39 protein-coding genes and 1 CRISPR repeat array (1 of these 40 only partly in view) are annotated in these 55301 nt (G+C 53.3%); of the genes, 34 read left to right on the forward strand and 5 right to left on the reverse strand.

Going from position 1 to position 55301, the window contains the following annotated elements:
- The 9 genes from FD38_RS09245 to guaB all read left to right on the forward strand — a co-directional run.
- Positions 1-356, forward strand: partial view of a DUF1129 domain-containing protein gene (locus FD38_RS09245; protein ID WP_057733527.1) — the 3' portion only. 382 nt of this gene lie to the left of the window's left edge; only the last 356 of its 738 coding nucleotides appear in the window; its start codon lies off the left edge, out of view; it ends in the stop codon at positions 354-356.
- A gap of 292 nt (positions 357-648) precedes the next feature.
- Positions 649-1149: a hypothetical protein gene (locus FD38_RS09250; protein ID WP_057733529.1), complete on the forward strand. Its 501-nt coding sequence runs from the start codon at positions 649-651 to the stop codon at positions 1147-1149.
- Between the two features lie 265 nt (positions 1150-1414).
- Positions 1415-1615: a hypothetical protein gene (locus FD38_RS09255; RefSeq protein ID WP_057733530.1), complete on the forward strand. Its 201-nt coding sequence runs from the start codon at positions 1415-1417 to the stop codon at positions 1613-1615.
- A 253-nt stretch (positions 1616-1868) separates the two neighbouring features.
- Complete coding sequence (locus tag FD38_RS09260; RefSeq protein WP_057733533.1) at positions 1869-2243, forward strand: hypothetical protein; 375 nt, start codon at positions 1869-1871, stop codon at positions 2241-2243.
- A gap of 352 nt (positions 2244-2595) precedes the next feature.
- Positions 2596-3168, forward strand: coding sequence for a hypothetical protein (locus tag FD38_RS09265; RefSeq protein ID WP_057733535.1), 573 nt, complete (start codon positions 2596-2598; stop codon positions 3166-3168).
- A gap of 189 nt (positions 3169-3357) precedes the next feature.
- On the forward strand, positions 3358-3744 hold the full coding sequence (locus tag FD38_RS09270) for a hypothetical protein (RefSeq protein WP_057733537.1): 387 nt from the start codon (positions 3358-3360) through the stop codon (positions 3742-3744).
- A 167-nt stretch (positions 3745-3911) separates the two neighbouring features.
- Positions 3912-5564, forward strand: a complete 1653-nt coding sequence (locus FD38_RS09275; RefSeq protein ID WP_057733538.1) for an ArnT family glycosyltransferase — start codon at positions 3912-3914, stop codon at positions 5562-5564.
- Between the two features lie 37 nt (positions 5565-5601).
- Positions 5602-7311: a glycosyltransferase family protein gene (locus tag FD38_RS09280; protein WP_057733540.1), complete on the forward strand. Its 1710-nt coding sequence runs from the start codon at positions 5602-5604 to the stop codon at positions 7309-7311.
- 261 nt (positions 7312-7572) lie between these two features.
- The gene (gene guaB, locus FD38_RS09285; protein WP_057733542.1) at positions 7573-8712 is read left to right on the forward strand and encodes an IMP dehydrogenase; all 1140 of its coding nucleotides are present in this window, start codon (positions 7573-7575) and stop codon (positions 8710-8712) included.
- 154 nt (positions 8713-8866) lie between these two features.
- On the opposite strand, the gene FD38_RS09290 is transcribed toward guaB, so the two are convergent.
- A complete protein-coding gene (locus FD38_RS09290) occupies positions 8867-9433 on the reverse strand; it encodes a matrixin family metalloprotease (RefSeq protein ID WP_057733544.1) in 567 nt (188 codons plus the stop codon).
- Between the two features lie 693 nt (positions 9434-10126).
- Between FD38_RS09290 and croR the strand changes: the two genes are divergently transcribed.
- The 6 genes from croR (at position 10127) to FD38_RS09320 (ending at position 18534) form a co-directional block, all read left to right on the forward strand.
- Positions 10127-10816, forward strand: coding sequence for a response regulator transcription factor CroR (gene croR, locus FD38_RS09295; protein ID WP_057733546.1), 690 nt, complete (start codon positions 10127-10129; stop codon positions 10814-10816).
- A gap of 10 nt (positions 10817-10826) precedes the next feature.
- On the forward strand, positions 10827-12002 hold the full coding sequence (locus tag FD38_RS09300; protein ID WP_057733599.1) for a sensor histidine kinase: 1176 nt from the start codon (positions 10827-10829) through the stop codon (positions 12000-12002).
- A 50-nt stretch (positions 12003-12052) separates the two neighbouring features.
- Positions 12053-13381, forward strand: coding sequence for a D-alanyl-D-alanine carboxypeptidase family protein (locus FD38_RS09305; RefSeq protein WP_057733548.1), 1329 nt, complete (start codon positions 12053-12055; stop codon positions 13379-13381).
- Positions 13382-13827: 446 nt separating this feature from the next.
- Positions 13828-17127 (forward strand): YhgE/Pip domain-containing protein, encoded by a 3300-nt coding sequence (locus tag FD38_RS09310; protein WP_225430781.1) that lies wholly within the window; start codon positions 13828-13830, stop codon positions 17125-17127.
- A gap of 240 nt (positions 17128-17367) precedes the next feature.
- Positions 17368-18171, forward strand: a complete 804-nt coding sequence (locus FD38_RS09315; protein ID WP_057733552.1) for an AzlC family ABC transporter permease — start codon at positions 17368-17370, stop codon at positions 18169-18171.
- Positions 18172-18189: 18 nt separating this feature from the next.
- Positions 18190-18534: an AzlD domain-containing protein gene (locus tag FD38_RS09320; protein ID WP_057733554.1), complete on the forward strand. Its 345-nt coding sequence runs from the start codon at positions 18190-18192 to the stop codon at positions 18532-18534.
- 206 nt (positions 18535-18740) lie between these two features.
- A CRISPR array of direct repeats spans positions 18741-19013; the repeat unit is 29 nt; unit sequence AGTATTCCCCACACGTGTGGGGGTGATTC.
- A gap of 225 nt (positions 19014-19238) precedes the next feature.
- On the opposite strand, the gene FD38_RS09325 is transcribed toward FD38_RS09320, so the two are convergent.
- Entirely contained in the window at positions 19239-20432 is a 1194-nt protein-coding gene (locus FD38_RS09325; protein ID WP_057733556.1) for a class I SAM-dependent methyltransferase, read from the reverse strand.
- 196 nt (positions 20433-20628) lie between these two features.
- On the opposite strand from FD38_RS09325, the gene FD38_RS09330 reads away from it, so the two are divergent.
- The 17 genes from FD38_RS09330 to FD38_RS09410 all read left to right on the forward strand — a co-directional run bounded on the left by FD38_RS09330 (position 20629) and on the right by FD38_RS09410 (position 47342).
- Positions 20629-21555 carry a hypothetical protein gene (locus FD38_RS09330; RefSeq protein WP_057733558.1) on the forward strand — a complete coding sequence of 309 codons (927 nt, stop codon included), beginning with the start codon at positions 20629-20631 and terminating at the stop codon, positions 21553-21555.
- Positions 21556-22055: 500 nt separating this feature from the next.
- Complete coding sequence (locus FD38_RS09335) at positions 22056-23240, forward strand: ROK family protein (RefSeq protein WP_057733560.1); 1185 nt, start codon at positions 22056-22058, stop codon at positions 23238-23240.
- A gap of 242 nt (positions 23241-23482) precedes the next feature.
- Positions 23483-24589 (forward strand): AI-2E family transporter, encoded by a 1107-nt coding sequence (locus FD38_RS09340; RefSeq protein WP_057733561.1) that lies wholly within the window; start codon positions 23483-23485, stop codon positions 24587-24589.
- Between the two features lie 192 nt (positions 24590-24781).
- Entirely contained in the window at positions 24782-26362 is a 1581-nt protein-coding gene (locus FD38_RS09345) for a collagen binding domain-containing protein (RefSeq protein WP_057733563.1), read from the forward strand.
- A 165-nt stretch (positions 26363-26527) separates the two neighbouring features.
- Positions 26528-27220 carry a 2,3-diphosphoglycerate-dependent phosphoglycerate mutase gene (locus FD38_RS09350; protein ID WP_057733565.1) on the forward strand — a complete coding sequence of 231 codons (693 nt, stop codon included), beginning with the start codon at positions 26528-26530 and terminating at the stop codon, positions 27218-27220.
- Between the two features lie 261 nt (positions 27221-27481).
- Positions 27482-27700, forward strand: coding sequence for a hypothetical protein (locus FD38_RS09355; protein WP_057733567.1), 219 nt, complete (start codon positions 27482-27484; stop codon positions 27698-27700).
- Between the two features lie 47 nt (positions 27701-27747).
- Entirely contained in the window at positions 27748-27999 is a 252-nt protein-coding gene (locus FD38_RS09360) for a hypothetical protein (RefSeq protein WP_045808046.1), read from the forward strand.
- Between the two features lie 180 nt (positions 28000-28179).
- Positions 28180-28491, forward strand: coding sequence for a PadR family transcriptional regulator (locus FD38_RS09365; RefSeq protein WP_057733569.1), 312 nt, complete (start codon positions 28180-28182; stop codon positions 28489-28491).
- 13 nt (positions 28492-28504) lie between these two features.
- On the forward strand, positions 28505-29128 hold the full coding sequence (locus tag FD38_RS09370) for a DUF2812 domain-containing protein (RefSeq protein ID WP_057733571.1): 624 nt from the start codon (positions 28505-28507) through the stop codon (positions 29126-29128).
- A gap of 332 nt (positions 29129-29460) precedes the next feature.
- Positions 29461-30132 carry a hypothetical protein gene (locus FD38_RS09375; RefSeq protein ID WP_057733573.1) on the forward strand — a complete coding sequence of 224 codons (672 nt, stop codon included), beginning with the start codon at positions 29461-29463 and terminating at the stop codon, positions 30130-30132.
- Positions 30133-30566: 434 nt separating this feature from the next.
- Complete coding sequence (locus FD38_RS12795) at positions 30567-34916, forward strand: MucBP domain-containing protein (protein WP_162254318.1); 4350 nt, start codon at positions 30567-30569, stop codon at positions 34914-34916.
- A 523-nt stretch (positions 34917-35439) separates the two neighbouring features.
- Positions 35440-35955, forward strand: coding sequence for a hypothetical protein (locus FD38_RS09385; protein WP_057733577.1), 516 nt, complete (start codon positions 35440-35442; stop codon positions 35953-35955).
- Positions 35952-42878 (forward strand): MBG domain-containing protein, encoded by a 6927-nt coding sequence (locus FD38_RS09390; protein WP_057733579.1) that lies wholly within the window; start codon positions 35952-35954, stop codon positions 42876-42878. The genes FD38_RS09385 and FD38_RS09390 overlap by 4 nt, the downstream gene beginning before the upstream one ends.
- Positions 42879-43042: 164 nt before the next feature.
- Positions 43043-43891 carry a hypothetical protein gene (locus FD38_RS09395; RefSeq protein ID WP_057733581.1) on the forward strand — a complete coding sequence of 283 codons (849 nt, stop codon included), beginning with the start codon at positions 43043-43045 and terminating at the stop codon, positions 43889-43891.
- A 476-nt stretch (positions 43892-44367) separates the two neighbouring features.
- A complete protein-coding gene (locus FD38_RS09400) occupies positions 44368-44574 on the forward strand; it encodes a hypothetical protein (RefSeq protein ID WP_147007832.1) in 207 nt (68 codons plus the stop codon).
- Positions 44571-45845 (forward strand): glycosyltransferase family 2 protein, encoded by a 1275-nt coding sequence (locus FD38_RS09405; protein WP_057733585.1) that lies wholly within the window; start codon positions 44571-44573, stop codon positions 45843-45845. Before FD38_RS09400 ends, FD38_RS09405 begins: the two co-directional genes overlap by 4 nt.
- 33 nt (positions 45846-45878) lie before the next feature.
- The gene (locus FD38_RS09410; protein ID WP_162254319.1) at positions 45879-47342 is read left to right on the forward strand and encodes a SpaA isopeptide-forming pilin-related protein; all 1464 of its coding nucleotides are present in this window, start codon (positions 45879-45881) and stop codon (positions 47340-47342) included.
- Between the two features lie 130 nt (positions 47343-47472).
- On the opposite strand, the gene FD38_RS09415 is transcribed toward FD38_RS09410, so the two are convergent.
- Entirely contained in the window at positions 47473-49242 is a 1770-nt protein-coding gene (locus FD38_RS09415; protein ID WP_057733588.1) for an adenine deaminase C-terminal domain-containing protein, read from the reverse strand.
- A 9-nt stretch (positions 49243-49251) separates the two neighbouring features.
- On the reverse strand, positions 49252-50601 hold the full coding sequence (locus FD38_RS09420; RefSeq protein WP_057733590.1) for an NCS2 family permease: 1350 nt from the start codon (positions 50599-50601) through the stop codon (positions 49252-49254).
- Between the two features lie 169 nt (positions 50602-50770).
- Between FD38_RS09420 and add the strand changes: the two genes are divergently transcribed.
- On the forward strand, positions 50771-51787 hold the full coding sequence (add, locus tag FD38_RS09425) for an adenosine deaminase (protein WP_057733592.1): 1017 nt from the start codon (positions 50771-50773) through the stop codon (positions 51785-51787).
- A gap of 165 nt (positions 51788-51952) precedes the next feature.
- Here add and FD38_RS09430 read toward each other — a convergent pair whose 3' ends face one another.
- Positions 51953-53332, reverse strand: a complete 1380-nt coding sequence (locus FD38_RS09430) for a DHA2 family efflux MFS transporter permease subunit (protein WP_057733593.1) — start codon at positions 53330-53332, stop codon at positions 51953-51955.
- A gap of 227 nt (positions 53333-53559) precedes the next feature.
- Here FD38_RS09430 and FD38_RS09435 point away from each other — a divergent pair, with 227 nt between their 5' ends.
- On the forward strand, positions 53560-54906 hold the full coding sequence (locus FD38_RS09435) for an APC family permease (RefSeq protein ID WP_057733595.1): 1347 nt from the start codon (positions 53560-53562) through the stop codon (positions 54904-54906).
- Positions 54907-55301: the final 395 nt, after the last annotated feature.

The following is a 55301-nucleotide window of genomic DNA, read 5'->3' on the forward strand; positions in this document are numbered from 1 at the left end:
TCACGCTGTTGTTCGGGGTGATGTACCTCTTCTCGCCAAAACTGATGCAAACCAGTAGCCCCGTGGGGATCACGGCCATCTTGGTCAGTGCCCTGATTGCCGGGTTCCTGTTGCCGGTCATGCCCAAGTTGTTTGACCCTAAGATTAAGCACCGCTTCAACGGCTGGATTCGGTTTCTCTTTACCCTGTTAGGGTTCGCGGTGTGGATGGTTCTCTTCTACTTCGCTCAATTATTGCCTAAGGCCATCAACCCCGTGTTGATGCCGTGGCCAAGTATCATCGTCGGCTTATTATCGATTGCCGGGATGGTCTGGTTACGTCGCCGCTACAACATTCGCGGTGGGTTCTTCGGGTAAACCTAAATTAACGGCAAGTGTCATCTCCTGATTGGGGATGGCACTTTTTGTTTGTCGTTGGCGTTTTTGCCGGATACGGCGGCTGGTATGTTTAGCCAGCCTACCAAGCCACTGGCCCGCAATCGGCCGGGCTACCGGCGTTTCGCCAGGATGGGGGAGGCGCTAACCGTTGGGTGACGTTTCGCAAGCGGAATGATTGACCTGGCCCTAAAGCCTTTCTACTATGGGGGTCGGATAGCCGACTGGGGATCGGTTAGCCACGATAGTCACAGTCATGATTGGGGGAGTTCTCATGAATAAGATTTTAACTGGTGCAACGGGTTTGGTTGCGGCGTTGGCGTTGATTGGTGTGGCCGCGACCGCGAATGCCGACGGAACGACGGGAAATCCGGGCATCGACAACGCCCAGTTGACCGCCACGGCGACCGCTAACGGGCAACTCGCCGACGATGATTCGGTTTACTTTCCACAGATTGCCAGTTCACACACGGTAACCGCCCATGCGGCGGCCCAGACCCGGGTCCCCGCCACGCGACAACTACGCTTGAGTTCCCGGTATCACCGTAACGGCCGGACGTTGACCTTCTTGAAGGCTCAACGGGGCGCGGTCTTGACCTTACGTAATGGGCACCAACGTTGTGTCAAGCGCTTGACCATCACTAAGGACGGTCGCTTAACGGTCAAGCTGACTCGAGCGCAGGCGCGGCAACTAGGGGCGACCCGGACGTTTGAGTATACCGTGACCCAAAGTGGCATGCGGCCGTATACCGTGAAGTGCGTGATTTTGAAATAATTGACGGGAGCTATCGCTGGTGATAGCTCTTTTTTGCTGACCTTTTTCAGTTAGTTTTCAATTCGATTGACTAGTTATGGGAACGGATGAGAGCTTGTGAAGTGGGGCTATAAATCCATTTATAGCAAGAAAATGGCTTTCACAAAAATAAAAGGGGTTTCGTGAAAATTGGAAGCGTATCCGCTCTTGACAGACGTTTCAGGACTTTATAGAATGAAACTTGCATAGAGGATATAGAGAAATCATTTGATTAGGAGATACTTTCATGGAAAAAATTTTTGGTGCCGTTACCGGCGTTGTTGTCATTTTAGGCTTAGCTGGAGTCGCTGCGACCGCTAGTGCTGATACCACGATCAAGCCGGTCTACCGGAGTGAAAACGTCAAGAACTTAACGCACGTGAACGCTGGCTTATCCGCTAACGATTCCGTTTACTTCCCCCACGTCTCAACGGCGACGACGAAGTAACGTTAACCTTTCTGAGACTGCCCGCGGGTGGCCTTTTTTTGTGCCGTCGAGCGGGGAGTATGGCTAATCAGCGGCCTTAACCAAATTGGCGGCTAAAGCCCGTGGCTAAGGCGTTTAACGGTGACGGGGGCCCGTCAGTGACCGCCTCAAAAACTAAGTCGAACGGCTGTCTTGACTCTGAATCACCGGCCCTCTAGACTGGGTTGCAGATAGCCAGAGGTGACTACCGATCTATTTCTAGGGGGAGTTCTTTATGAAAAAGATTTTAGGTTATGTTGCTGGTGTCGCTGCTGTGTTAGCTTTAGGTGGGTGTGCGTCAACGAGTGCCCAGGGTAGCAAGTCATCCGTGAAGACCTTATCCACGGCTAAGCAAATGAAATTGCGGACGAACTACACCAAGAACGCTCGGCAACTGGAATTCCAGAATGGTCGCAAGAACGCCAAGTTAACCGTCTTAAATGGCAAGAAGCAGTGCGTCAAGAAGTTTGACGTGAAAACCACGGGGAACTTTAACTTGAAGCTGACTAAGGCCCAAGCTAAGAAGCTTAGCCAATGTTCCACCTTTAAGTATTCTGTGGCCCAAAAGGGGTACAAGACCTACACGGTTTCCAACCCAGTCTGCAAGTAACCTAAGGGTAAAATCGGTTATCTAGAGTCGGCTAACTGCCGGCTCTTTTTTTTGGCATAATGGCGAAGGGGAAAACTCATCAGGCCCGCTGACAGCTAAACGGTTAAGCGGGGGAGGCCATGGAAAACTAATCGTTATAATTAGCTAACTTTCAATTGTCGCTGACAACCGAATTGTCGTTGAAATGCTGATGTGACAGGAATTGTGGCCGGCTTTTGTCGGCACGATAAACCGGTGACTAGCGACTAAATCGCGAATGCTTGACTCTAACGGGTCCCCCTCTAGAATGGATTGTAGATAGCCAATGCCTGTGACGACTGACTATAATCCAAAACTCTGAGGGGGAGTTTTCATGAAAAAAGTTTTAGGATATGCTGCAGCTTTAGTTGCCGCGTTGTCACTGGCGGGTGTTGCGGCAACTTCCGCCCATGCGGACGGGGCTTCAGCTGATGCCGCAAGTGGCATCAGTAGTTCTTCATCATCGGATACCTACGACGCCTCATTTAGTTTCGATGGGGGCGGGGATGCCGCAGTGCCAACGGCGGATTCCAGTTCGGCAGTTAGTGCCAGCTCTAGTTCGGCGGCTAGCTCCAGTTCTTCAGCAGAATCTAGCAAGCCCGAAAAGCCAGCTAAGAAGCCGGCTAAGGTCGTAAAGAGTTCCAAGAAGATGCGGGGTCGTTTGCGTTATCGTAAGGATAGCCGCACCGTGCTCTTCCAAAAGGGCCGCAAAGGGGCTAAGGTCACGTTGCGGAACCGCAAGGGCCAATACGTCACGAAGTTTACCGTTAAGCGCGATGGCAAGTTCAGCATTAAGTTGAGCAAGAAGGAAGCCGAAAAGCTCGCCAAGTACGGCAAGTACTTCACGTTCACGGTTGCCGAAAAGGGCTACAAGACCTATACCGTTAAGTACGTGATCTTCAAGTAACTCAAAGTGGATTTTCAAAAAAACGCGGGGGATGCCAATCCTCGGCGTTTTTTTCGGCCTAACGCAGGCGAAACCCTTTCCACAAGCGAATTCATAGCGAATTGCGCGCAGCGAAGGGTTGCGACTTGGTGAGGGGGACCACGACTCGTATAATACAGCGTAAATCAACTTAAAAGGGAGTTGGCAAAATTGGGGGAATTGATTCAGATGACGACGGCGAGTGGCGAACCGGTAGATCAAGAAACGATTGTGATTGTGCCCCGGAAGAAGCATCTGCCGGTGGCCAAGGGGCCGTTAACGACCCCGTCGCAGCCGGTCGGACCGACCTTGCGGCTCAAGGCAATTCGACCGAAGAAACGGCAGCTGCGCTTTCATCACGGCCAGCGGGGGATGACGGTGGTTCTTCGCGACCAAGCTCACCAGGTCGTGCGGGTGGTGCGGGTCACTCGGCGGGGAAAACTGACGGTGACCCTTTCCAAGCAACAGTTACGGACCCTGACGGCCGGACCGTTTTACGTGACGTTGCTGGTCGCCCAACACCCGGCAACCACTGTGAAGTACGTGGTAGCCGGTTAATCAATAACTAAATTAATTGTAAGGTGATCTAGTGATCGGCTTTTTTTCACGGTGAAATGGTTGAAGCCACCCGTTAGCTGCCCCATAATGCGAACCGAATAGCGGCGAGACTAACTCTCGTTGCCACGGTGAGGATTTGACCTCAGGGGGAGAATGGGTGACCGTGCGTGTTGGCTAAACTAAAAGCAAAATTGAATAATCGGGAATACCAGTACCTGGCGTTGTTTACGCTGCTGGGCTTCTTTATCATGTTGATCTGTTCGTACACGTCCCCGGCGTTTTACTTCGATTATTCGCCGGACAACAACGCCTTTTTCACGGTGGGTAAGGCCATGGCGCACGGTCAGGTCTTGTACAAGGACATCTTCGAACAGAAGGGGCCGTACATCTACCTGCTCCACATCATCGCGTACTTAGTGGCGCAACGGAGCTTTGTGTTCATTTACTTCTACGAGTCGCTGACCCTAATTGCGTCAATGTATCTGACGTACCGCATCGCTAAGCTGGTACTGACCACGCCGCAAGCCTTGCTAGTCGGTATTCTATCGCCCGCGTTGTTCCTGTACCACCCGTATTACGATTACGGGGACACGGCGGAATTTTTCGCCTTGCCGCTGATTTTGTCACTGATTTATCTGATCATGCTCCTAGTGGTGCACCACTTACGGGTCAGCCCCTGGTGGTTCTTCGCGCAGGGCCTGTTCGTCGGGATCGAATTCTTCTCGAAGTACACGTTACTGGGGGGCTGGATTGCCTTTTACCTGTTCATGGGCGTCTATTTGTTGCGGCGGAAAAAGTGGCAGATGTTGCAACGCCTGATTCTTTGGAGTGGCGCCGGCTTTCTGCTGGCAACGGTGCCGTGGATCGTTTACTTTGCGGTGGTCCACGGGTTGAAGAGCTTTATCGCCGTGTATTTCCTGTTTAACACGCAGGTCTACATGACGTCGTCCGTGTCGTTCTTCGCTAACCTGGTGCAATCGGCCAGCCTCTTGTCCCAATTCTTCTTGTCTAGCGTGGTCTTCTTCATGCTGGGTCTGGTGGGGACGCTGGCCATCACCTTCCGGACGGATATCTTACCGGGAGCCTTCGCCAAGAGCCTGTATCTGTTGGTCTTCTTGGGCAACGACATCTTTGCGCTATACGGGTATAGCAGCGGGAACGTTTTTCAATACTATCAATTGGTCTACTTCCCGTTCTTTGTCTTGCCATTAATCTACTTCTGCAAGTTCTTCTTCGACCGACAAACGATTCGCAGTGACGACGATGCGTTGACCATCCTGGCGACAATTCTGGTCAGTCTCTTCTTGGTACTGGGGGTCAACAACAACTTCACCAGTTCGCGGCTGTTTCCTAATAACGCGTCCGTAACGGATCGGCACACCAAGGTGCCCCAGGCGCCCGCCCAAACCGAATTTGGTGACTTAATGCGGGCCCAAACCACCGGGAAGATGACCTTGCTGAACTATGGCTCAATCGACATGGGGTTTTACACCGCCTCGGGGGCCGTGCCGACCCAGTATTACTTCCAGAATTACAATATTCCGGCCAAGAGCGATCCGACAATCCTGAATTCACAGGTCAACGCGATTCGCCACAAGCAAGTGGAATGGGTGGTCTTTAACACGCCCGCGGGGAAGTCGCCCCAAGCTTGGAAGGGACTATCGTATAAGCCGGGGCAGATCACGGACGGGAACTTGAATCCGGGAACCGCCCAGATGAGTAAAATTCTTTACCGCAATTATCGGTACGTCGCGCAACACACGCAGAGTTTTGAAAACATGAACGTGACGTATTGGTTATTCCAGCGGAAGGGAAATTGATACAGGTAACGAGGCGTCAGTGGGGGAGTCTGGTAGAATGACGCAATTGATGCGACGAGTGGTCACCAAGTATTGGTGGCAGTTAGAGCTACTGAGTTTTGTCGTGCTCAGTCTGATTTGGATCTTACCCTGGGGCTTTTCTGGCAAAATCTATCTGGGCGATGACCTGGGGTTTCATCTGAACCGAATCCAGGGCTTAGCTAAGGACATTCAGCTGAGCGGCAATTGGTGGCAGATTCCGGCGGTCTCGACCGCGGCCTTTAGCGGGTGGGGTTATCCCATCAACCTGTTCTACCCGGCGGCCGCCTTACTGCCGGCGGCTTGGTTGCAAACCATTGCCAGTGGCGTTGGCGGGTACTACGTCTTCTTGGTTTTATTGAACGTCTTGACTCTGTGGGTGGCGGCGACAGTTGCGGCGCGCTTGCTGCCGAGCCGGTCGCAGGCCTTCTTAGCCGCCGTGATTTACGGCTTTGCGCAATACCGTTTTCTGGACTTCTTCGTGCGGGGGTCACTAGCGGAAGGCATCGTCTTTGCCTTTCTGCCACTGATTTTCTACGGCGTCTATAGTATCGCGGCCGGTGATTATCACAAGTGGCCGTGGTTGGCCGTGGGGATGGCGTTGATCGCATTGACCCACGTGATTTCGCTGGTTCTCAGCAGTGTCGGGGTCGTCATCATGTTAAGCCTTTGGGGCTTGCGGCGTAAGGAACTCCGGGCACGGGGACTACGCTTCGGGGCCGCCGCGGGACTGGCCGTTTTGCTGTCGCTGAGCTTTCTAGGACCACTGGTCGAGCAACTCCGTCACGTGGGGAAGCTGGGCATCGCACAGTACACGCTGGCGGATAGTGCCACCCACTTAGGCGATCTGCTCTGGAATTCGTTAAACGATGCGGTCGCCTCCAACGCAATCAATTTCGGGGTATTGTTGTTGATCACCAGCGTGCTGGCCATCATCGTTTGGCGGCAGTTGCGACCGTTTGACCACTATTGCTTGGTTCTGGGGGGGATTTTCGTGTTCCTCGCCACGAACCTCTTCCCGTGGCCCCTCTTTCAGGGCTTACTGGGAACCATTCAATTTCCATGGCGGTTCTTGGCTCTGGCCGACTTTCCGTTAGCGTTGGTCGGTGCTTGCGCCGTGATGGTGATTGCCCGGGCCAAGACCTTCCAACGGGCACTGATCGTGGTGCCGGTGGTGACGGCCATTGCCGTGGGCCTGTCCTTTAGCGCCAGTACCGCCCTTTACCGGTCGGTCGGACCAAACAACGCCAAGGTGGTCACCAACGCGACCTACCTGGCTAACGCCACGCAAGACACCACGACCGATTACGTGGCGCAACGGGGGCTGGTCTCCATGGCGGCGGTCCGGACGCACTCGATTCCGGTCATGAACACCCAACCCAACGGGCAACAACCGGCGTCATTACAACAGCTGGCCGTGCGTCCCGTAACTAACGGACTGGTCTACACGTTGAAGAGTACGACGGCACAAGAGATTAAATTACCGCAACTGGACTATTACGGCTACCACGTTTTCGTTAACGGTCGTGAGCAGACGCCCCGGCTCGACAGTAACGGCGTGGTCCACATCCACGTGAACGCGGGGACCAGTCAAATTCGCTACGTTTATCAGCGGACCACCGTGCAGCACCTGACCAGTGGGCTGACCTGGTTGGCCTGGCTGAGTTTGATTGGAATTGGCTGTTGGCGGTGGCTCCAGCGACAGCGCCGGTTAACCGCCGAAACTTGAGGCTTAGAACATAAAGCTTAAGGCACGGACCGTTCGGTAGGGGACGGCCCTTTGCGGTTGAAACAAGTTTAATGATTTTGTCACTAGTTTTTTCATAATAGCCGTGAAAATCTCGTGACTGCCGTGGTTTTTGCTGAAAAACCATGAAAGTTCGATGAGAATCCTTGACCGTCCGGGCGTGGGCTGGTACATTAGAAAACAATATCTCCCAGGATTCCTAACCGAGCCTGAGACTAAACCACAGAGGAGCGATCAACTATTATGTCTAATTGGGACACGAAGTTTGCTAAAGAAGGAATCACGTTTGATGATGTACTGTTAATTCCCGCGGAAAGTCACGTTTTGCCGGATGAAGTCGATTTGAGTGTCCAATTAGCGCCAAACTTAAAGTTGAATATTCCGTTCCTGAGTGCCTCGATGGATACGGTCACCGAGACCAAGATGGCTACGGCCATGGCCTATAATGGTGGGCTGGGGGTCATTCACAAGAACATGACCACCGACCGGCAGGCCCAAATGGTCGCCGACGTGAAGGCCATCGAAAACGATGCCGCTAAGCATCCCAACGCCGCCGTGGACGCTAACAACCACTTGCTGGTGGCCGCTGCCGTTGGGGTGACGTCCGATACGTCCGAACGGGCCCACGCCTTGCTGGCTGCCGGCGCCGATGCTATTATCATCGACACGGCCCACGGTCACTCCGCTGGGGTGCTGCGCAAGGTTGCCCAGATTCGCGAAGAATTACCAGATGCCACGCTGATTGCGGGGAACGTGGCCACGGGTGAAGGGACCCGGGCATTGTTCGAAGCCGGTGTCGACGTGGTAAAAGTCGGTATCGGTCCTGGTTCAATCTGCACCACGCGGGTTGTTGCCGGTGTCGGTGTGCCACAAATCACGGCCGTTTACGATGCCGCTAGCGTGGCGCGTGAATTTGGGAAGCCAATCATCGCCGACGGGGGGATGAAGTACTCCGGGGACATCGTCAAGGCCATGGCCGCCGGTGGTAACGCCGTGATGTTCGGCTCCATGTTTGCCGGGACCGACGAAGCACCTGGTGACGTGATCGAAGACGGTGGGAAGAAGTATAAGACCTACCGGGGCATGGGTAGTCTCGCCGCCATGGAAAAGGGGTCCAAGGACCGTTACTTCCAAGGTAGCGTCAACGAAGCCAACAAGTTGGTGCCCGAAGGTATCGAAGCCCGCGTGGCCTACAAGGGCAGCGTCAACGACATCATCTTCCAGATGATTGGGGGCTTACGTTCCGGAATGGGTTACACGGGCAGTGCCAACATTCAGGCACTGATCGATAACGCCCAGTTCGTTAAGATTTCCAACGCCGGCTTACGGGAATCCCACCCGCACGACGTTCAAATCACCAAGGCCGCCCCAAACTACAAATAAAGTTAATTACAAGCACCAGCTCACGGGGTTAGCCCGGGGCTGGTGCTTTTTTTGCGGTCTGGCTGATTGGGAAAAATAGGTAAATTAAACCCCCCGGCAGGCATTCGGTCCTGACGGGGGTTACTATTCGGGATTTTAGAAAGTGGGAAGAAGTTTAGTTGTTGTAGGCTTGTTCCAAAGCGACCTTGTCTTGTTGGTCGATCGAAGCGTACCGTTCGCTGGCGTACATGACACTCGCTTCGGACTTGGAGTGGCTTAAGCCTAAGGCGTGGCCAATTTCGTGGGTTGCAACGTTCGTCCGTTGGGTCTTAGTGTAGTTGTACTTGTTGAGTAACTTCTTGTTTAAAGTCGAAGTGGCAGAAACGATTTCGTTGTTGTCACTCTTTTGGTAGTAAGAGTAGTTGGTGTAACCGGCTAAGTCATCACCCTTAGTCTTTAAGGAACTGGAAGAAGTCAACGTGATGTCGGCTTTTTCACCGCTCTTGGCGGGAACTAATTCAACGACCCCAACCTTGTTCCAGGACTTAACGGCGTTCTTCCAAACGCCCTTGTAGTATTTAGAAGAAACATTGGTCTTGTAGGTGATCGTCGTGGTCTTCCAAGCACCCCAGGTTGGCGTCTTGGCGTTTTCGGCGGCGTTAACCGACCCACCTAACGTGGTGAAGGCTAAAGCACAGGTAGCGGAGACGATGGCGATTTGTTTGATGATTTGCTTAAACATGATTTTTAACCCACTTTCTAAAATTCCGAATGTTTTGATTTTCTAAATTTCCTATCCCTTTGAACAATGCTAGTATGCCTTGAATCCGAATTGATTTGTTCACACAACTAGTTGAGTGTGGATAGTTTCCAGGGGACATTTTTTAAGAAGTGGGTATAAACCATTAAAATTGACCCTTTAGGGGTACATAAATGGTTACAGATAAGGGATTGTGGCCAAAGCCTAAAATCGATTGTTTACGTTACAAATTTAGATTGTTTAAAATCCAATCCAAACCAGACTCCCCCAAACGGTTTAGGGGAGTGCTGAATTTTGAAGAAAATTCACGTTGACCGTTGAGAAAAAATCCGAACGTTTGACGGTGGTTTATCGCTAGATAAGGGTAAATTAGTATAGGGGGTGGCGATTACCAGTCGGAGATGCTCCCGGGGACTGACGGTTCTGGGGGGCGGAAAGTTGACGGGACTGGCGGAAATTTGACGATTGTTGACCATTCGAGCAATTTGGGAGTGAAAGGTCGGCGGTGGCTAGACGTTGGGAATTAGTGTAAAATTAAGAACTGTTAAATTGCCTTACGCCCCGGTAAAGGTTCGGGGGGAGGTCAGATTGACGGAAAAATTTTTGGTACACTAAGCTTAAATGCCGAAACTGACCGCTCAGGATGGGGCGGTTGTTGTGAAGGAGACCGGAAAGATGAAAATTTTAGTTGTCGACGACGATAAAGAAATTGCCCAATTACTTGAAATCTACATTAAAAACGAAGGCTACGAACCCCTGACCGCATATAATGGTAAGGAAGCGCTCACGAAGCTCCACACCACGCCGGACATCGCACTGATGATCCTAGACGTGATGATGCCCGAGATGAGTGGGATTGAGGTCATCAAGGAAGTCCGAAAAGACTCGCAGATTCCGATTCTGATTCTGTCGGCCAAGACCGGCGACATGGACAAGATTCAGGGACTGATCACCGGGGCCGACGATTACGTCACCAAGCCCTTCAACCCGCTGGAAGTCATGGCGCGGGTCAAGTCGCTGTTGCGGCGCAGTCAAGACCAGGTCACCGATGACAGTCCCGACGTCTTGGACATCGGCACGCTGACCATCAACAAGGACTCCCACGAGGTCAAGACGATTGCCGGCAAGACCGTGTCGCTGACCGCGCTGGAATTTGGGATTCTCTACCTCTTAGCGAGTCACCCCAACCGGGTCTTCTCGGCCGATGAGATCTTCGAACGGGTCTGGCGTCAGGAAAGCATCGTGTCCGCCAAGACCGTCATGGTCCACGTGAGTCACTTGCGCGATAAGATCGAAGAGGCCACGAACGGCGAAAAGGTGATTCAAACGGTCTGGGGCGTGGGGTACAAGATTGAATCCCACTAATCCCACCAGCATGAAGCTCACGACCCGTGAAAAAAGCGCCCTCTTTATGGAAGGCGTGGTCACGGTGATCCTGTTGCTCATGCTGAATTTAGCGCTCTTAGTTTTGATCGTTCAGGCCATCGAGAGTAATCCCGGACTGCGCGACGGGATCTTCATCATTAAACGCTCCGTGGTGTTAGGTCCCCATCACTACCAGTTGTGGAGTTGGGAGAACCTCTTCATTGGCCTGATGATGGTTGGTGACGCGTTGGTGGTGTGGTGGCGTTTGATTCGCCGCTACAAGCAAATGCAGTTGCACCATATTATTGAAGAGTTGCACTACATCGCCAACGGGCACTTCGACCACCGCATCCCGTTTCGGGTCAGCGGGGACGTCCAACGGGTGGTCGATTCGGTCAACGCGTTGGTCGATTCGGTCATTCATTCGATGGACGAGGAACGGGCAATCGAGAAGTCTAAGGACGAATTGATCACCAACGTCAGTCACGATATTCGCACGCCGCTAACCTCGATCATTGGCTATTTAGGCTTGATTGAGGACAAGCAGTACCATTCGGAGACCGACCTTTTGAAATACACCCATACGGCCTTTCTGAAATCCAAGCAAATGAAGTCGTTGGTCGACGATTTGTTTGAATACACTAAGGTCCGCCAGACCGATACGCCGTTGAGCCTGACCAAGATCGACCTGGGCGCCATGTTAGAACAACTGGCGGCCAGCTTCGAGTTGGAAGCCCAGAAGAAGGGCATGGATATCGGTGCTGACGTGGGCGACACGCCGCTGATGATGGAGGCCGACCCCGAGAAGCTGGTCCGTATCTTCAACAACCTGGTCAGCAACGCCCTGAAGTACGGGGATGGCGGCAAGCACATCAACTTGGTCGCCAAACGCGTGTCGGCAGATGAGTTGGAGGTTCGCGTGACGAACGACGGACCGAAGATTCCTAAGAAGTCGCTGGCGTTGATTTTCGAACGGTTCTACCGGGTCGAAGAGTCGCGCTCTAAAGAGACTGGGGGGACCGGATTAGGCTTAGCGATTGCGCAAAGCATCGTGGCCCTGCACGGCGGGTATATTTACGTCGAATCCGACGATGCCCTGACCAGTTTCGTGATTCATTTACCAACGGTTCACGCCCACCCCTTAGCGGTGCCCCAACGGCTAAAAGCTGCGGGAACGGCCAATTAAATTCAACCGTGGTTCCGGCCACGGTTACATAAGAACAGGAGAGTTTTGCATTGAAACGTTTACGTCAAGTCATGGTGGGGGTCGTTGCGGCCGTCACGTTACTGACGGGTGGTCTGAGTACCGGGGCAGTGACGCCCACGGTTACGGCCCACGCCGCCACCAGCACCACGAGTTCCACGGTCAATTTGAAGGCCAAGGCCGGCATTGCCGTCGATGCCACGACCGGCCAGATCCTGTACGAAAAAAACGGCGACCAGTCCTTGCCGGTCGCCTCGATGTCCAAGCTATTGTCGATTTACTTAGTATTACAGGCCGTCCACGCCGGTAAACTCAAGTGGAATCAGAAGATTACCATCAGTAAGCCGATTGCCAAGGTGGCTGAAAACACCGACTTGTCTAACGTCCCACTGCGGGCGGGGCACAGTTACACGGTCAAGGCCCTCTACCAGGCGTCGTTGATCTACTCCGCTAACGGGGCAATTGAAGCGTTGGGGAGTGCCGTGGCGGGGTCGCCACACGCGTTTGTCACCCAGATGAAGGCGCAAGCTAAGAAGTTGGGGATGACCAACGTCAAAATCTATAACGCCTGTGGGTTGACCAACAAACAGGTGGGCGACCTGGGTTACAGCAACGTTGCCGGCAAGGCCGAAAACGAATGGTCGGCCGCCGACCAGGCTAAGCTCGCCGTGGCGTTACTGGATAAGTATCCGGAAGTCCTGCAGACCACTAAGATTACCAAGATGTGGTTTGAAAAGGGGACTAAGGACGCCACCAAGATGGAAAACTGGAACTGGATGTTGAAGGGCTTGACCGCGTCGTATACTAAGTTACACGTGGACGGCCTAAAGACCGGGACGTCGGATGCCGCCGGGGCCAACTTTACCGGGACCGCTCACAACAACGGGAACCGGATCATCACGGTGGTCCTGCACGCCGCGCACAAGTCCGAAACGGACCCGTCACGGTTCCAGCAGACCCAAAAGATGATGTCGTACGTCTACAATAACTTTAAGACGGTCACGTACCACGCCGGTCAATCGATCACCGGGGCCAAGTCGGTGACGACCCACGACGCGAAAGCTAAGACCGCGAAGACGGCGCTGGCCAGTGACGTGAAGCTTTGGATTCGTAACGACCAGGTCGCCAGCAACATCACGGCTAAGCCGCAGTTAAAGGCGAGCCTGACCAAGGACAACGCCTTGGAGGCGCCGGTCGCTAAGAACCAACAAATCGGGACCGCTAACCTGTCGCTGAAGGGCGACCAACTCGGCTTCTTGGGGAACACCAAGACCGTCAAAGTACCGCTGAAGGTGACCCAATCCGTGGAAAAGGCGAACGTCTTTGTCCGGATGTGGCGCTGGGTGGTTGCGCTGTTTTAATAGAAAATAAAAAACCTATCGCTTGCGATGGGGCCAAAAGGAGTCCAATTCGTTGATGAATTGGATTCCTTTTTTTGCGGACAACGGGCTAAGCGGCAATCAGTGTTAAAATTTAGGCGGCTAATTTGATTAATATCAAGTTAAAGGCGCTGGACTTCACGCATAATAAAGCCAGCAGGCCGGCCCTGGATGGTATTAACAATCGACAGTCCTGAAAACGACCAACCGTAAAACTTGAAAGTTATGAAACAACGACTTTTTTTATAATTGGGTAAAACGTTTGAAAAGGCTGATGTACCAAGTGTTTTCAGTAATTGAAAGATAGTTGACGACCTGTTGCTTTTTTGACAAGTCAAGCATTGATGTGCGAGTATACTTTATGATTAGCTGAAAACGCGCAATTTTTAAGGAAATTTTGAGGATAAAGGGAGTTGGAACTTTTGAAAATGGTGAAAGGCGAATGGAGCTATATTCGGCATAATCGGTTGATTTTGATTTCCGTTTTAGCAATTATGTTTATTCCATTCCTCTATAGTATTTTCTTCCTGCGGTCCGTTTGGGATCCGTACGGAGAAACCAGTGAACTGCCGGTTGCGGTGGTGAACCTGGACAAACCGGTGACCTATCAGGGTCAGAAGTTAAATGTGGGTGACCAAACCGTCACCAACTTAAAGAAGAATCATCAGCTGGGTTGGAAGTTTGTGTCCAAACAACAGGCCGCCCAGGGACTGAAAGATCGCAAGTATTACACGGTCATCACGATTCCTAAGAACTTTTCGGCCCATGCGGCCACGGCATTAGACGAACATCCTAAGAAGATGACGTTGACCTACAACACCAATGCTTCGGCGAACTACATTGCTGAAGTCATGAGTCAGGTCGGGGCCACCAAGCTGCAAAACGAAATCAGCGCTAAGGTGACGAAGGCTTACGCCCAAGCAACCTTTAAGTTGGTTTACCAGGTCGGCAAGGGGATGGACAAGGCTGCCACGGGGTCCGCTCAGTTGAAGGACGGGACTACCACGTTGACGGATGGGTTGAACACCTATACCACCGGGGTAAAGAAGCTTGATAACGGGTTACAACAGATGAAGACCTCCGTGAAGCCACTGGCCACGGGAATTCAACAGTTGAACGATGGGGCTGCGACGCTGAAGTCCGGCCTGACCCAGTACACGTCTGGTGTGGGTCAATACACATCTGGCGTTAACCAATACACGTCTGGTGTGGGTCAATACTCCGCCGGGGTCAACCAATACACGTCTGGCGTGGGTCAATACTCCGCTGGGGTCAACCAGTACACGGCCGGTGTGGGGCAATACACGTCTGGTGTGAACCAGTTTACCAGTGGGGTCAGCCAGCTGAGTGCGGGGATGCCAAAACTGACCGCCGGGACCAAGCAACTGAGTACCGGGGCTAGTTCCCTGAACAGTGGCGTTTACAAGTATGTCGATGGGGTCTACACGTTAAATGACGGTGTCCAAAAGCTGGGCGCTGGCGTGGGACCACTGAAGAGTGGGGTTTCCCAATTGTCTAGTGGGAGTAGCGCTCTGAACTCCGGTTTATCGAAATTGAGTGACAACTCGAGCTCCCTGAATGATGGGGCTTCGAGTTTGGCCTCTAAGGCAACGGAACTTTCTAGCAGTGTGAGCCAGTTAGGGACGGCTGCTAATATGGCAACTAATCAATTAAATCAATTAGATCTCTCAAGCTTATCCGGGTTGCCGAGTCAGGTTAAGGCCCTAAGTGCAGGTTTAACCCAGGTTAGCCAAGGGGTTGACGGAATTAGCAAGTATGCTAGTGATATTCAACAGCGTGCTAAGAGTGGCAGTACCGCTACCCCAGCAACGTCGGCAGCTAAGACGGTAACGAAGACGACGACCAGTGGTGCGGATAGCTCTTCAGTGACCGCCGCTAAGGATGCCACGTCAGCCGCCGCTGCTACGGCCGCCAGTTTAAAGGCCGCCGCTGCCAAGGAAGATAACAGTGAAGAGGTTAGTGCTTTAGCCTCTAAGTTAGCGTCGGAAACGGCTGCCGCTAATGACAAGACGGGCGCCATTTCTACTAGTGGAACGTCAACGACGGAAGAAACTAAAACCGCTGGTAGCGATACATCTGCCAGTTCTTCTGATTCAAGTAACATGGAAGCAATTGCCAAGGATGCTGCGGCAATTGTGACTTACAGTGCCGGCATCACAAGCGGCTTAAGCACAATTAATTCGCAGTTAACGACTGCAATTTCAAGCCTGCCTGATACTAAAGGTTTGGCTTCCCAAGTGGCAGAATTGAAGCAATTCGCCGGCGCCGTTTCACAACTGAACGCCGCTGTGAACCCATCGTCAGGAACCTCCTTATCCCAAGGGGTCGACACCTTGACTAATGGGGTGAAGACTTACACTTCCGGCGTCGATTCTGCGTTTAACGGGTCCACGACCTTGAATAACGGGCTGAACAGCTTGAATTCACAAGTACCAACCCTGAGTGACGGTATCACGCAGATCATGAACGGGACCGCCGAACTGGCTAAGAATGGGAAGGCCTTGAAGTCGGGGTCTAGCCAAGTCTCCAGTGGTGCTGCAACCCTGAACAGTGGTCTGCAAACGGCCGCAGCCGGGGTCAACAAGCTTAACGCCAACACGGGTAAGCTGACGGCGGCTGGGAACAAACTGAATTCCAGCACTGGTCAACTGACGGCGGCTGGTAACAAGTTGAATTCCAGCACTGGTAAACTAACGGCAGCCGGGAACAAGTTGAATTCCAGTACCGGTCAATTGACGGCGGCTGGCAACAAGCTGAACCAGGCGTCCCCACAATTAACCAGTGGGGCCAGCCAATTAGCCGCTGGGACCGCCCAACTGAACAGTAAGGTGCCAACGCTGACCAGTGGGGTGAACCAATTAGCTGATGGTTCGGCACAACTGAACGAAAACAGTCCGAAATTAGTCGCTGGTGCGAAGAAGTTGAACGCCGGTAGCGGTAAGCTGGCCAAGTCCCTGAAGTCCGGGGCCGACCAGATCAACGACCAACCACTGACTAACAAGACGGCGGACATGTTCTCCTCACCAACCAAGTTGGCCCACAAGAACTACAGTTACGTGCCAAACTACGGGCACGCACTGGCACCTTACGTGCTGTCTGTGGCCCTCTATGTGGGAGCCTTGGTCTTCAACTTCGCCTTCCCAATTCGGAAGGTCTCGCTTGAAGGCGGCAGTGCAACGGGCTGGTTCTTCAGTAAGGTCTCGATTGGGGCCGTTGAAGCCTTAGCCATGGCCGTCATCGAACCATCCCTGATGATGTTAGGGGGCCTGACGGTCGAACACCCAGGTCAACTGATTATCCTCTCAATAGCGTTCTCGGAGGCGTCGATGTTCATTGTCATGTTCCTGTCGATGCTGCTGGACAACCCAGGACGGTTTATCGCCATGGTTCTCCTGATGCTTCAATTAGGGGGTTCCGGTGGGACCTTCCCAATGGAAGTGACGAACCACTTCTATAACGTGGTCCATCCGTTCTTACCAATGACTTACTCAATCCTCGGATTCCGGCAAGCCATTACGGACGGGATGGGGAGCGGCGTCGAGTGGCAGGCTGTGATGGTCTTAGCTCTCTTCACCGTGATTAGTCTGGCTTTACTGTTCCCAACTATGCATTGGTTACAGAAGAAGCACCTGATGGGGGTTTCCCAGTTAGACGATAACCAAAAGTTGCAGGCGGTTGAAGATCCAACCAGTCGGCGGCATTCCTAAAAAGTAACCTGTATAAAACGGCGGTGGATCGCTCTGGTCCGCCGCCGTTTTAGCATGATAGGGTGATGAAAAGTCACCACAAACTTTCACAAAGGGGAGTCGCCAGACCCGAAAAAGCGGTTTCGTCCCTTGATAATGTTCGGGTTACGGTATGAAAATCTTGTGAAACATGGTAAAATATCCTCGTGTGGTTTTATAACGCATTTCATATCTCAGAGTATTCGACGGAGGCAAACATTCTTGAATAAACGAAGGCCAAACCCCAAGCGAGTGCCCGACCCCAATGAACCCTTATGGCGGTCGACACTGCGGGTAGCCATGCCCCTTAACTTGAGTTACATTCCTATCGGGCTGGCTTGTGGGATTTTGCTCCACGCGGCAGGGTTCAATACCCTATTGACCGGATTAGTTTCCTTATTGATTTTCTCCGGTGGGGCACAATTTTTAATTGCCACGATGTTGACCATTAATTCCCCATTACTTTCAATTGTCTTGATGCTGTTTTTCTTGGAATTACGGTATGCACTTTTGAGTTCGAGTCTTTCCCCGTACTTAAAAGGGCAATCCAACCGCTTTTTATTTATTTTTGCAATCTCGCTTAACGATGAAAACTACGCCATCAACTACCTGAAGTTCGCCACGGATAAGAAGTGGACGGGCAAGGAGGCCCTGCTGGTGGAACACTATTCGTTGCTGTTCTGGGCGATGAGTAACGTCATCGGGAGTTTGATCGGGAGTGCGCTTAAAATCGATCTCGGCATCGTTAATTTCGCGCTGACGGCCCTGTTCCTCTACATGATCGTGATGCAGATTAAAAACCGGCTAACGGTGGTCATCTGCCTGATTTCGGGGGTGCTCGCCGCGGTCTGCATGATGATTACCAAGTCGACGTTGGGCCTGGTGATTTCGACCATCATCTCTTCACTGATTGGATTCGGGTTGGAGACGACGCTGCGTAAGCGACTGCCGGATAGCCACTGGCTCTGGAAGTTACGGGGGCCGGGAGCTAAGCAATCGGCGGTAGAAAGTTCGGATGGAAAATAAGGATGCAGGGAGAAGTTTATGAGTACAGTTAATACGTGGACCAGTACGCAGCATTTTTGGTTAATTATTCTCGGCTTTTTCGTTGCCTTCCTGCCGCGATTCATTCCGCTGATGCTGTTTACCAAGCGTGAGATTCCAGAGTGGTTTAACGAATGGATGAAGTTTGTCCCCGTGTCGCTTTTCACGGCTCTGGTAGTCAAAGATGTGTTTATCGACAGTAAAAGTTACCAGCTGATGTTCACCCAGGTGCCAGAAATGTTGGCCGCGGTGATCGTCATCATCATCGCGTACCGCACGCGCTCAATGGCGCTTTCCGTGATTACGGGACTGATTGGCGTGTTTCTGCTGTCGATGGTGATATAAATAAATTTAGTAAATCCGTTATATCGGCATCATCCACTCTCCTGAGAGAAGTGGGTGATGCCTTTTTTTATTAAAAATGTAATTAATGGGGTATTCGTATCTTTGATTGAAAATAGAGCGCATTGCAGGTACAATTAATGAAAACAAGTTAATGCAAAACTGCAATAGACGAGATTCAAAATGCTGCTATGACGGCTTTTGTTTAGTGTATTCCCCACACGTGTGGGGGTGATTCCGTATCGTCGATACGCTAGCTGTCCTGGTGTCAGTATTCCCCACACGTGTGGGGGTGATTCCGACCGGGGACCAAACGGACTATGCTAGGGCAAGTATTCCCCACACGTGTGGGGGTGATTCCCCCAGTGTCTTTAAAAATCTGTTTTGCGGAGAGTATTCCCCACACGTGTGGGGGTGATTCTTGTACCTACTTGACGTTTTATTTTCAACCAGAGTATTCCCCACACATGTGGGGGTGGACCCTTATCATTGGTCTATGTTTGTTGTACATGGCTTATATTCCCTACACGTGTGGAGGGTGATTCTCATTGATTGCATTAGCTGAAATTATTATCGGTCTGTGTCTGCTGTATATGGCCTTTTCTGTACTAACTGGTCATTAAAAAGCTTACCCACTACGCTGATCAGACGTAGTGGGTAAGCTTTTTTATGATGTTACGGTCCGCGGCCGCAACTAGTTTATCGAGTTAGTCAGTTACTTTATCCGTTTCGGCGTACATGTAGTCCCGCGTCATCGGTAACATCCGGGCGGAAGGCCCCTTGGAAATCAAGTATTGAATTACGTCGATGTTACCGGACTTGAAGGATGCTGCACAGGCCTGTAAGTACAGGTCCCACATGCGGACAAACTTGTCGTCGAACATCTTGGCGACTTCTTCGCGGTGTTGATTGAAGTTTTGATCCCAGATTTCCACGGTCTTTTGGTAGTGTCGGCGCAGGGGTTCCATATCATCGATTTGTAAGCCGTTTTCGATGATGTGGGTCGTGTTTTCCACCAGACCAGGCACGTAGCCACCGGGGAAAATCCACTTGTTCAACCAGCCATTGTTGGCGCCACCCTGTTGCCGGGTGATTCCGTGAATTAGAGCTACACCGTCGTTCATCAGGTACTTCTGGACACAATTGAAGTATTCACCCAAGTTTTCGGCGCCGACGTGTTCGAACATCCCCACAGAGGTGATGTAGTCCCACTGTTCGTTGCCCAATTCCCGGTAGTCTTCCAACCGAACTTCGGCGACGTCTTGGAGACCCTCGTCGTTAATCCGTTGGGTCACGTAGTCGTACTGTTCCTGACTCAGGGTGATTCCCGTGACGTGTAAGCCGTATTCTTTAGCGGCCGTAAGCATCAACGTACCCCAGCCACAACCGATATCCAGAAGCGTTTTACCCGGTTGGGGGTTGAGCTTCTTGATGATGTGGTGGACCTTGTTGACTTGAGCGGTCTCCAGGTCATCGTCGGGCGTCTCGAAGTAGGCACACGAGTAGGTCATGGTGCTGTCCAGCCAGAGTTGGTAGAAGTTGTTACCGATGTCGTAATGGTTCTGAACGTCGGCCTTACTTTCCTTTTCGGTGTGTTTTTGCTTCGGCAAGAAGTGAATGTACTTCTTATTATGGAAGAAGCTGTCCGCATTTTCGTAGGCGGCCGTCAGCAGGTCTTCGATACTGCCGTCGATTTCAATCGTGCCGTCCATGATGGCTTCCCCCAACGCGATGGATGCGTTCCGGGAGATTTCCTTGACCGGAATGGCCTGGTGGATGGTGATCGTGTTGGCGGGCGTGCCGGTCCCGTAGACGTCACTGGTACCGTCCCAGTAATTTACGCGGACGGGGATGTTGAAGGTGTGGCTAAGAAACGTTTTGTAAAAAGTTTTTTCAAGCATGTCAGGGGTCCTTTCTGGTTTGTCTTCCAATTAAGGAAAACGAAATTACTTCGCCATTATACGCCTTTACCCCGGGGCAACGTAAGGGCTGCGACTCAGTGTAACCGCTTAACCAGCGATGAAGTTTGCAAATTTACCGGATTTACCAAATGAGCATGGTATAATGAAACTACAAAAACCAGCGGAGGTCTTCACTTTGAAAAAATGGGTATGGGTCGTCGCGACAATCGTGGTTGCATTGCTCATCGGTGGCTATGCTTACTCCAACCACCACGCGACCGCGAAGGAATATCAAGCGGCAATGACGAACGGGCGGACAGCCTTAAAGAATAAAGATTACACGCAAGCCGAAAGCTACTTTCAGAACGCTTTGAAGCGGCGGTTGAACGATCGGACCGCGCAAACGTACTTAACGCAAACGCAACGGTTCGTGTCCGGGGAGAACGCCATGGATGCGCGCAAGTTTGGGCACGCCCAAGCCCGCTACCAGACGGTCAAGACTACCAAGAATGGGTCAACGGTGCTGGTAAACCGCGCGACCAAGCGTTTGAAACAGGTCAAGGTGATTCGGGCGAACGTGGCTCAATTCAAGCAATTGTTAAGTAAGGCCCAAGATCAGAACCAAGCCTTAAATTACGGCACGTCGAACACCACGCTCGACGAGTTGTTCAACAACAGTAAGTTCCAACAGGTCTACTACAAGAACCTGTACGCCCAAGCGTTAGCTTTACGGAAGGCCAACAACGCGGGCCAGACCAGTGTGGTGACTAACCGTAGTTCCGCTGCCACGAGTACCACGGGATCGGGCACCACTACCAGCAGCAGTAGTGCGACGACGGGCACGACCAGCAACAGCAGCAGTAATGGCGCGTCATTGACGTCGTCAGAATCCGCGGCCGCCCAAAACTACCAGGGGTCCAACGAATACACCGTCACTAAGAAACAAAAGGAACTGAACGGGAAGGTCATTACGGCCGGACAAATCAGCTCCGCGCGGCAGACAATCAATGCGGCTGGCGGTCAAGCCGACGCCATGAGTGATCAGGATGTTCGGGTGGCTTTACAGCAGGCGAATAAAAAGGGTCTATCGTTGACCAAGTACACACAACAATATTTGAAATAAAGACATGACGTCACTTTCGGGTGGCGTTTTTTTGATGGGTGACTTAATTAACCGAGTGATTGGCAGTACCTTTCAATTAATCGTATGATAAACTAACCAGCGATTCAGAAGGAAACCGGACTATTTACGACTAAGTATTTGCTTCTAGTTAATTAATTGATGGGTAATGTAGTTTGTAAAGTTAGTTTACGAGCAGTTAGAAAGTTTTCTGACGGCACTTATCGTGATTTGACGCACAAAACGTCAAGTCTACCAGTGGTTTGGGGGGTATTTTACCGCCCCAAAAGCCGGTTTGGCGGTGAGTCATTATTTACCCGCTATTGGTAAGGGAGGTTTACTATAGTAATAGGTCCACAAACCAATTACACTGTAAGGGGGGTAAGGTGGTGTGGCACCGGTTAACCAGAATTGTGACGATCTTGGGGGGTCAAGCGATTCTACTCGGTTTAAAAACGGCGGAGCGTCGCGGTTAGTCGGAGGTCCAACATCACTACCAAATTATGATTATTAATAAGCACATCATGCGGACGACGAACGAAAAGCAGGTATTGCAACAGATTGTCAACGCTGGACCAATTTCGCGGAGTCAGATTTCACGGAACCTGAGTCTCAACAAGGTGACGGTCTCAGACATTTATAGTGAGTTGCTTCACGAAGGCTTGATTCGCGAAGTTGGGCACGGCGTTAGTACGCGGAATGGTGGCCGGAAACCGGTGATGGCGTTACTCAACGTGGACTATGGGTACGTGATCAGCATCAACTTGTTACGGCAACGGTTCACCATGTTGGCCTGTCGGTTAGATGGTAAATCCGAAGATTATACCAGTGTGTCGACACGGAACGTGGACCTCACGTCCGTACTCGACATGATTGAAGAACACATTCGGCAAATGATGGGTGACCGGGATACCCGGTTACTCGGATTGTCCTTTGGCTTAGACGGTGTGATTTACGAAAACCAAATTTTGAACGCCGGGCTCAACGGGTTGAAGGACTTCGACCTGGCTAAGTACTTCGGCGATAAGTTCAACGTGCCGGTGGTCCTAGAAAACCTGGCCAACGAAGCGGCCATCTTCGAACGGGACTTCTCCGGCGAAGGGGTCTACGAAAACCTGATCTCGGTCACCATTCGCGACCAGGTTAGCGCCGGCATCATCACCAACGGTCACCTGTACCGCGGGCACCGCGGCGAGGCTGGCGTGATTGGTAAGTGTCCGCTGGCCGATCGCTACCAGGAACAGAACCACGAAACCGTGAACCACTACGTTTCTGAAACCAGCGTGCTCAAGCGCATCATGGCTTATCAGAAACTCGACCGGGTCGACGTGAACCGGATTCGGCGCGACTACCTGGGACACCAACCGGAATTATTGGCGATCCTGGACGAATTTTCCTACTACCTGGCCAAGGTTCTCGCCAACATCTCCAGTAGTTTCGCGCCGGACGCGATTTTATTGAACGCGCCGATTCTAGAACTCCTACCGGAACTGATGGATGACGTGCGCGGTTACGTCGACAAGTTGGCGATTCCGCGTAAGGCGCCGTTGCTGCTGACCAAGAACGCCAAGGAAGCCTCCTTGATGGGTGGCGCATCGGCCATCATTCACCGGGTCTTAGCCCTGGACGATCTCCAATTGACGTTTAGAAACGAGCGGCCGGTGGTCCTCGAACAAATTGAATCTTAGTACGCTGAAGTTTACAGCGGGACCCGTCAATTTTGGCGGGTCTTTTTGATTGGATGACGGCACCGCAATTTTTGAGCGGCCTAACGACGACAATTGCGTCTACGGTGGGCTGGTGAGACGACCCGCTACTTGGTTTTAAAGATCTGGCGTTGGTAGATTAGTCTGCCGTTGGGGAAATCCTTAGGGAAATGGGGGCGTTGCGGTATAATGAAAGCTGACTAAAAGAGTGGGGGGATTCGACCTTGAATTTATGGGAACGGTTTACAACGAACATTCGCTTACGCCGCTTCGTGGTGCTAGCTTTTATCATCCTAATCCTGTGGCTGGTCCGCAGCGAAATGAACACGATTCTACTGACCTTTATCTTTACCTTTCTGGTGCTTCAGCTGGTCAAGTTCGTGCGCCGGCACGTCAAGATTCCGACGCAACTGATCGTGGTGCTGACCTACGTGATCATCTTGGGCGGGCTGTATTGGGCCGTGACCACGTATCTGCCCCAGATTGTGACGTCGTCGGTCCACGGAATTGAGAAACTCTACAAGTTTTATCAAAATCCGGACAATGACACCAACCAGATTGCCCGTTGGGTGACCAACTACATCAGTACCTCGGACCTGCTGGGACAGGTGCAAAACGGCGCCAAGGTCGTCTTGAACTACGTCTCAACCATCGGCTCGTTTGGCTTGACGGTCTTCATGTCGATGATCCTCAGCTTCTTCTTTACCATCGAAAGCAAGCAGATGACGGCCTTTTCCCAACGGTTTTTGACCAGTACCTACGGCTGGGTCTTCCAGGATATCAAGTTCTTCGCCGATAAATTTATCAATACCTTCGGCGTGGTGCTGGAGGCTCAATTCTTCATCGCGATGTGCAACACCGTGATTACCACGGCCATTCTGGCCATCATGAAGATGCCGCAGTTGCCAACGCTGGCGATTATGATTTTTATCCTCAGCCTGGTGCCGGTGGCCGGGGTCATCGTGTCGGTGATTCCACTGGCCGTGCTGGGATATTCCGTGGGCGGCTACCGCTACATCGTCTATATCTTAGTGATGATCGTGGTGGTCCACGCGTTAGAAGCCTACGTCTTGAATCCCAAGTTCATGTCTAGCCGGACGGAGCTGCCCATCTTCTACACCTTCGTGGTGTTGTTGGCGGGCGAACAACTCTTCGGCGTTTGGGGCCTGATCGTGGGGGTTCCCATTTTCACCTTCTTCCTCGATATCTTGGGTGTGCGGCCGGTCCACGGATTACACCCGGGCGTCGACGTCGAGAAGCTCCGCCAATACCGGCAAACGCACGGGAAACGGCGGCACCATCACGACGATGACCAGGACCATTCCGAATAATAAATGAAGTAACGGTGACTTTCTGCGGAGAGTCACCGTTTTTTTGAGAGGTAGTTAAGCCGCATCAGTTGTCTAACCAGGGGGTAATCCATCGGTAAAGTTATCATCGGTTCTTGGGCGGGGCTACGCTGAAGATGAACAGTTCGACCAATGTCTTTTCTAAGGCGTTGGGCCCAAAAAGGGGGAGTTCTAATGCGCAGATTACGTCAGATCATCATGACGAGTTTGTCTGCCATGATTATGGGAATTATCCCGTTAGCCATCCCAGTGACGACACAAGCTGCCACCACCCCTACGGCTAATTGGTCGGTCGATGTGAACGGTAATATCACCGGCCGGGATGCGAACAATTATCCCAATCAGTTGACCTGGAACGTCGGTTTCAACTCGACCGGTCAAGATTTGGGAAGTGCGAGTTTGGTCAACACGTTGAGTCCGGGACAGGCTTACGTCCCCGGTAGCGTCACGGCAACTACCGGGACGTTTAATGCCGATGGATCCTTCAGCAGTACCGGCGGCCACGAATTAACACCGACGGTCACCGTGAACGGCACCACCACGTTAGGCCAACAACTGACGGTGGCGTTTAGCGACGTGAACGCGCCGATCGCGGTCTATTACCGAACTACACCCCAAGTCAGTGGGTTAAACGGTAACTGGATGGCGACGGCCGAAGTTGCCGGGCACGCCAGCACGAGTCAAATCAACTGGGACGGCCTGACCGACTCAGATCCGGTCAAGACGCCAACGAGTTCTTCAACGGCGTCCTCATCGAGTTTGTCCAGCAGTTCTAGTTCGTCGGCCCCCGCTAAGGCGCCGGCTTCTTCCACCGTGACGAGTCACGCAACGACCACGGTCACCGTGGGCGGCAGTGGCATGACCGATGGTGCCGGTGGCGGCGTTGACGAAGATAGTTCGTCTAGCGAGCCAATGACCGATGGCGCTGGTGGCGATGTCGATGAAGATAGCTCCAATGAAGTCGACAGTTCATCCAGCAGTCACATGACTGACGGTGCTGGCGGCGGTGTCGATGAAGATAGCTCCAACGAAGTCGACAGTTCATCCAGCAGTCACATGACCGATGGCGCCGGTGGTGGCGTAGATGATTCTTCGGATGAATCCGCGGAATCCAGTAGCGAACCGAGTGCCTCTAGCTCCGCGACGATGCCTAGTGAACCTAGTGTGTCAAGCTCATCGAGTGCTTCTAGTTCATCGAGTTCGTCGAGTTCTTCTAGCGTGATCAGTAGTTCGCAGTCGAGTCAATCGTCTTCTACACCGGTCACGGTTCCAAGCGAGTCGTCGAGTCAAACGTCATCGACGCCAAGTGTCACGGTACCCGGCACCTCATCGAGTACCTCGAGTTCTGCGACTAGCAGTAGCGCCGTTTCCAGTATGCCGGGAATCTCCAGCAGTGCTGCTAGCTCCAGTGTCGCTTCGTCCGGTCAGGGCGTGCTGGCACCGGGGATGAGCTCGAGTTCGAGTGCGCAATCGAGTCAACCGGTTACCGGTGGTCAAAGTGCTACGGTGCCGGCCAACAGCGGTACGGTCGCTGGGTTACCACAATCCGGGACTCAAGCGGCAATTGCTGGTTCACAATCCGTAACGCAGCCCAATGCCATGACTAGTGGTTCTGCGGTCAGTGCCGCATTGCCCGTTACGGCTACGGGACGTTTGCCACAAACTAATGACGCCACCAACTATGCTGGCGTGGTCTTCGGTGGTTTGATGATCATCGGGTTAGGCCTCGCGTTTGTCAGTCGTAAGCAACCTTAACTTAAATCAGTAAGCCAGATTGGGTGACCGACCTGGCTTTTTGGGTCCAACGAGAAGAAAACGGTTACCTGGTGAACCGCGGGGTTAAAATGGGAATAATGCTGAAATTTCCGGGGAGATGGTGTAAAATAACAGGGTAAAACTAAGAAGAAAGAGGTCTAAATAATGGCAAAATTAGTACTGATTCGCCACGGCCAAAGTGAATGGAACCTTTCCAACCAATTCACTGGCTGGGTTGACGTTGACTTGAGTGAAAAGGGTGTCGAAGAAGCAAAGGCTGCTGGGAAGAAAGTTAAGGAAGCCGGCTTGGAATTCGATTACGCTTACACTTCAGTTCTGAAGCGGGCCATCAAGACGTTACACTACGTTTTGGAAGAATCCGACCAACTTTGGGTTCCAGAAACTAAGACGTGGCGTTTGAACGAACGGCACTATGGCGCATTACAAGGCTTAAACAAGAAGGAAACGGCTGAAAAGTACGGCGACGACCAAGTGCACATCTGGCGTCGGTCCTACGATGTGTTGCCTCCACTGTTGAGTGCTGATGACGAAGGTTCCGCTGTGAACGATCGTCGTTACGCTGACTTGGATCCAAACATCATCCCTGGTGGTGAAAACTTGAAGGTTACCTTGGAACGGGTTATGCCATTCTGGGAAGACCAAATCGCGCCTAAGTTGCTGGATGGCAAGAACGTCATCATCGCAGCCCACGGAAACTCATTACGTGCTTTAAGCAAGTACATCGAACGGATCTCTGATGACGACATCATGGACCTCGAAATGGCGACTGGTGAACCAGTGGTTTACGACTTCGATGACAAGTTAAACATGACGAACAAGGTTAAGTTGGGCAAGTAATTGCCAGCTTAATTGAAGGCCGATCCGGCTTACGCAGGGTCGGCTTTTTCGTGGGGAAAATTAGAGTGTGCCGCAGGGCGGTTAGGCAGTGAGCATTAACGGCATTAGGATGATTAGCCTGGGCTGGGCTAATTGGCCTAATGGGGTTAAGCGGAGCTGGCTGCCCGGTAGGTGCACGTTTCGACACCGGTGGTCACTAATTGGTCACTTTTGGTCGTTTAATTTAGGTTACTTGGGACTATTCGAGGGAGGGCTCTTTGGATGTATGAGGTTGACGAGCTACTGGAAGCTAAGCGTCAAATTGACTCAACGTTGCATAAGATTCGGGAGGTCGTGAAGACCTTTGAAGCTAAAGAGAATCCTAGTCGGTACAAGTCCCAGCTAACTTTGGCTAAACGGCGGTTGAAGGCCTTTGGGATAGCTAATCAATTGATTGAAGATAAGCTGGCTGAGTTAGAGAGTGACCACGGTGGACACTAAACAGGCACCATTTAAACACAACTATAAGAGAAGAAAAGAGATTGAATTTGGCAACTAAAGAAGTTACGCAAGTTGAAATGATGAAGATTATCGCACTGTTCCGCAAAGAAGGTTTCAAGGGAGAATATGAGGACTTCCAACGAGTCAGTGGGACTGACCGGGAGTTCTTTGTGGTTATGAGTAACGAACAGGGCATTAAGGCGTTGTTCCGGGCTAGTTTGATGTTGAATGCGGTGCAGTTCCAGTACGTGTTGGATGATAAGCACACGTTTGTGCAGGAAGACGCGGATGCCAGCTAAAGATTGACTAAAATAGCGTCACCAAGTCCAACCGCTTGGTGGCGCTATTCTTTTACCTTTTTATAAGCACGTTAATACCAAGTTTTCCCCGAGTACTTGTTTTTCCAAAACTAAGCAGTTAGACTATATACAGTTAAACGATATATAGTACCACTGTATAAGAAAGAAGGCATTGTCCGAATGACACGCAATCGTCATTTGCCCTTGACCGAAACCACGACCTACATTTTACTGGCCTTAACCCAGCCGTTGCACGGGTATGGTGCCATTCAGAAAATCACAGAACTGAGTGACGGAGCCGTGAAGGTGGCTGCGGGGACCATGTACGGCGCGATTGAAAACTTATTGAAGCTGGGCTGGATTCACGAAGTTCCCAGTGCCGATAAGCGCCGCCGGGTCTATGAGGTAACGGCTCAAGGTCAAGACATTTTACGACAGGAGATTCAACGCTTGCGCCAGTTGGGGAACTTGGCGACACAGTTAGGCTATTAGGGGGAGTAAGGTTATGAAAAAGGTTCATCTGTTTTTTACGTTGGATGCCGAGGAATCCTGGATCAATACGGTGCAGGCGGGTGGTTACCGGCTGAGTCATGTTACCCGGTGGTTGGCCCTTTATACGTTTACACCGCTGACGAAAACGGCGACGGTCAATCCGTACACGCGCCTCGATTTTCGCAATAAAGCCATGTCACAACGTAATTACGCGGATTATTGTCAATTATTCGCCGATAGCGGCTGGCGCCTGATTACTGGTAGTCGACATGGTGGGGCTCAATACTTTCAACAAACCACGGTCACCGCGGATCACGATATTTTTTCGGATAGCCAGTCGCGCGCCCGGAGTCGACAACGCTACTTACAGTTTAGTCTGACGTTCACAGTTCTATTTTTCCTGTACGCGGGGGCCTGCGTACGCAATTCGACCGCTGGTTGGAGTGGCCTGTGGCACGTGAAAAGTTGGTACCTGACGCCGGGAATCTGGCAGATGCACGGATTTCAATTCTGGCGAGCGATGTTGATTGAAACGCCGGTGGCCGTGCTGCGAGCAGTGCCGGCTTACGTATTCTTAATATTAGGAATCTTTTATTTAATTCGGGTGATGGTGAACTTACCGCGTAAATTAAGTTAGTGGCAAGTCGCGTCCAGCTATTCAATCTCAGTTCGCGTTGCCGTTACTAAGGTTTTTACTATTACCAACGTCTCTGGCCCAACAAGAACACTTTATCAAATTCAATCAGCACGCTATGCCGTTTAGGGTAGCGTGCTTTTATTTTAGCCATGGAAGGGCCCGGGAGTTATTGGGTCCACGCGGCCGGTGGCGGGGATACGATCGACCTGACCGTCACGGCTGATTAGCTGGCCGGCTAAGAATTCCCTTGCATTGGGCCTAGTTGGGCGCGTACCATGACTAGGTTAGTAAAAACGGGGGCTCATGTCCCTGCGAATAGGGGGAGTTTTAACATGAATTTTGCCAATCAATACGCGTTTGACCGGGCCGCGACCCGGGAGTTGGTCACCGGAAACCTGGAGCGGCTGGTAACCGTGACAGGCCGGTTAGACGGTCTGGTTGCCGGTCCGGAAACCGTTGCGGGTCAGAATCTGAAACGCGCTTACCAGGAAGTCCTCGCTCACGATCAGCCCCTAGTGGCGACGGACATCTGGACCCTGAACCAACAGGTGTGCGCCGGCACGCCGGGGGCCGGGCAACTCCGAACGGTCACACTCAGTTCTGATGCGGACGGGTGGGTACCGCCAATTCCGGTGGCGGCGCGCGCCCAACGGGACCTGACAGCGATCCTGACCACCCAAAAATCGACTACGGAACGAGCGATGGAGGTCTTACTTTACCTGTCACGCTGGCAACTCTTTCCAGCCGGTAATCAACGAACGGCCCTAGTGGCGGCCAATGCCGTGATGCTGGCTGACGGAGCGGGCGTCTTGGCCATTCCGGCGGACAAGTTGGACTGGTACCAGACCCAGTTACGTGATTACCAACGGGCCGGGCGAGGGTTGGTCATCAAGCAGTGGCTGTATCGCAATGCCGTTTGGGGCACGCCAGCGGGCCGAGTAGCCGAACAGCCGCAACAGTTCCACCAGAACAAGTACTCACCGTTGAACGGGCCATTAGATTAAATAGTGTCCACAACGTTGATAGTTTAATTCGAATTCTAAAGGGTAACCAGTCCTTAGCGATTGGTTATTTTTTTAGCTTTAATAATTTTAGTGGAACATCAATAATTAATTAGACATCTTTTTAAATGTGTTGCTATTTTCTTTCGGCTTTTGACAAAATATTCATTACTTCCAATTAATGTTCGGTAGTCCCATTAGGCTTGAATTATCTGGCCTTAAATGGCAATCCAACCTAAATGCTGATATGTCAAGGATAATGGATGATTCTTAAGGCTTAATCACCTTATTCGTAATACCCATTGATGGACACGCCCCTGTATAAAAGATACAATAAAATTATAAATAATATTTACTTTTTAGTTTACATAGTAAGCCGATTAGTGAACGTGAGTGGTCTTCAAATCAGGATTCCTAGTTTGGGAGGGGGAGGTATCATGTTTAAGCCAATGAATTCACAATCACATTATAAGATGTATAAAAAAGGGAAATTTTGGGTAGTCGCCGGTATCTTCACGGCAACCTTAACGTTCGGTACAATGGCGCCAGCTCATGCGGATGCGACGCCTCAGTCCGAAGCAGACACCACGACGATTACGGCATCGTCTGCGACAGATGCAACAAAATCGGCTCCGGCCAGCAGTGCGCCCAAGTCAGTAACGCCAGCGTCATCTGCCGCGACCTCAACGTCTTCGGCCGCCACGTCAACGCCCCAACTGGCCGCTGATCCGGCCATAGAATCGTCTACTAATCAAGCCAGCTCAGCGAAACCCGCCGCGGATTCCTCGTCGCAGTCGTCAGAACCCGCTAAACCAGCAGAAACGCCAGCGCCCACGACGAAACCAGCCGCGGCTGAACAACCGGCAACGCCCGCTAAAGATGCCGCTAAGGACGGTGTGGTCAAGGACGCCTTGCCAACCGCTAAAGTGGAAAGCGACCAATTGACCGCTAAATCGGCGACCCCGGCCGCATTGGCTGCCAAAGCAGACCAGACGGACCAGAAATTAGTGTATGACGATGCCCCAATTGACGAGTGGATGCCTAACAAGGCGCTGCAGCAGGCTCTATTGGCGACTTTCCAAAATACGCGCTGGTCATCACGGAATCAAAACTTTTTAGACCCGGATTATGATTCCAAACCAGGGGCCAAGGTTTGGAACTCGGTTGCGGATATTACCAAGAGTGATTTGTTATTACTTAAAGGGTTTTCGTTACAAACTCAATTTTCGACTTACATTGATGGCAAAACGTCCTATTCTATCGACGGCCTTCAGTACGCCACGAATCTTCAAAAGTTGGATTTACTAAACACCTTAAATTCTACGAATAACGGAAAAACGCCGGGCTATCAACACGGTGACATTACGGATATTTCGCCAATTAAAAATTTGACAAATCTAACCTGGTTACAGATTTCAAATAATCGAGTCAGTGACATTACACCGTTGGAAAACATGAAAAAGTTGACGTACTTATCAGCTGTCAACAACTCTATTCAGGATTTTTCGATGCTGAATGAAGCCCAATTTACGGATAGCTTGAATATAATTGATCAGGAATTCTACCGTGATCCGGTCTACATTAAAGCGGGCCAAGATACGGTCACCCTATCTAATATGGGAGTGAAGTTACCGCAAAATCATGGCGCAACGGTCGGAACTTATCAAGAAGTTTCCTGGACAAGTGTTGGCGGGGATGACTACTGGACGTACTATACGCGAACCCCCATGACGATAAATACTTTTCGACGGGGAGCTGATGGGACAGCGGTTAGTGATACGCAGGTCAAGTACACGATTTTAAAGAAACAAGTGACCCCGGGACCAACCACCAGTTCAGCTGCTGGCTATGGAGTTGGGGTTCATCGGCAGCCCTACACTTACTACTTAGTCGCCAATTACTATGATCAAGAGGGTTACAGGATTGCCACCTACTTTACCCCATACATCACGGATGCCGAAGCGGCCGCCGCAGTAACGGTCCATTATCAGGACCAAAAGGGAAACGCCATTGCTCCCGATGATGTGTTGGACCAAGGCGCCGTGGGGCAGACGTACACCACGAGCCCGAAGACGGTCACGGGTTACACGCTGGATCAGACACAATTGCCAACTAACGCCACGGGGACGTTTGGCCAAGACGCCATCACGGTCACGTACGTGTACAACCAAGCGGATGGCGCGCCCATCACGGTGACCTACGTGGATGAAAATGGGACCGCTTTAGCGCCTGGTGCCACCTTGAACGGTAAGTACGGAGACGCCTACACGGCGGACCAAAAGGCGATTACGGGCTACCAGCTCAAGCAAACGCTGGGGGATGCCCAAGGCGTCTTCACGTTGGTACCGCAAACCGTGACGTTCGTGTACGAGAAAGCCATGTCGTCGATCGTGATCCATTACCAGGACGCCCAAGGCCACGACCTGGTCCCCGCCGAAACGCAGACGGGTCAGGTGGGCACGGACTACGCGGCCACGGCTAAGACGATTACGGGCTACAAGCTGGTCACCACACCGGTGAACGCCACGGGCCAATTTACGGCCACGCCACAAACCGTGACGTTTGTCTACGATCAGGCCATGTCGTCGATTACGATTCATTATCAAGATACGCAGGGCCACGACTTAGTTCCCGCGGAAACCCAGGCGGGTCAAGTCGGCACGGACTATGCGGCCACGGCAAAAACGATTACGGGCTACAAGTTGGTCACTACGCCGGCTAACGCGACCGGGAAGTTTACCGAAAACGCGCAAACTATCACGTTTGTCTATGACCAGCAGATGTCGTCGATCGTGATTCGCTACCAGGATAAACAGGGACATAACCTGCTGCCAGCCGAAACTCAGGCGGGGCAAGTCGGCACGGCTTACGCGGTTGCGGCGAAACCCATCACGGGTTACCAGTTAGTGACCACGCCAGTCAACGCCACGGGTAAGTTTACCGAAAACGCGCAAACCATCACGTTTGTCTACGACCAGCAGATGTCATCGATCGTGGTCAATTATCAAGACGACCAAGGTAACATCTTAGCGCCAACCGAAACGCAAACGGGTCAAGTGGGCACCAATTACACCACGCAGGCGAAGACCATTAAAGGTTATAAGCTGGTCACTACGCCAGCCAACGCTACCGGTCAATTTACGGAAGCGCCACAAACGGTCACCTTCGTTTACACCAAGGCGATGTCGTCAATCGTAGTGAATTACCAGGATGACCAAGGTAACATCTTAGCGCCAACCGAAACGCAAACGGGTCAAGTGGGCACCAATTACACCACGCAGGCGAAGACCATTAAAGGTTATAAGCTGGTCACTACGCCAGCCAACGCCACCGGTCAATTTACGGAAGCCCCACAGACGGTAACGTTCATTTACGCCAAGGCAATGTCGTCAATCGTGGTCAATTACCAAGATGACCAAGGCAACACTTTAGCGCCAACCGAAACGCAAACGGGTCAAGTCGGGACGGACTACACGGCGACGGCCAAGGCCATCAAAGGTTATAAGCTGGTCACCACGCCAGCCAACGCTACCGGCCAGTTTACGGAAACGCCACAAACGGTCACCTTCATTTACGCCAAGGCGATGTCGTCAATCGTGATCAACTACCAGGATGACCAGGGCAACACCTTAGCGCCAACTGAAACGCTAGCGGGCCAAGTGGGCACGGACTACACAACGACAGCTAAGACCATTAAGGGCTACAAGCTGGTCACTACGCCAGCCAACGCTACCGGTCAATTTACGGAAGCGCCACAAACGGTCACCTTCGTTTACACCAAGGCAATGTCGTCAATCGTGATCAATTACCAGGATGACCAGGGTAACATCTTAGCCCCAGCGGAGACGCTGACGGGTCAAGTGGGCACGGACTACACGGCAACGGCCAAGACGATTAAGGGCTACAAGCTGGTCACCACGCCAGCCAACGCTACCGGCCAATTCACGGAAGCGCCACAAACGGTCACCTTCATTTACACCAAGGCGATGTCGTCAATCGTGGTGAACTACCAAGATGACCAGGGCAACGCCTTAGCTCCGGCTGAAACGCAAACGGGTCAAGTGGGCATGGACTACACCACGCAAGCGAAGGCCATTGCGGGGTACACCTTGACCACCACGCCGGCGAACGCCACGGGCCAATTTGCGGCCACCGCGCAGACCATCACCTACGTTTACACCAAGGACGCCGTCGTAACGCCACCAGTCGTGACGCCAACGCCGACGGTCACCATTACGGTGCACTACCAAACCACAACGGGACAAGCACTCGGCCCCGACGTGGTACTTACGGGTAAGCAGGGGGATGCCTACACGACAGCCCCAATCACCGTGGCTGGCTACCGGTTAACGGGCACCCCAACTAATGCCACGGGGACGTTTGGCACCACGGCCGATACGGTCACTTACGTTTACGAGCCAATCACGGCAACGGGTGGTGACGGTGACCAAGGCACCACGGCACCGAGTGTTCCGGGGACGAAACACCCACAACCCGTAACGCCACAACCACAGCCGCAAAAGGTCGTTCAGGGTAACCAGGCCGACCGCGTGACCGTTAAGGCGCCAACCAACACCACGCCGGTCCGGCCAGCGACTACTCAAGTCGCCGCCCCGACAAAGGTGAGTGCGCCGGTCGCCACGTCTCAGCGGACGCTTAACCAACTGGGCACCACGGCCACTAAATTACCGCAGACCAACGAGCAAAAGACCACCGGTTGGTGGGGCTTGACACTGTTGGGCTTGTTGGGTGGTATTGTGGGCTGGAAGCGCCGGTCCGAAAAGTAGACTAATACCATAATTACAGCAAAAGAGTCACCGGAATCGTCATTCCGGTGGCTCTTTTTTTGAAAAAAATGATTATCAGCCGCTCTGGTAATTCGGTATACAAACCTTATCTTTTGTAAGCGATTCAATCAGTTGAATGATCAATAAAATTGGAATTTTTGATAATTATTAAAATTAATAAAAAATAATGCCTATGGTTTAGCGGTTTTGCCATTATTAATTTAAGGGTGGAAAGTTAACTGGCAAACGACCAAATAATTAGTTATTTAAAAGATGTTAATGTAGTTACCATTTTGTGTAGTTGTAACGTTAGTAATGATAAAAGTATACATCTTGAATGTATTTCCTAATGACACTATACTGAAAATTAAGTGACGGGTTCAATTTTCTCGGGTGGCCGTCAATCCGCGACCGACCGTTTTATTTACAACCTACATAAGAAAGAATTGGCGCAACCCATCACGGAACTTTAAACCGGCTAGTGGGTGATTACCGGCACTAGCCGAAAAAGGGGGGGCAACTCATGACGACCTATCGTGCCGCTTACGCACAGACCATTGCGAACATTTATGACCGCATCTTGACGTTACGGAAAACAACGATGACGCTCCAAAAAACGTTGAACGTTCCGGACAGACTCTGGTCGCGGCTTTATCCCAACCAAAGATGGTCGGTGATGGCCACCGACAAAAAGGCAGACCTCTATGTTGAATCACAGCTCAAGTTGAATTATCTGACCGATTTGATTCTCTTTATCGAACGGGATCAGGTGCAGGCCCTGCCGGAGGAACTGGACGATTTCTTCGTCAAACGCGACCTGTACTGGTGGGAAAGCACCCTGAGCCTAGTGGGCAGTCCCGCTTACTTAGAACAGGAAATCATCGCGCCAGCCTACACCGAACTCGCTCGAACAGCTAAAACGGCAAAACCCCCGGTTTCCGGTAAGGTGGCTTGTCCAGCACAAGCATCGTCAGCCACGCCCTCCGGTCAACGTTGTGAGTCGCCAATTAACTCAGTAAAGAAGATGAATGAACCGTGAAACAAAAAGCACAGCAACAACTAACGAAAAAGAATTTTATCCTCTATAAGAGTCGAACGGGCTGGAAGGTCAAAGCCCGGTTATTTGGGGGCTTAGTGGTCGCCATTTCCGCGGCCACGATTGCCGGGTGGACCACGCCGGTCACGGCCCAGGCCGCTACGGCACCGACCACCGAACAGGTCGCTCCCCAATCGGCGGCTCCGGTCGCATCAGCTCCGGCGGCCCCAACCCCGGCCGGTCAGAACACTCCGAATCAGAATCCGACTCAGGCCGCGCCAGCCAATTCGAGTGCGGCCCAGCCAGCACCCCTGCTCGCTAGCACGCCACAGCCAGAAACGACCACCACGACTGAGCCAGATACCACTCCGACCGAGACGCCAACTGCCGCTACGGCCAAGACCTATCCCGTTTTGACGCCCAACCAGAACGTAAACGTCGGCGTCGACCAGTCACAGGTTAGTTTGACCGCTGACCAGATTGCGAGTCACTTTACGGCTAAGGTGGAAAACAGAGACGGCAGTGATCAGGATGCCAATCCCACCAAGAACACCACCACGCAGACCATTGGTAAAGACGGCACCGTGGCGTTGACCAGTAACGATGTACATACCTATTACAATGCTTACGGGGGATCTACATCCGTTAAGGGGCACCAATCGGCTCACGTGTCGTTTGAACACGAAATCGACTTTAGTCACAACTTCTCCATGTCCGGCGCGTTGGGGATTGGGACCAGAACCTCCGGCGGGGCCGATAGCGTGGGCTTCATTTTCGCACCGGGCGATCCCGCCAAGGCGACCCAGGGGGGCTCCGGAGGGAACCTCGGGATTGGTGGTCTGGCGAACGCCTTTGGCTTCGTCTACGATGAATACGCCAATGTGAACGATTACAACGACCCCACCGACGCGTCTGGTAACTGGCAGCCCTACGTGGGGTGGCGGACGACCGACGCGAGCGGCAGACTGCAGCGCCCAGCCGATACGGACTGGGAGGCCGCTAGTCAGGTGGGTCTGAACGATCGCCAAGTCAACCCACTCAATGAATTTACCATGGACTACGACTCAACGCGCCAACAGCTAACGGTGGTGCTGGACAATGGGAAGTTTACGCGTCACATCGCCGATATCAGTACCGGGTACTCGATCTCGGTGGCCGCGTCGACGGGGGGCAGTTGGAACGACTACTCCGCGCGCATCGACAAGTTTAGTTACACTCCCAAAACGATTCCGTTGACCGTGAAGCTGGTGGATTCGGCGGATAACGACGCGCCGCTCGACAAGACCGCCGTGACGGCAGTCGCCAACATCGGGGATACGATTTCGGTCTTCTCCACGCAAGCGGCGGCCGCCCGGGCCGTGGCCGCGGGAGAAGTCGATCCGTCGTTGGTCACCGTTTTACCGACGGATTCGGCGGGAAACGTCTACGTGGTCGATGGGACGCAAGGGACGACTAGTACCGGTACCGCCCATACCGTGGACGGGGACAGCACCATTGCGGATGGGACCTACTACACCTACACGGTCAAGGATGGCGACGGTCAGACCATGACCGTGCCGGTTCGCTTGGCGTACCAGGCCGTGGTCACCCCGGTCGATGCTAAAACGGGGCAACCCATTGCGGGGTTACAACCGCAGACGGTCACTACTGTCGCGGGGCAACCGGTCATCGTGCAGATCCCGGGTTACACGCCCACCAAGGTGGTTTTAGCGACCCCGGCTGACGGGGAAAAGACGGCCTACGCCAACTTACCGATCGATCAGACCACGACGCAACCGGCCACGACCACCACGACGGATACCGCGGCACCGATTACCCACTACTATCGGGGAAGAGGGACCACGGTCGACGGTCAGACCGTGCCGTTTACCAAAACGGCGGGAACCGGTCAAGCCATCGCGGGCGAAACGGTCCAACAGACGCCTAAGGACGACACCACCACGACCAACACCTATTACTGGTCGACGGTGGGCGCGGCCGCCGCAACGGATTCAACGGATGAAACGAATCCCCAAACCGTGGCAACGATCCTGGTGCCCGACCAAGCGACTTTGACGTACTGGGACCAGCAGGCCATTAAGAATCAAACGTCGGCTGATGAGTACAAGGCCGAAGCCCAAAAGATGCACGATGAATTCGTGGCGATCAGTGGGTTGACCCCGGACCAAATCAGTTCGGCCGACGCCTTACTGAGTACCGTAGCGGGGATTTACAATAACGTCTCGACCAGTAACGGGGCGGCGAAGCAGGCCTTTGAGGGCGCGATGACGGCGACTACGGCCAATGAAATTTACACGGGTGGGCAGGACGGTTACGCCGCCTTGAGAAAGGCCCAGAACCTGTTGATCGAATTTAAGGCGGACTTACAGCAGTTGACCACCAAGAACCAAGACGCCCAGAACATGTTAGCGTCTCTGCCGTCTTGGTCGGAAACCTACAACCAACCCGAACGTACGGGACACGTGGTGGCGTTAGGGGAGGGCTTTGGCACCCAGCTTACGGCGGATCAAATCGCTCAGCTCAACACCTACTTCACGTATTATCTGGTCCAGCAGGCGACTTCAACGCAGGTAGCCACGCCGAAAAACGTGGGGACCTACAAAGTAACCCTGTCGGACGCCGGACGAGACTACCTTAAGAGTTTGGCGCCGGACCAAGCGAACGCCGGTCTATTCGTACCAGGTCTCTTGACGATTAAGGCGCAAGCGACGACCGCCACGGTGAACGCCGCCCAGGTGACTTACGGCCAGATGCCTGACGCAACGACTTTGGGGGGCACTGCGGCTGAGCACCCCTTCCAGGCCAGTTGGCTGGAAATCTGGGATGCAACCGACCAGAAGATCGTTACCGCGGCAGCGGGCCTACAAGTCGCTCACCAATACGTTTTACGGTATAGCGCGGCAGCGCAAGCAACGCTCGAACAAGATAAGAATTATAACTGGAAGTTTGACACGGCTGCGTTGACCGTGGACCCACTGGCCGTTACGGTCATGGCGCAGGATCACGGAAAGACTTACGGCACGACAGCGGATCCAACGCTAGACCTGACCAGTGATTCGGCTAAGGTCCTGAAGAATGGGGACCAGTTATCGGATTTGGGGGTCACGTTAGTCCGGGATTCGGGTGAAACTGCGGGGACTTACGACATTAGGTTGAAATCCTTTAATAACTCAAACTACCAGGTGACCCTAGACGACCAAGGGAAATTCACCATTGTGGCGAAACCCCTGGCACTGATAGCGGATAACTCTACCAAGGTTTACGGGGAAGCCGACCCGGATTTGACGTTCCATCTTGATCCAAACAAACCAGACAACAACTTAGTGGGTCAGGATACGGCTGCCGCCTTAAACGTGACGCTGAAGCGCGCCAAGACGGCCGATCTTAAGGATTCCGAAAACGTGGGCACCTATGCCATTACGCTGGCACCAGACGACCCGAACAACCCGAGGAACCCAAACTACGCGATAACGCTGACCCCGGGGGCCTTAAAGATTGCGCCCCGGCCCATCGTGGTCACGGTGGCCAACGCAACGAAGACTTACGGGGCCACTACTGATCCGCAATTTAGTGTGGCAGAAGTGAAACTAGCGTCAAACTTTACCGGTAAGACCACCAATGCGTTGGTGGGGGACGATACCCTGGAAGCCAAGTTCTCCCGAGATGAGGGTGAGACAGCCCAGCAAACTTACGCCATTCATTTGGTTGGGATTAAGAATTCGAACTATCAGGTATCGTCCATCGATGGCACCTTGACCATCAATCCGCGACCCGTCACGGTCACCATTAACAACGCCCAGAAGGTTTACGGGGAAGTAGACCCAGCCTGGACTTGGACGGCGGCCGATACCTCGACAAGTGGGGAGACGTTGGCGAAACTCGATCCTGATGATTTTGTCTTGAAGTTCGCCCGTGAAGCAGGTGAAACGGTCGGGGCTTACTGGATAAAGTTAGCGTCATGGGAGAATACTAACTATAACGTGACCAAGGTAACGCCAGGGGATTTGACGATAACCCCCCGGCCCATCGTGGTCACGGTGGCCAACGCGACGAAGACTTACGGGGCCATTACCGATCCACAATTTAGTGTGGCAGAAGTGAAATTAGCGTCAAGCTTTACCGGTAAAACCACCAATGCGTTGGTGGGGAACGATACCCTGGGGGCCAAGTTCTCCCGGGATGAGGGTGAGACAGCCCATCGAGCTTACGCCATTCATCTAGATGGAATTGGTAATCCGAACTATCAGGTATCGTCCGTCGATGATGGCACCTTGACCATCAATCCCCGGCCTGTCACGGTCACCGTGAACGATGCCCAGAAGGTTTACGGGGAAGCAGACCCAACCTGGACTTGGACGGCGACCGATGCTTCGACGAGCGGGGAAACGTTGGCGAAACTTGACCCTGATGATTTTGTCTTGAAGTTCGCCCGTGAAGCAGGTGAAACGATCGGGACTTACTGGATAACGCCAGAGTTAAAAGCTAACCCCAACTATGACGTGACGGTAGCGCCAGGAACCCTAACCATCTCGCCGCGTAGTCTCTACTTAACGATTGCGGACAATTCTAAGACATATGGTGCCGTTGATCCACAATTTAGTTGGTCGGTAGTCAACGCTGATAAGAGTGAGTTGCCGATTGATCGGGATAGTTTGCACGTGGTACTGATGCGTGATTCGGGTCAGACTGTCGGGGATGCTTATCGAATTAGGTTGGCATCCACGCGCAATGACAATTATGTGATTAAAGTTGTCAAGGAAGGGCAGTTTACCATTAACAAACGGGCGGTCACGGTAACCATTCAGGGCGCAAACAAGACCTATGGTGAGCCTGACCCGGCGTTTGGCTTAACCGCTGCTGCTCAGACCCAGTTAGTTAACGGTGACCAACTTAGTGCGTTAGGTGTAACGATAACGCGTGCTGACGGTGAAAACGTTGGCACCTACCTGCTAAATGGGCAGTCCGATAGTCAAAATTACGCGGTTAGTTTCGATGACACGCCAGTCTATCTGACGATTAAAAAGCAGGCAGTTACAGTAGCCATGCAAGCCGTAAGCAAGACCTATGGTGAGCCTGACCCGACGTCGGGCTTAAAGGCTGATACCCAAAACCAGTTAGTTAATGGTGATCAGCTCAGTGCTTTAGGTGTAACGATAACGCGTGCTGACGGTGAAAACGTTGGCACCTACCTGCTAAATGGGCAGTCCGATAGTCAAAATTACGCGGTCAGTTTCGATAAAACCCCGGTCTACCTAACGATTGACCAGCGGCCAGTCACAGTAGCCATGCAAGCCGTAAGCAAGATTTACGGTGAGACTGATCCGGCGTTGGGCTTAACCGCTGCTGCTCAGACCCAGTTAGTTAATGGTGACCAACTTAGTGCGTTAGGTGTAACGATAACGCGTGCTGACGGTGAAAACGTGGGTACCTATTTGCTAAGTGGGCAGTCGAATAGTCAAAATTATGCGGTCAGTTTCGATGACACGCCAGTCTACCTGGCCATCACCCCCCGGCCCATCACCGTGACGTTGGCCAATCAGGCCAAGACTTACGGACACGCCGACCCGCAGCCACAAGTGACCGTTCCGGTTACGGGATTGGTCGCCGGGGATACACTGGCGGCGTTAGGTCTGTCGCTGACGCGGGATACCGGTGAAGATGTCGGTACCTACGCCATCACCGGGCAGGGCACCGGACTGAACTACCAGGTCACGGTCACGCCCGGTCAGCTCCAAATCACGCCCGCCGTGGTCAGTGCCGTCACCCTGGACACCGTCGTCGATTACGGGGGTGTGCCGACGCCTACGGGCCAAGCCCATGTCGATGGGAAACTGGTCACCTTAGCGCCCACGGACTTTGAAATCGTGGACGACACGCAACACGTGGTGCCAGCTACGGCGCTACAAGTCGGTCACCCGTATACCATTCGGTTGACTGCGGCTGCCCAAGCCCGACTCGGCGTGGGGAATCCGGATTACGCGGTGAAGATGCTGCGAGCGAGTTATTTAGTGGTCAAACCGCGGCAACTCACGATTCGAGTGGCTGATCAACAGAAGTATGCCGGCGACCGGAACCCGCAAAATACGGCCAAACTGGTCTCAGGGACCCTCAAACCGGGGGATACCTTGGCGGACTTGCATTTGCAATACGTCAGTCCGGCGGCCCAGTACGTTGGCCAGTACGCTATCGGTGTGACCAGCGACAACCAGAATTATGAGCTACACGTTTTGCCGGGACGGTTGACCGTGGCTCCACAACCCACCGTGACCGTTGATGCTCCCACGGTCCCAACGATCGTGACGTCACCGGTCACGGTGACTAAGCAGTGGCCGGACCAGAGCGAGACCATTTATACCTATGACCCCGCCACGCAGGTCATCACGGTGGACCAGGTCGCCGCTGGTCACACGACCACCCAAAAGGTGACCGCACCGACCGCGACCGTGACGCTCCACGGAAAGAACGGGCAGGTCACGGTCGTCGACACCACGGACCCGCAACGGCCCCAGATTCTACATTTCCAGGACCGCTTAGCCCCAACCCCGTCACTGGCTGCTCTGAAGACGTGGCCTAAGGTCCAGATGGCCCACGCTACCCGGACTCACGGGAAGGCTCAGCGAGCGGCTCGCCCACAAGCGCAGACGGTCGCTGCGGCTACGGCCCGGCAAGCGGTCGCGTCCGCCCAAGTTGCCGATCTGCGGCAGGCGTCAGCAGTAGCAACTACCAGTCACCCACGACGAGTAACGGCCACGCAGCCAGCGACCGGAATCACCGGGCCCCAACCGGCTAAGGCGACGCCGACCCGCGTTGCGGCGACCACGTTACCCCAGACCGGGCAACGGGACGGTCGCGGCTGGTCGGCACTCGGGGCCTTGCTGTTAGCGTTATTGGCAATCCCGTTTGTTCGGCGCCGTTCGACGCACTAGCCCCAATTTAAGTTAATGAAATCGGTCATTCCTGACCTGCGCGGCTGGGGATGATCGATTTTTGCATCCTGAAAATCTAGTTAAATTCATTTGTAACCAAATTGAAAACTACAATTAACTATTACTAGTGTAAAATTGCTCGTTGATAGAGGAGGATGACTACTATGCAAAAGATTGTTATGGGGGCCTTAGCCGTCACGGCGGGGGTCTTGGGACTTGCGTTAGGCCACGAGCAGACCGTCCACGCCAGTGCGTTACCGGGCACGGCACAAAGCGCGTACTTACGGGACACCACAGGTTACGTCCGGTTGAAGAAGACCATGGACGTGGGGATTTTGAAGAAGAGCGGCAAGACGTACAAACCCCTGATCAAGAAGAAGGGGTCCCTGTTGGCCGTGGCTGGCCTGGGCGGCTCACAAGCCGATAAGGACAAAAAGGGAAACATCGTGATTCGCGCGGCGTTTACCTCGGGGGCCGTACATTACCAACGGCTAAAGCAGTTAAAATATCACGGGATGATTTCCGTGCCGTTTACCAAGAAGAATTTCAAGAACGTGAAGTTGAAGGCACCCGTGCGGACCCTGTTGTTCCAAAAGGGGACGGGCTTTAAAACGAACGATATGGGGCTGACCACACCGGCGGCCTTTTACCTGACATTGGATAATTACCTGCAGGCCTATAGCGGGACGGCCATGGCGAAGTTTGCGCCGAACGGTGGCGAGTGGCGGATGGCGGCCAACAACGTCTGGAAGCCAACGAGTGCCGCGAAGGTCACCAAGGTCACGGTCAAGGGCCGGACCACGACCGTTGATTACCGGACGCCGGTCAAGGGCTTGCCGAACAAAAAGGTGGCCAAGCACCATTACCGCCTGACCATTAAGGACCTTAACCAGAAGCGCAGCAAGTCGTTCTTCCCTGTCGATGACACCTACGATTCACTGGGAACTTGGCAGAATTACAAGGTTAACGGTAAGCGCTACTTTGTGGGAAACATGGAAAATGGTTTAGATTAGACTTATGGGTTCGTTCAGTGAGAGCTGAGCGGACCTTTTTTGGTGAACAATCGACTAGGGCCCGAGCGATTGGCGGGCAATTAAATTGAGCATACTGAAAACGATTTAGGGGCGGCCTTTATAAAAATACTTCATAAAAAATTATGCCGAATTTACGTCATGAAATTTAGGGGGGTAGGCGCTGATTAAATTAAAGCTCAGGTCACCATTTGGCAAAAATAAAAAACACGACGAGATGGTGTCAAACTCCCGGTATAACAGTAACTTCAGTTTGAACATTGCGGATGATTTTAATCAAAAAGTTGGCTTAACAGCACAAGTGATCGCCGTAAATCCGACTGACGTTTTACCCCAAGAACCGACTACCTGATGATTCATCTAGCGCATAAATAATATTGTGGCTGGTTAAAAACAATGTTATACTTTCACCGATGTGTGAGACAAACAATTTCATTCATTTAGGGGGAATGTTTTTTATGAGTAGCTCGCAATTGTTAAGGATGGGGATTGGCGGCTCAGTGTTAGCCGTCCAACCGGGGCAGGCCGACGCCTCGTTTTGGCAAGTCGGCTTGACGTTTTTCAGTCAGTATTTCGGCGTGATGTCCGTCGCGTTGCTCTTTGCGATTGCAATTAGCGGCCTATCCGTTCACTGGATTAACCGTCACGGGGACTCGCAGTTATGACCAGCCTGCTTAATCTAGGGTATGTCCTGGTGGTCTTTACGTTTTTGGCCTACATTTTCATCAGTTTTATCCTGTCGGCGGCTTGGCGGCAGGAGCCGGGAACCTTACCGGCTACGACTCTGGCGACGCGACATCAGTACCTCATCTTGGTGCCGTGCGTGGACGAAGCGGCCGTGATTGGGACCACGGTCCGCGCGTTACTAGCGTTGGACTTCGTCGGTCAGATCGTGGTGATTGACGACGGCTCCCAGGACGCCACCGCGGACATTGTTCAGGCCATCCAAGACCCGCGAGTGCGTTGCTTGCGACGGGTCGCGCCGAACGCTCAGCAGGGAAAGGGGGCGGCGCTCAACTTTGCGCTGGACGCGTTACGCCACCAACCCACAACCCTGGGACCGGAAACGGTCATCGGTGTCGTGGACGCGGACGGCCAGTTGACACCCAACACGTTTGCCCGGCTGGACCGGCACTTCAGCGATCCGCAAACCGCCGCGGTTCAGCTGCGGGTCAAGATGTATCCCCGTTTTAAAAACGGGTTACAGGCGTCGCAGGACCTGGAATTCTTCACGGTGAACAACCGCGCTCAGCTCGCCAGAAATTACTGGCACACCGTGGGCTTGAGCGGTAACGGCCAGTTCTTCCGGTTGGACGCCATCGTTGCGGCGCTGGGACCCCATCCCTGGGGCAACGCACTACTAGACGACTATGAGTTGACCATCAAATTGATGCTTCACGGCCTACATATCAGTTACGAGGAACAAGCCTACGTGTCCCAACAGGCGGTCTCCTCGCTGAAAAAATTTGTGCGGCAACGGAGTCGGTGGGTGCAGGGGAACCTGGACTGTCAGCGCTACTTGCCGCGGGTTCTCCGAAGTACCACGTTAAGCTGGCGGCAGAAGGTGGGGGTGACCTATTTTCTGAGTCAACCCTACCTGAACCTGGTGGCGGACAGCCTGATTGTGACCATCACTTGGCTGTTTTGGCGGCAAAGCTGGGGTCAGTTGACCTCGCTTAGCGCCGTGGGCAGTTTCGGGGGCTTACTCCTGGTATTGGCCGGCGCGTCGCTACTTTGGGGTGGGACCTTCACCCTGGATTACCTGGGGGATTTGCGACGACACCAAGAGCCGCCCTTAGCGAAACGCTTCTGGTTGAGCCTGCCACTCTGGGTATCGTACGTCTACCTGGCCCTGTTTTTCAGTATCGTATTAGCCTTTGCGCGGCACTTAACGCATCACACATCGTGGCTTAAGACCTCACGGGAGGAGGCCTAGTCAATCACAGACTTAATTTTGGAGATGGGAATTTTGCTTAATGTTCAGACAGCACCAAAACAGTCTTGGCGGACCGGTTTATTACTTCTGGTCACTTTTCTAGTGACGCTGGTTGCGGGGGGCGTTCATGCGGACGCCAGCACCGTGGCCACGAACGGGTTAACGGCGGACGATGCCGTGATCACCAACGACGCCGGCGAGACGCAATCCAAGACGCATTCGCTGGACCAGTACAGCGCCTACACGGCCGCGTACAAGTGGTCGCTAAACGATGACGTGACGTTGAAGAGCGGTGACACGGCGACGGTGACGTTACCGGCCAACGTGCGCCCAACCTACGACTATAGTTTTGCCATCAACGATCCCGAAACGCACAGCCAAGTCGGGACCTTCGATATCAAGAAGGACAGTACGACCGGGACCATCACGTTTAACGATTACCTGGTCACCCACAACCTGAACCGGCACGGGACCTTGGAACTGGGCGTTAACGGCAAGACCGTGACTAACCAGGATAACGCGCAATGGTTGATCAACAAGATCGGTTGGCTATCGGATACCAAGTTGGTCGCGGGGCATCCCACTACGGCGAACTGGAACGTGGCCTTTAATCCCAACGGTAAAGACCTGAAGGACGTAACGTTGACCGATAAATTGGGTGACGACCAAACCTACGTGGCCGGCTCCGTCAAGGCGGAAACGGGGACGTTTAAGGACGGTCAATTTACGCCGGATGGCGGCACGGTCACGCCGGACGTGACGGTCGATGGGAACACCATCACGATGAAATTTGACCACGTCGACAAGGGCGTTAACTTGAACTATCAAGCAGCCATCACGGGTATCCCGAGCGTTAATTACTGGGCCAATGAGGTTAGCATGACGGCTACTAATGGCGACACGCCGGTCACGGGCCTGGTGCACGCCACGATTGCCTGGGGCGGTGACGGTAGTGCCACCGGTAATCAGGGGAAGCCAGCCGTTACTCAGGGGCGCGTAAAGTTGATCAAGACGGATGCGAAGACTAACGCGGCCTTAGCGGGCGCCCAATACAGCTTGTTTACCCAGGCTGGTAAGTTAGTCCAGGCTAACCTGACTACCAATGCGGCCGGTGAGCTCAACGTGACGAAGTTGGCGTTAGGTGATTACTACTTTGTCGAAACTAAGGCTCCAGCGGGTTACGATTTGGCGACGAAGCGGGCGGCCTTTACGTTGAGTAAGGCCAATCCCGCCGCAACGGTGCGGGTCACGGACACCAAGACGGCGACGGATGGTCAACACAACGGTGGGCATCACGGTAACCATCCACACTGTGGCGGTCAAACGAATGGCGGCTTCGGTGTGATTAGTTGGACTAGCGTGAGTGTTCACGCCTGGTCGAGCGTCAACGTGTTTGCGGGTATCCACGACATCTTCGGTGGCTTCACCGGGATTGGCTGGCACAGCACGCGCAGCATTAGTTTTACCACGAATCTGTTTACCTACTTAGCTTGGTAAACGGTAAATAGCAGTGCTTGGCCCAAACCGAGAGTTGGGCTGGGGGGAGTCGACTGGCGAGAGCGGGTCGGCTTTTTTGTGCTAAAAAGGCGGTCGTTCCCTCGAACGGCCGCCTTTCGCGTCTTCCAAACTATTCAGAAATCTTCAAAATCGGGTCAAAGTAGGTTAACTGCGTGTAGTCCACGTTTCCGCCATCGGTAATCGCCAGGTCGGGGATGGCCGTGATGGGCAGAAATGACAGGTAGAACAACGGGTCGGGCAGGGTGCTGCCTAACTGTTCGGCCGCGTGTTTCAACTCAATTTCCTTTGCGGCTAAGTCCTTGGGCGTCAAGTCCGTGGTGATGCCGGCGATAGGCAGCTTCAAGAGCGCCACCACTTGGCCGTGGTCCACGACCACCTGGCCCCCGCCGCAGTCGATCAGCGTATTGGCGGCTAGCGCCATGTCCGCGGAATCGATACCGGCCACCACCAGGTTATTATCATCGGGAGCCGCCGAGGTGGCAATGGCGCCGTGGATGATCGACCAGCCCGAGATGAAACCGCGCGCGTGGTTCTGGTTCACGCCGTGACGCTCGATCACCGACACCGCCGCCACGTCCTGAGCGGCATCCGGTTGGACCCGCCCGTCGCGAATCTGGAGCGTGACGTCCTTGGCTTTACGCACGAACGGGCCCACGCTGTGAATCGTCCGGACCCGGGCCGTCCCGGTCGTTGCGGCTACCGGGTAGTCAAATTCGGCGGGCGTCAGGAGCGCGTGTTTCAACTGGCCTTGCAGGGCCGCACTGCGTTTCGGTGGCGTAAAGGTCCGGACTGGCTGGCCGTTTTCGGTGACCAGCTGCCCGCGACTGATGACGGTCTCGACGTTGAACGTCCCGGGATGGTCGACCAGCAGGATGTCGGCGTCCTTCCCGGGGGCGATGGACCCCACGGTATCGTCGACGTGGTAGGCCTCCGCCCCGTTGAGACTGGCCATTTGAATGGCGGTCATCGGCGCGACGCCGGCCTGAATCGCCAAGCGGACCATGTGGTCGAGATGACCGTGCGCCAGGACGTCGCGGGCGTTAACGTCGTCGGTACAGAAGCTGATGTGCCGGGCGACACCGGCTGGACCCTCGGTCAACGCCCGAATGTTTTCGGCCAAAAACTTCGTCACGGACGACTCCCGAATCACCACCCGCAAGCCTTTACGGGCCTTTTCTAGAAACTCCTGGTGACTGTAGCTTTCGTGGTCGATGTGCACGCCACTCATCAAAAAGGCGTTGAGGTCGCGGCCCTGCGTCATGGGCGAACAGCCGAAGATTGGCTTATGATAGCGTTTGGCCAACTCCAGGGCCTTTAGGGTGTCAGGGTCCTGGGTCGCCACGGCCTCCTTAACGGTCTCCCACACGCCGTAGCAGTTTTCCTGCGGCAGGTAGTGTTCGTGGTCGGCCGCCGTGACGTTGTAGGCGATGGTCGACTTGGGAATGGTGTAGGGCGTCTTGTAGGGCAACCCCCAGAAGACTTTCAGGGGCAAGTTTTTGATTTCGGCAAAGATCTCGTCTAGACCCTGGACCCCAATCACCGAGATGTATTCGTCCAGCCCGGACACGATGCTGGTGGTGCCGTGGGGGACCGCCAGTTGGGCGAAACGGGTCATCGATAACTTACTGCATTCCACGTGGATGTGCCCGTCAATCAGACCAGGTACCAGGGTCTTCCCGGTCGCGTCGATGTGGCGGGTTTGCGGCCCCACGTAGGCGCTCACGTCGTCATCCACGGCGACGATGCGTTGTTGATAAACGGCCACGTCGGCCGGGTAAAATTCCCCGGTATCGACGTTAGCCAGGGTGCCGTGCTCGATCACTAAGTCCGCGGGGAGTTTAGCGGCGCCGGCATCCAGATACTGATTTAAGGTTGTCATAGGAACCTCCTAAGATTTCGGCAAAATGTTCAAAATGTACAACAGCACGATGAAGACCACTAGCAGGCTCCACATCACGGCGTTGACTTCCTTGCGCCGACCGGCCGCCGTCATCAGGATTGGGTAGGTCAGAAACCCGAAGGCAATCCCGTAGGAAATATTGTAGGTTAGCGGCATGCCAACGATCGTCAGAAAGGCGGGCACGGCGACTTCGAATTGGTCCCAGTGGATGTTTTTCAGCGCTGAGGCCATCAAGACCCCGACGATGATCAACGCGGGCGCCGTGACTTGCGAGGTCACCACCGTGAGTAGGGGCGAGAACATCAGGCTAAAGACGAAGAGAATCCCGGTGGTCAGCGCGGTCAACCCCGTGCGGCCCCCGACGGCGATCCCGGCGGAGGATTCCACGTAAGCGGCGGTTGGCGTGGTGCCCATCACGGACCCGGCCAACATGGACAACGAATCGGACATCAAGGCCCGCCCAATCCGTGGCATCTTGTTATCCTTCATGATGCCGGCCTGTTGGGCCAACCCAATCAGGGTCCCGGCGGTGTCGAAGAAGGCGACTAAGAGGAAGATCAGGACCACCGCCCACATCTGTGGATCGGCGACGGACGGCAAGTTTTTCAGACTCACACCAAAGGTCGGCCCCATGCTGGGCGCCATGGAAATCAAGCTGCTAGGCGCCTTGATCAGCCCGGTGACCAGTCCTAAAATCGTGGAAGCGACCAGGCCGATGAAGATGGACCCGGGAACCCGCATGGCCATCAGGATGGCGATGACAAAAATCCCGAAGATGGTCAACCAAGTGGTCGGCACGGTGAAGGAGCCGATTTCGACCAGCGAGGTCTTGCTGGCAACGATCAACCCACCACCTTGCAAGCCGACGAAGGCGATGAAGATCCCGATGCCGGCCGCCATGGCGAGTTTCAGGTCACTCGGGATAGCGTCGATGACGACTTCGCGGACCTTTAGGAAGGATAAGAGCGTGAAGAGGATTGCGGCGACGAACACGCCGGCCATGGCCTTTTCCCAAGGGATGCCCATGCCCAAGACCACGGAGTATGTAAAGAAGGCGTTGTCCCCTAAGCCGGGGGCGATGGCAATTGGATAGTTCGCCAGAAAGGCCATTAACAGACAGCCCAGGATGGCCGACAGGGCGGTGACCGTGAAGACGGCGCCCTTGTCCATCCCCGCGGCCCCTAAGATGCTGGGGTTAACGAAGAGGATGTAGGCCATCGATACGAACGCGGTCAGACCTGCCAGTAGTTCTTGGCGCACCGTGGTGTGCTGTTCGGACAAGTGGAAGGTCCGTTCCAGAAAGCCGGTAGTAACGGTTGCACGATTTGCTTTTAACACAATGTGAAACTCCTTTCTCTTTCTCAATGTATTTCACATTTTGGCATATATTTCACAGCTACGCAACCCTATTGTTCGTTTTTAATCATTTGACAAATTAATTCTCTCTGTTAAACTCGAGAAAACGGCATAAAAACCGTATAATAAAACTTGTAGGGGGTATTAACATATGTCTACAGAAGTAACTCAGGCATTTACTCACGGGTTGCCCAAAGCGGAATTGCATCTTCACATCGAGGGGACCCTAGAGCCCGATTTGAAGCTTAAGCTGGCACAGCGCAACCACGTGGACATCGGTCAGCACACCATCGAAGAGGTCCAAAAAGCCTATCAATACGATGATTTGGCGTCCTTTTTAGCGGTGTATTACCCCGCGATGAACGTGTTACAACACGAACAGGACTTCTACGACTTGGCCTTTGCCTACTTACAACGCGCCGCGGCAAACAACGTCCGGCACGTGGAGATTTTCTTTGACCCGCAAGCCCATACCAGTCGGGGGATTCCGTTTAAGACCGTGATCGACGGGCTATACCGCGCAACGGTCGATGCCCGGGCGCTCAACGTGGACGCGCAATTGATCCTGTGTTTTCTCCGCGACTTCAGTAAGGAATCGGCCCGACAGACCTTGGCGGCGGCCTTACCCTATAAGGATAAGTTCATTGGAATCGGCCTGGACTCCGACGAACACAACAATCCGCCGATGAAGTTCGCCCGCCAGTACGAAGATGCGGCCGCGGCGGGATTACATTTGACCGCGCATTGTGACATCGACCAGAAGGATTCCATTGAACATATCCGCCAAGCGTTGGAACAGCTGGACGTGGAACGCTTGGACCACGGGACCAACATCGTGGAGGACCCGGACCTGGTTCAGTTGGTGGCGCGCAAGGGAATCGGCCTGACGTCGTGCCCGTTGTCTAACAGCTTTGTGTCGCCGGAAATGAAGGGTAAGGAAGTCCTCGACCTGTTAGCACAGCACGTCAAGGTCTCCATCAATTCGGACGACCCGGCTTACTTTGGTGGCTATATCGGGGATAACTACTATGCGCTGGCCGATAAATTCAACTTAACGAAGGCGCAGGTCGTGCAACTGGCCCGTAACTCGTTTGAGACGTCGTGGATCAGCGCTACCCAAAAGGCCTTGTACTTAAAGGAACTCGACGCTTACGTGGCAACGCACTAAGCGCCCGGTTTGATAAGATACCCAATTAATTCCAAGAAATTTTGGTGGAATTAATTGGGTATTTTTTTGCGGATTGAGGGGGTTGGTTTGGAAAGTGGTAAAACTTAGACGCCTTTGAGCACAAAAAAACTCACCCCGAAAGGTGAGCAAATGGTTCGGTATTAGTTACCCCACGTGTTTCAGCAAATCTGGCTGCCGGTGTAAGCGTCGCGCTACGACCAGCGAGGCCACCAGTAAAATAAAGCAGACCAAGAAGCCAGCCTCGATGCCGTAGCGACCGTCGCCGGCCACGCGGCTGTTGACCACGGCCACCACGGCGATGATGATCGCCGTCCCGAAGGAAGCCGCGACCTGGCGAATCGTGTTGAACGTCGCCACGCCGTCCGGCACCATGTCGTAGGGTAATAATCCCAGCGCGTGGGTCTGTAACGGGATCAGCATGGTGACCAGTCCGAGTTGACGGACGGCCTGGAAAATCGCCAGGACCCATGCCGAACTCTCGGTGCCGACAAACGCCTGCATCAACGTGCCGGCACAGTCGATGGTCAACCCGGCGAAGACCAGTTTTTTGACCGAGATCCGGTCGTATAAGCGGCCACTCAAGCGCGAGAGCGTCCCGGTCAGCAGGGCGCCGGGCAGAATGACCAACCCAGATACCAGTGCTGAGCGGTGTTGAATCGTTTGGACCAGCAGGGGCAAGAGAATTGTGTTGCCGTACATGGTCGCGATGATCAGCATGTTAATCACGGTGGCGACCACAAACTGCTGGTGGTTAAAGACGTGTAGGTTGATCAAAGGGTCCTGCCGGTGCAATTGTGAGCGGTAGAAGCCGGCCATGAAGACCAGACCAATCAAGACCAGCCCACCGACCTGCCAGGACAGGAAGCTGGCCGTTGAGATGTTGGATAGCCCCATCAGGACCGCCCAGAGGCCGATACTGATGATGATTAGCCCCCGCAAGTCAAAGTGGGGCGCTTCGTTGTGGGGAATCTTGGGCAGGATGATGAGCGAGGCAATCAACGTGATCACGATGAAGGGCAGAATCACGATGAAGAGCCAGCGCCAGGAGAGGTAGTCCAGGATGATTCCGGACACGGTCGGCCCGATGATGGGCGAGAAATTGAAGGCTAAGCCAATGATACCCATGATGGAACCCTTCTTTTCGGGCTTGGCGTAGCGAATGGCCAAGACGTTGACCAGCGGCATCATCATGCCGGCGCCGACCGCTTGAATCATCCGGGCGACGATGACCAGGATAAATTGGTCACAGACCGCTCCCAGTAAAGTTCCCAGCAGGAAAATCACGGTGGCCGTTATGTAAAGGTAGCGAAATAAGAAGCGTTTGATCAGGTACGCGCTCACGGGAATCATCAGCGCGTTGACCAGCATGTAGCCGTTGGTGACCCATTGCACCTGAGCTTCGCTGATCTGGAAGGCCTTCATCAGTTGGGGCAGTCCCACGTTCATCAAAGTGGAGCACAGGATCCCGAAGAAGGTCCCGAAGACCATCACGATTAAGGAACGCGAAATCCGTTTATTCGTCATCGAAATTGTCCTTTCAGTTGAGTTGGCAAAAAAGTTACTACAAATTACTATTATAGCGATTTTTTACCAATCATGGGGGCCGGATTTAAGTCCACGCAGGTTTTGCGTCGAAATACCCCTTCCGGTCGGTTCTGATTGCGCCGACTGGACCAGACCAGTATACTATGAACTAACACCGCGCTGGTGGCAGTCGGCGCGGAGCTTGGAGAGAAAGAGATGGGGAAATCGTGAAAGAAACGTCAACGGTGGGGCTGAACCGGTCACTGGGGTTGTGGTCGGCACTCTCGCTAGTCATTGGGACCGTGATTGGGTCCGGAATCTTCTTTAAACAGGCCTCCGTTTTACAAATGACGGGGTCGACCAACTTAGCGTTACTGGCCTGGCTACTAGGGGGCGTGATCACCCTGGCGGATGGTCTGACGCTGTCCGAAATCGGGTCGCAAATTCCCCACACCGGGGGATTATACCAGTACATGACCCACATCTACGGGGAATTCTGGGGCTTCATGTCCGGTTGGATGCAGGTGATCGTCTACGCGCCTTCAATCGTGGGCTCGATTGCCGGGTATCTGGGCTTACTGATGGTCAACTTCTTTGGCATCAGTTCCTTCTGGAAGGCCCCCATCGCGATTATCACCATCGTGTTAGTTGCGGTCCTCAACATGTTAGAGAATCGGTACGGGGCGACGTTTGCCATCGTGACCACCATCTGTAAGCTGGTGCCAATCCTGGTGATCATCGTGTTCGGCCTGTTTTTCGGTAACCAGAGTGCGCTAGGGGAGACCATCACCAGTGTGCATCAGAGCATGGGCAACTTCGGGGTCGCCGTGTTGGGCACCATCTTTGCCTACGACGGGTGGATTCTGATTACCAACCTGGGGGGCGAGATCAAGCACCCCGAAAAGCTCTTGCCGCTGGCCATTATCCTGGGAATTACGATTATTATCGTGCTGTACCTGGGCGTGACCTACGGCATCTTCCGGTCGATGAGCGCCGCACGCATCGATGCGTTGGGGGAAAACGCCACGGCCTACTTCGCCACCAGTGCGTTTGGCACCTGGGGCGGGCGACTGATCAATATCGGTATCATGATTTCAATCATCGGTGCGCTCAACGGTAAGGTCATGAGCTTTCCGCGAATCTACTACGCCATGGCTGCCAAGCATCAATTGCCGTTTGCGAAATACCTGGGGCGCTTGAATCCCAAGACCCACACGCCGGTGGTGGCCACGTTGACACTGCTGGTCTTAACGGCGGCAATGATCCTGACCATCGACACGGACCGGTTATCGGAGCTGTGTATCTTCGTGATGTATAGCTTTTACATTGCCGCGTTCGTCGGGGTCTTCATTCTCCGGCGCCGCCACGGCGGTCGGCCGACCGGGTTCCGGACGCCGGGGTATCCAATCGTGCCCATCTTCGCCATTCTGGGGACCGGCTTCGTGGTCATCAGCGAATTGTTCTCCGATTTCACCGGGGCCGCGGCTTCGATGGTCGTGATCGCACTGGGGATGCCACTCTATTATTATTTGAAACGCAAGTACCGGGATACGCACGACCCGGATGTGATTTAATGAGAACTTATTTTCTTAAAAGACTAATTTGAAGTGTTCAACGCTTCCAGGCCAGTCAGCAACGGGCTGGAACGGAGTGGGCACGGCTTCAAGCCCCTAGACCAGGTCTTGAAGACCGACCTTTGTCTAGGCCGGTAAAGAACGCCGGCCAACACAAATTTCACTCCTGAGCCCATTGCTGACTGGCCTTCCAGCTTACACGGGCTATAACAGTAATTAGACTGGGTTCTTTTCAGCAAAGGTAATGGATGGCTATTTTTAAATTGGTAATTGAGTTTTAAGACGAACCTTAGTTAAAATAAGCGCTCTGGATGACGTTAATCAGTCATTCAGAGCGCTTTTTTCTACGTCTTGTCAATGGAAATGTTGTTAAATCAACGATTCATGATAAGAAA

The sequence above is a fragment of the Levilactobacillus zymae DSM 19395 genome (assembly GCF_001434115.1).
Taxonomy (GTDB): domain Bacteria; phylum Bacillota; class Bacilli; order Lactobacillales; family Lactobacillaceae; genus Levilactobacillus; species Levilactobacillus zymae.

What these genes read in the sequence shown, in the direction of transcription:
- FD38_RS09345 (WP_057733563.1), top strand. Translation starts at nt 24,782, where the DNA reads ATGCGCAGATTACGTCAGATCATCATGACGAGTTTGTCTGCCATGATT.
- FD38_RS09335 (WP_057733560.1), top strand. Translation starts at nt 22,056, where the DNA reads ATGATTATTAATAAGCACATCATGCGGACGACGAACGAAAAGCAGGTA.
- FD38_RS09320 (WP_057733554.1), top strand. Translation starts at nt 18,190, where the DNA reads ATGAGTACAGTTAATACGTGGACCAGTACGCAGCATTTTTGGTTAATT.
- FD38_RS09300 (WP_057733599.1), top strand. Translation starts at nt 10,827, where the DNA reads ATGAAGCTCACGACCCGTGAAAAAAGCGCCCTCTTTATGGAAGGCGTG.
- guaB (WP_057733542.1), top strand. Translation starts at nt 7,573, where the DNA reads ATGTCTAATTGGGACACGAAGTTTGCTAAAGAAGGAATCACGTTTGAT.
- FD38_RS09255 (WP_057733530.1), top strand. Translation starts at nt 1,415, where the DNA reads ATGGAAAAAATTTTTGGTGCCGTTACCGGCGTTGTTGTCATTTTAGGC.
- FD38_RS09350 (WP_057733565.1), top strand. Translation starts at nt 26,528, where the DNA reads ATGGCAAAATTAGTACTGATTCGCCACGGCCAAAGTGAATGGAACCTT.
- FD38_RS09385 (WP_057733577.1), top strand. Translation starts at nt 35,440, where the DNA reads ATGACGACCTATCGTGCCGCTTACGCACAGACCATTGCGAACATTTAT.
- FD38_RS09405 (WP_057733585.1), top strand. Translation starts at nt 44,571, where the DNA reads ATGACCAGCCTGCTTAATCTAGGGTATGTCCTGGTGGTCTTTACGTTT.
- FD38_RS09365 (WP_057733569.1), top strand. Translation starts at nt 28,180, where the DNA reads ATGACACGCAATCGTCATTTGCCCTTGACCGAAACCACGACCTACATT.
- FD38_RS09395 (WP_057733581.1), top strand. Translation starts at nt 43,043, where the DNA reads ATGCAAAAGATTGTTATGGGGGCCTTAGCCGTCACGGCGGGGGTCTTG.
- FD38_RS09370 (WP_057733571.1), top strand. Translation starts at nt 28,505, where the DNA reads ATGAAAAAGGTTCATCTGTTTTTTACGTTGGATGCCGAGGAATCCTGG.
- FD38_RS09400 (WP_147007832.1), top strand. Translation starts at nt 44,368, where the DNA reads ATGAGTAGCTCGCAATTGTTAAGGATGGGGATTGGCGGCTCAGTGTTA.
- FD38_RS09430 (WP_057733593.1), bottom strand. Translation starts at nt 53,332, where the DNA reads ATGACGAATAAACGGATTTCGCGTTCCTTAATCGTGATGGTCTTCGGG.
- FD38_RS09290 (WP_057733544.1), bottom strand. Translation starts at nt 9,433, where the DNA reads ATGTTTAAGCAAATCATCAAACAAATCGCCATCGTCTCCGCTACCTGT.
- croR (WP_057733546.1), top strand. Translation starts at nt 10,127, where the DNA reads ATGAAAATTTTAGTTGTCGACGACGATAAAGAAATTGCCCAATTACTT.
- FD38_RS09260 (WP_057733533.1), top strand. Translation starts at nt 1,869, where the DNA reads ATGAAAAAGATTTTAGGTTATGTTGCTGGTGTCGCTGCTGTGTTAGCT.
- FD38_RS09415 (WP_057733588.1), bottom strand. Translation starts at nt 49,242, where the DNA reads ATGACAACCTTAAATCAGTATCTGGATGCCGGCGCCGCTAAACTCCCC.
- FD38_RS09250 (WP_057733529.1), top strand. Translation starts at nt 649, where the DNA reads ATGAATAAGATTTTAACTGGTGCAACGGGTTTGGTTGCGGCGTTGGCG.
- FD38_RS09355 (WP_057733567.1), top strand. Translation starts at nt 27,482, where the DNA reads ATGTATGAGGTTGACGAGCTACTGGAAGCTAAGCGTCAAATTGACTCA.
- FD38_RS09280 (WP_057733540.1), top strand. Translation starts at nt 5,602, where the DNA reads ATGACGCAATTGATGCGACGAGTGGTCACCAAGTATTGGTGGCAGTTA.
- FD38_RS09265 (WP_057733535.1), top strand. Translation starts at nt 2,596, where the DNA reads ATGAAAAAAGTTTTAGGATATGCTGCAGCTTTAGTTGCCGCGTTGTCA.
- FD38_RS12795 (WP_162254318.1), top strand. Translation starts at nt 30,567, where the DNA reads ATGTTTAAGCCAATGAATTCACAATCACATTATAAGATGTATAAAAAA.
- FD38_RS09310 (WP_225430781.1), top strand. Translation starts at nt 13,828, where the DNA reads ATGGTGAAAGGCGAATGGAGCTATATTCGGCATAATCGGTTGATTTTG.
- FD38_RS09325 (WP_057733556.1), bottom strand. Translation starts at nt 20,432, where the DNA reads ATGCTTGAAAAAACTTTTTACAAAACGTTTCTTAGCCACACCTTCAAC.
- add (WP_057733592.1), top strand. Translation starts at nt 50,771, where the DNA reads ATGTCTACAGAAGTAACTCAGGCATTTACTCACGGGTTGCCCAAAGCG.
- FD38_RS09375 (WP_057733573.1), top strand. Translation starts at nt 29,461, where the DNA reads ATGAATTTTGCCAATCAATACGCGTTTGACCGGGCCGCGACCCGGGAG.